Raw genomic sequence first — 42,853 nt, 5'->3', positions numbered from 1 at the left:
CCGAGTGTGGAGCATCGACAGCACAAGGGGTTGAATAATCGGGCAGAAAATTCGCATCAATCGACACGAGTGCGAGAACGACGCATGAGGCGATTCAAATCTCCCGGACAAGCGCAACGATTTCTCTCAGCCTTTGACCCGATTCGAGGACACTTCCACCCAAAACAACATGAACTGAGTACAAAACGATACCAAGAAGAGCTGCGCCAACGATTTGAAGATTGGCGAGAAATTGCTTGCTTGAAAGTTGCTGCGTAATATTGAGCAGCGCCGAATGTTCAGGCATTATTGTGCTTAATTTTGAACATAAGCGGTTAAGTTGATGATACCCGACACAGTGCTTAATAATTCAAACCCTTACCATTTCTGCGACACAACCGCAGGCTGTTTTAGTACAATCTGTAAGGCTTGCAGAAGTTCTTGAATTGTGTAGGGCTTAGCGATAAAGTGTTTGATCCCACTCGCCTCTCTCAATTTATCGTTAGACACAAATCCACTGATTGCGATCGCTTTGAGCCCTGGCTGTATTTTTTGTAGGGTTTGAATTGTTGTTGGTCCATCCATAGATGGCATCATCATATCGATCAGAGTGACAGCAATCTTATCTTTGTGTTGGGCATAAAGCGCAATGGCTTCAATTCCATCATTAGCTACTAGAACCTGATAGTTATAGGCTTCCAGCGCAGCTTTGGTTGTTTCTAAAATTTCTACTTCGTCATCTACGACAAGAATCCATTCTGAATTTCCGTCAAGCAGATTCGAAGGCTCCGCTTGTGGGGCAACGGTTGCTTCTGTGGCTGGTAAAAATACTTTAAACTCAGTTCCTTTACCAACCTTGCTGAATACATCTATGAATCCTCCATGGCTTTTTACAATGCCTCTTACAGTAGAAAGCCCTAGTCCTGTCCCTTTACCAATCTCTTTCGTGGTGAAAAACGGTTCAAAAATTCTGTCTATCACCTCGATTGGCATTCCGGTTCCTGTGTCTTTTACACGGAGTCCAACATATGGACCGACAGATGCATCAAGATTCATACGAGCATAGTGTTCATCTATAAATAGGTTTTCAGCAGAAATAGTGAGTGTACCGCCATTCATCATGGCATCACGAGCATTGACGACCAAATTTACCAGCACCTGATGTAGATGAGTTGCATCTCCAGAAACTGACCAAAGCCCTGGCTTTACATCAGTTAGGACTTGAATAGACTTAGGAAACGTCTTTTCAGCAATCTGTTTTACTTCATAGATCAAAGGCTCTACTTGTATGCTCTCTCGATTGCCTTCTATCCCACGAGTAAATTGGAGCACTTGTTTGACAAGCGCAGCCCCACGTCTAGTATTCGCTTCAACGATTTTGAGCAAGTTCTGGCTCTGCTCGTCAGCATAGGGAAACTTCAACTGCAACAGTTGTGCTGTACTGAGAACGGGGGTCAGAATATTGTTGAGATCATGGGCAATACCGCCTGCAAGGGTACCCAAACTCTCAAGCCGTTGAGTTCGCAGAAATTGGCTTTCAAGCTGTTTCTTTTCAGTGATGTCTGTATTAACCGTCAAGAAAGATTTGGGTTGCCCCTGAGCATCATGCATTAAGGTCCAACGACTGGCAACAGTGATTTCTTTGCCCTGCTTATTGACTTGATGCAATTCACCTTGCCATGTACCACACTCAATTAAACTTTTTTGAGCAACCTCAAGTTGCTTGAGTGCGTCTGGTCGATACAACAGTTGAGTCGCATTTTGGTCGATCGCCTCTTCAGCGTTCCATCCGTAGAGATGCTCTGCACCTTTGTTCCAATACTGAATGTTGTTATCCAAATCTCGTACTAGAATGGCATCGGTTGTAATGTTGAGTAGAGCCGCCTGTTCCCGAATTTTGTCTTCTGCCTGCTTGTGCTGAGTTAGGTCAAGGACGAAGCCAACGATCGCCTTTTGAGATTCATCAAGGAAAGCTCCGCCAATCATGACAGGAATGCGGTGTCCATCCTTGTGAAAATATTCTTTCTCAAAGGCATTAAACACTCCAGTATTGGTTAATTCTGTCACTGCGGCTTGATGGAGGTGGATGTATTCTGGAGGCGTCATTGCTTGCCAGTTTAAGTTCCTAGCTTTCAAGTCAGCGCGATCGTATCCAACGATTTGGAGGAAGGCATCATTGGCATCTGTAATACTGCCATCTTCCAAGCTAAAAATAATGCCAATTACATTGGATTCAATTAAACGTCTGAACCGGGCTTCACTGCGCTGTAGGGCTCTAAACGCTTGCTCACGTTCTTCTTCTACCTGCTGACGCTGTTGAATTTCCTTTTCTAGCCGCTCATTCTGTTCAGTTAATCGCTTGGTCAGGTTTTGCAGCCGAACGTGAGTATTGACTCGCGCTAAAACTTCCTCATGATTAAGTGGTTTAGTGATGTAATCCACTGCCCCAAGATTTAAGCCTCTGACCTTGTCTACGTTATCGCTAACAGCGGTTAGAAAAATAATCGGAATTTCTTGTGTAGCTGGGTTTGTTTTTAAGCGACGGCATGTTTCAAACCCGTCTATTCCGGGCATGAGGATGTCTAGCAAAATCAAATCAGGTGGAGCATACTCTGCGAGCGCGATCGCTCTTTCCCCATCTTCAGCCACCACTACTTTGAAACCAGCAGCCTCTAGCAAGTCGAGCAACACGTCTAAATTCGTGGGCGTATCATCCACAATCAAAATGACATCTTCTTCCACAACGCTTCTATTCATCAGGAATACCTCTTAAAATTGCTGCAAAAATTCCAAAATTTGCCGTCCCTTAAATTCTTTGGCAAGCTGCCGCAAGTGGGTGGCAAAAGGGCTCCACTGCTGATTTGACTCCTCTAGTTGTGTAGCTCGTTTGGCAATGGCTCGTAAATCTCCTCGCATGACTAAATCTAGAAAAATAGCAATCTCTTCTGCAGGTGGAATTGAAAAGTCAGGGGAAACTGAGGAAGAACTGGCTTGGCTGTTTTCCTGCTTGTCACTCTCTCCGAAGGGTTCTGCAATTTCATTCTCATTCTCGTAGACCCATTCCAGCTTCAGGTGCTCCTGCAATTTCTGGAGGAGATCGTCTTCTCGAATAGGTTTCGGTAGAAAATCGTTGCAGCCCACCTTGAGGCTCTGTTGCTGATCGAACTCAAAGACGCTAGCCGAGATTGCAATCACCACGATGTCTTTGAGGGCGGGCATTAATCTGAGCCGACGGGTTGCCTCAAAACCGTCTAGATTGGGCATCACCAGGTCAATCAGGACAGCATCGGGCTGAAACGCTTGCGCCTTATCTAGTCCATCTTGACCATCTACGGCATCTAATACGTCAAATCCGATCGGCTCCAGGAAATTGATGAGGACAGAGCGGTTCGTTGCTTTATCGTCTACAACTAAAATTTTCCGCTTGTTGCCTTTGACTCCAGTAATCGTGCGCTGTAAGGCATGAGCCGTAGCTGCCGATGAATCAATGGCTAGCAGATCTAAATCAAACCAAAACGTGCTGCCTACCCCCAAGGTACTCTTGACCTGAAGCGTTCCGCCCATCATCTCAACCAGTTGACCGCTAATAGCTAATCCTAACCCTGTTCCTTCTGGCTTGCGACTATTTTCACCGACCTGTTGAAACGGCTTGAAAATCTCATCAAGCTGATTCGTGGCAATACCAATGCCGGAGTCCTCGACTTGAAAGCGAAGCTTCTGCTCGTGATAGCCGACCTTAAAGGCGATCGTTCCTGTTTCAGTAAATTTGACGGCATTGCCCAGCAGGTTCAGCAAGACCTGGCGTAGGCGTTTGTCATCTGCCCGAATCACCTTGGGCAGAGGAGACAGCGGTTGATAAATTAACGAAACTCCTTTTTGTTCAGCTTTAATCCTGCAAATTTCTGCGATGCTTTGTAAGAATTCAGCAAAATTAAACTCCTTCGGATACAGCTCCATCTTGCGGGCTTCAATTTTGGAAAGATCCAGAACATCATTGATCAGCGTCAGCAAGTGTTCCCCGCACTGGTGAATGATCGCAATGCGATGCTTTTGCTGTTCGGATAACGATCGGTCTTTTTGACTAATTTGGGTATAGCCCAGGATGCCATTGAGAGGTGTGCGGAGTTCGTGACTCATGTTTGCTAGAAACTCGCTCTTGGCTCGGTTCGCGGATTGAGCTATTTCTTCTGCTCGTTGACGATCGCGCGCCTCTTGCCGAAGTTGCACGGTTCGCTCTTCGACTTTCGCTTCCAGCGTTTTACTATATTCCTCTAGCTGTTCGTGCGATTGTTTCAAATCAGCATTGGCAGTTGCCAAATCTTGGTAAAGACGGGCATTCTCAATGGAGATTGCCGCCTGAGAGGATAAAAGCTGTAAAACTTCCACTCGTTCTGCGGTAAAAGCACCCGTTGTGAGATTGTTTTCTAGATACAGAATCCCAATCAGCTTTCCTTGATGAACGATCGAGGCACACAAAACAGATTTTGGCTGGTGATCAAGAATATAACTATCCGTTGTGAACATTCCCTCACGGGTGGCATTATTCAGAACCACATTCTCCTGGGTTTGCCGCACATAATTGATGATGGATAGTGGTAGCGGGCTTGTCTCTACAGCAATAGATTGTTGAACGATGATCTCGTCTTGATTAATACGTCCAGCAGCTTCAATGAAGAGTTTCGAGTCTTTTTCTAAAATTAGGATTCCTGTTTCTGCACCCGCATTTTCAAGCAAGATCTGCATCAATTTTGTCAGCAGCTTGCTTAAAACAATCTCACCCGAAAGAGCTTGTGCTGCTTTCATGACAGCGGCTAAGTCCAGGTTGTGATTAGCGTCAGGATAATTTGTCGTTCTTTGGGAAATTGTCGCCTTTGTTCTGCTCTTAGCGGGAGTCCTGGGCAGAAATTGAGGGTATTTTTCTTCTAAATGCTCAACTTTAGCTTGAGCACCCCAAACCTGATAAGCATAGTGGGCCTTTTGTAGATAGAGTTGGGCGATCGCATCTCTCCCCCATCCTAAATAACATTTACCTGCCAGTTCATATGCCAGTGCTTCTTCATTCAGATATTCATTTTCTTTAGCTAGCGCAATCGCCCTGTCATACATTTCCATTGCTTCTACTTTTTCATCTAAAACTCGATGCCGCTCTGCTTCTACTAAATAGAATTTGTGCAGATAATTCATGGGAGCATGATGCGCCCAATTCTGCATCTTTTCTTGATTCGCTTTTACTCTGCCAAGAATGTCTTGTTGTTCTGACTGGGGAGCGTCAGAATACACAGCCAGTTTGACTAAAGACTCATAGAAATGAAAGAGAGAAAGATGGGGTGTTGCGACAACTGCATCCAAATAGTTTTCTTCGAGCACAGTATTCTCGATCGCTTCTGAGTAATTTTCAAATAGATAACAAAGTAAAAGTTTATTCAAATAGGTGTAAGCGATCGCCGCTCTGTCGTTTGCTTGCTCATGTAGTGGTAGCCCTCGGCGTTCATCGTAGGCTTCACCTTGGAGACGGCAAGGATTTTCACTTTGCCCCAGCAGATTTAAGGTAGCCTGCCAATAGATTTCGTGATAATTGAGTGCTGTTTTTTGCTTGATTTTATCAATTGCGTCTCTATTAATTGCCATCTCTCCTGCAAGGGCAGTCAATTCTTTGCCGCTGTAATAAGCGAAATAGGAGTTCACTAATAGCCCAAAAGCACCAAATTCTAAATCTCCTGTCTCCATTCCAATAGAATAAGCTGACCTCAAAGGCTCTAACGTTTGTCTCAGATGTTCTTTCCAAGGTCGGATAAAGATATTGACGATGACGATCGTCTTAGCTTTAATTTCTTGAGCGTTTAATGTTGACAACAGATTTAAAGCTAATTGACCAAACTGATAGCCCGAGTCAATATCTCCCACAACTCCGCAAAGTAGAAGACCATAATTGGCATAAGCAGTAGGAGAAACGGGAGCATTACCGTGTTGGACTGATAGGTCGACTTGTTTGCACACCGCCAGCGGCAACAGTGTAGGAGCAGCAATATAGGCGGGAGCAAAGATACTTGCTAAAAGTTTAATGGCTGCTAGTTTGTAGGGATTACTCATTTGAGGCAGATCAACTAAATCCTCAATTCGCCTCTCATTCAAAATCTCCGCAGTTTCGGAAAGTGCCTGTCCAATATCAGATGGAACTGGATTTTCGGGAAAATTCACTCCCAGCAGCTTTAAGGCTTGTAGTGCTGTATTAATTGCTTCTAGCAGTTTGTTCTGCAATACATGAGCTTGAATCTGAATCTCATATACTTTCACTTTTTCCAATAAAGTTTTAGCGCAGTTTTGCACGATGTCAACGAATCGCTGTACTGCTTCAAAATTACTGCTCAAATATGCCGACTCTGCTGCTTCGGTGTGCAGTGCTAATGCGAGTTCGTACTGAAGAGTCCAGCTATCTTCAACTAAAAATTCCATCCCTGTTTGCAAATATTCAACTGCTGCAACATAAGCCATTGCTGCCTTTGCTTTCTGACCCGCTATCAAATTAAGCTGAGCAATTCTGTCTCGTTCTACTTGATCAGCAATTAGCTCAATTCCTAAGTTGAGGTGATCGACAATCTCAAATATCCTTTCTGACAACATCTCTGACGATGTGTTTTGCCAAAGCAAACGACCAATTTGCAGGTGAGTTGCTTGCTTAGAACTATCATCAATCAGCGCATATGCAGCTTGTTGCACTCGATCGTGGAGAAATCTAAACCCTAGGCTTACTAAATGCGTATCAATCAGGTCTTCAAATGCAAACGTTAATTCAGAAGTTGATAATACTAAGCCTTCTTCAATAGCTGGCAATAGGTTTTGATAGGTAACGGCTGACGATCGCTTATCGATGCTTGAAAGCGTCTGTAAATCAAACGTGTTACCCATACAAGCAGCTAACTGCAACACCTGTTGAGTCGATTCAGGTAGCTTTCGCAACTTCTGAATCATCAATTCAACAACATTATCGGTAATGCCGATTGCCTCAATTTGGGTAATGTCCCACTGCCAACTAGGTTTACCGATCTTTAATGGAGCCGAGAACGTCAACAGACTCTCTTGATACAGCGTTTTGAGAAATTGATTGACAAAGAAGGGATTGCCCGACGTTTTGCGGATGACTAATTCAGCTAATGGCTGGACAGAAATTGCATCACGATGCAGCGTGTCAGCAATGAGATGGCTAATATCTGCGAGGGCTAAAGGAGCTAAGGTAATTTCATGAATGACAACAGATGTCGATCGTAGTGAATCGAGTGTCATCATTAAGGAATGACTTGGACTGACTTCATTATCTCGATAAGCTCCAACCAAGAATAAATAACCTGTTTCTGCATCGGTTAGAATCACCTCTAGCAGCTTCAGTGTGGCAGAATCAACCCATTGCAGATCATCCAGAAACAGGACTAGAGGGTGCTCTGGTGAGCAGAAAACACGGATAAAGTTTTGAAAAACGAGATTAAGTCGGTTTTGTGCTTCTGTTGGTGCAAGATCCACAGTAGCGGGTTGCTTGCCAACAATCAGTTCCACGTCTGGAACTACATCAATAATGACCTGAGCATTGTTACCCAGAGCGCCTAAAAGCTTGGTTCGCCATTGAGCCAGTTGTGTTTCGCTCTCAGTCAGCAGTTGTTTCACTAAGGACTGAAAGGCACTAATCATTGCAGAGTAAGGAACATTGCGCTGGAATTGGTCAAATTTACCAGAGATGAAGTATCCTCTAGCGCCAACGATCGGTTTGCGAACTTCATTGACTAATGACGATTTTCCAATGCCAGAGTAACCCTTAACCAGCATGGCTTCCGTTTTGCCAGCACTGACGCGATCAAAGGTCTGCATTAACAAGCTCACTTCGCGATCGCGTCCATAGAGCTTTTCTGGAATCAAAAATTGGCTAAATAAATCGAACTCTCCCACCTTAAAACGGGAAATCGTGCCAGAAGATTGCAGCATCTCTAGACACATTTCTAAGTCAGTCTTCAGCCCTAGTGCGCTCTGATAACGGTCTTCTGCCGTCTTAGCCAGTAGCTTCATAACAATGTCAGACACCGCCTCTGGAATATCTGAATTGATTAGATGAGGCGGGACTGGTGCTTTCGCAATGTGACAGTGAATGATCTCCAAAGTATCAGTTGCTTGAAACGGCAATTGCCCAGTCAACATCTCATAGAAAGTAACGCCTAGAGAATAAAAGTCAGTCCGGTAGTCGATCGAGCGGTTCATTCTCCCGGTCTGCTCGGGAGACATATAAGACAGCGTTCCTTCAAGGACGTTAATAGTCGGCGAATTTTCGCTTGGCAGGCGAGTAGAAATCCCAAAATCAATCAGCCTGATTTCACTCATTTTTTCGTTAACGAGGATGTTTTCAGGCTTAATATCTTTATGAAGGATATTTTGTTGGTGAAGCTGCGCCAGAACTGAAGTTAAATGAATGGCAATTTGTAAAAAAATATTTAGCTCGAATCGTCTTACAGCGATCGCTTTCGCCAACGATTCTCCATCAAAGTCAGCCAGGATGAGGGCTAACCCATCTCGGTCGCTTTCTAAGGCTAATGGCTTGACAACTTCTTCGATCTCTAAGTCTTGAAGAATTTGATATTCGTGTCTTAACCGAGCCAATTGGTTGATCGTTGGATACTCAGCTTTCAAGGTTTTGATAATGACACTCGTTGGTTCCAGATTGCTGTCAGATACCGTCTTAGCCCGGTAAACGTAGGTGGCGGCTCCTTCATGAAGAACTTCGAGCAGGGTATAGCCAGCGATCGTAATACTCATCTTTTTACAAACGGATACTCTTAAATGTTGAATACTCGACTTTCCCCATGTTAGGTATGGAACGAGTAATTTGATGAGCTTGTGAACGTGATAGAATTGTCTGTCTATTTCCCTAGAATAGATGACAAGTATTAAAGGCTACAGGGAGACAATAATACTTCACCAACGAACATGACTTGGCACGAGGTCAACATAATTCACACGGGCATTGTCAACTTAACCGTGATTATTCAAAATCAAGCACAATCATTCCTGAATCGTCAGGTTCGCTCAATTTAAGCAGCAGTTTTCAGGCAGGCAATTTCTTGCCAATCTTGAAATCGCTGGCGTAGTTGTGCGCGGTAACTTTTGCACTCAGTTGATGTTGTTTCGGGTGGAAGTAATCTCAAATCGGTCCAAAAGCTGAGAGAAATCGTTGGGCTTGCCCGGGTGATTTGAAGCGTCGCATTCGTCGCTCTCGTGTTCGTGTAGGTTGATGGGTGTTCTCAACTCGATTATTCAGTCCTTTATGCTGCCGATGCGCTACGCGCTTCATCATCTGCTTCTTTGCGGCTTCATCTCTCTTGAGGTTGTCACCGTGAAGTTCTGTAATAGGTCAGCCACAGAATCAGGGTTTCAGATGTTAAGCAATGTTTCATCACGAATATCACTTTTGGTGATTCATGTCCTACAACATCCTTAATCGCGGGAGAAATGTAGCTGAGAGGTACGCGAACGTTGCTTCATCTAACTTAAAGATTGAGTTTCGGGCTACTCAACATTCTGGGTCACCAAAACGTGGAAAGAGCCTTGAAGCTGAACATTTACGGCACTATCTCCACTGCATTGTAAAGCGTTGTGCCACTCAAAATCCGAGGAGATGCTAGACATTCAATTCGATTGCCACTTCACTATCTAAGTTCAGGGAATTAAGGAAGCTAAAATCTGCCTCGCGTTGGATACAGCACATTTATCGGCTCCTGTAGTTTCTATACTATTGAGCCGTCAGAGAAAGCTTCCAAGCTGGCTCAATGAATTGAATTGATATGATTATTGGAGTGTAAATTATGAGTTTAGAAGAGAGAGCAAAAGCGGCTGCTAAAAATATCGAAGGCAAAGCACAAGAAGCGATCGGTAGCATGACGGGTGATCAGCAAGCGCAAGTAGAAGGTAAGGCAAAGCAAGCCGAAGCTGAAATGCGAAATGCTAAGGAAGATATCAAAGACAGTGTTAAGAACATCGTTGATAAAGCCTAAGCAGGTTAATGCATCAATTGGTGCTACTTACACCGTAGGGAATGAGTTGCTTTGCCTACTCCCTCTTGTGTAGGTTGCTTGCGTGACTCAAGGCACTACAGCCTGAGCCATCAACACTTTTCTCAGTTCTAAAAATAAGATGCGACTTCAGGCAGGGGGACGCTCCTTCCGTTTTATGGTTCCTGCTAATTTAGTGCTACAAAGATAATTGTCAAAGGCTTGATGAAAGCTTCCTATAAGTTAATTGGGCACTATCAACTTAACCGAGAAGATTCAAAATTAAGCACGGAAATCTCTCAATCGTCAGTCTCGCTCAAGTTTACGCAGCATCTTTCACACAGGTATTTCTCGCCAATCTTCTAAGGGTTGGCGTAACTGTTCTCGATATCGTTTTGCACTCAGTTCATGTTGCTTGGGATGGAAGTGCCCTCGAAGCGGTCCAAATGCTGATAGAAATCGTTGCGCTTGTCCGGGCGATTTGAATCGCCTCATTCGCCTTTCTCTGACTCTTGTGGACTGATGGGAGTTCTCCGCCCGGTTGTTCAATCCCTTCTGCTGTCGATGTTCCACACTTGGCATCACTCGTCTCTTTGCGGCTTCATAGCTTTTCAGTTTGTCGGTGACAATCACCCGTGGCACGAACCCTTGTTTCTTCAGCAGCTTACGAAAAATCGCTTCGCTGCCTCGGTGTCTCGATGTCGTTGCAGCAAGATATCCAGCACGTTTCCTTCACCGTCCACCGCCCGCCACAGATAGTATTGCTGTTTTTTGATTAGAGTTGTTGGAGAATAACTTGACCTTGAAGCAGAACTCTGACTTTCGTTTCTGAGATTAAGCTGCTTGCAAGTAGAAGTTCCATAGTTCAGCAGCAGTGAGCATCAAATGGTCATCAAAATCCTGAATGTGATTGCGATAAATCACGCTGACCGCAGCATAGCGCTTGATGCCTGCGAAAGCATTCTTACAAAGGACTCGCGACTGGCTCAGGGTGCGATTTTCTTGCTTTTGTTCATCGGTTAACTCACCCCCTTTTGGCTTCTTATGCGGAATGCGAATGTTCGTGTACTCGGATTGCAAGCCTTGAAAGCCGAGATCAACTTCGATTGGAATCTCGTCGGGAATGTGAAAGGCAATCTCCTCTTGGGCTTCAAAGCGCTTGTCATGGAGCTTCCCCTCGCGAGCTTTGCTCAATACCAGCACCCGTTTGGTTTGGTCTACGACCGCCAACTGCTTGCGGGTGTGGCGGCGCTTTTTCCCGGAGTAGTTCAAGGTCTGCTCTTCCGCATCCTGGGGTCGTTGAATCGGGCGTTCTGTGCCATCAATCATCACGCGCTCCACACCCGGAAACTGTTCGAGGAACGCATCAATGCTGCGTAACTTGCGCTCTGGCAGCACCATCTCATGCCCTAAAGCCGCTTCGAGAACGGGTTGCAATTCGTGCATCCATTCATGCGTCTGCGAACGGTCAAGGTCAAACAAAATGCCTGCTAAATCAAACGTGGGGTAGCATTTGAAGTAGAACAAAATATAAAACAGCTTCGCTTCAATGCTGCTCAGTCTCGCTTTGCGTCCGCCGCCCCTTGCTCGTCTGCGCTGTGGCTTTGCGGCAATTCGGCTTGCCTCGTATGCCTGCTCAAAACTCGGCAGCAGCGCATCAAATGCTTTGCGGTTCAGTCCAGTCAAAGCTCGAAGTAGGCGATCTTGACTCAGCGCTCGCTTAAGGTCTAGCATCAATCTGAATTCATTTTGCTTCTCCTAATTATCCACTATTTCCCAACAGCTCTATTAGTCGCAATACGCTGGATCTGTGGCTCAAACGTGAAGCAAAAACCGGAACTTGTCGAGCTATCACGCACTATCAGCAAGGCAGTCGGCACAAAATCAAGGATTGGAAGCGATTTCGCGAGTTTGTGAAACAGCATGGTGGCAAAACGCAAGCGCAACTCGCAACCTTGTGGGGCGACAACGTGACGCAGCAAAACATAAGCGATGCCTTGGGAAAAATTGGAGTCAGTCGAAAAAAAAGACGTACGGCTACCGAGAACGCGACGACCTAAAACGAGCGGAATTTGTCGAACGATTAAAGACCAAGCGACCCGAGCAAGTGATTTATGTCGATGCCTGCCTCATCGACAATCGAGATGAGTATGCTTACGGCTACTGTGAAATTGGACAACGCTTCTATGCTCAAAAATCTGGCAAGCGTCGAGAACGAGTCGTTGGATTGCCGCACTCAAGCAAAAAATCATGGTTGCGCCCATGACCTTTGCAGGTTCGTGTAACCGAGCCTTGTTCGAGACTTGGGTTCAGACCTGCCTTCTGCCACACTTGCAACCGGGCGATGTGATTGACAATGCCAGTTTTCATCGCTCGCAGTTCATTGAAGAACTGGTCGCTGAAGCAGGTTGTGAGATCTGGTATCTCCCGCCGTACTCACCGGACTTAAATGCGATTGAGAACTGGTGGTTTGTGCTCAAGAACTGGATGCGGCAGCGCTGGGAGGAATTTGACAGCTTTCGAGATTGTGTCGATGCTGCCTTCAAAAACTGTCCTAATGTTCTTACGTAGAGCTATACTTGTGGCGAGCAGTGGATTCAGAAGGAAATGTGCTGGATGTCTTGCTGCAACGGCATCGAAACACGAAAGCAGCAGAGCGATTCTTCCGCAAACTCCTGAAGAAACAAGGGTTTGTACCTCGCGTCATCGTCACCGACAAGCTGAAGAGTTACGAAGCTGCAAAGAAACGAGTGATGCCGAGTGTAGAGCATCGACAGCACAAGAGATTGAATAATCGGGCGGAGAACTCGCATCAACCCACCAGGGTACGAGAACGACGAATGCGGCGATTCAAATCTCCAGGGCAAGCGCAACGATTTCTCTCCACGTTTGAGCCAATCCGAGAACACTTTCATCCAAAACAACATGAACCGAGTGCAAAACGATATCGAGAACAGCTACGCCAACGGTTTGAAGATTGGCGAGAAGTTGCTGGGCTAAATTCTGCTGCGTAATCAGAGGGATCAAGACTGCTCAGGAATTATCGTGCCTAATTTTGAATCTGCTCCGTTAAGTTGATAATGCCGTCCATCCTCATTTTTCTTTCTCTCTATGAAACCACCCTGCTCAGCTTATATCCGATTGGGAGCCGAGTTCAGTGGGACTGTTCTTTAATTTCTTGTAGCAGTGCCTCATCTGAGTAATCATTCTGCCAATCGCCGGATAGTTTGAGTCGAACAGACTGAGCCCCACCACTCGGTGTACAGACCACCCAGTAAGCGCCCTCTTGCCCTTTTACTTGTGCGGCTCCTGAGTGTCCGGTTTCGTCAGAGAGTCCAGTGAATGCTTCAATACAGGACCAGGTGATGCCATCCTGATCGCTAACTGTTCGCTCCATTAAAATTCTCCTTACTTTCGTTTGCTCAGCGCGATCGTGGCACGTTGTTGCGGAGTGAACACCGATCTATGAGCAGAAATAAATCCGCGACCGATTGACGAATTATCGGGTCTTACGGCTCCGCAACCAGCGCAGTCTTCCTTCAATCCGGGCTTGCCGCGATCGATCTGGATGCTGGCGATGCAGAATGATCGTCCACACTAATGCCACCAATGTTCGAGCTTCAATACAGACTGCTAATGCTTCAGGATCGAACGATCGACCGTAGCCATCCAGCGCCATCTCTGCCTTGTCTCGATCTGTGCCAAACACATAGGGGGATGCGACTAGAGAGGCTAAGTCCCACTCGATTGGTCCAATCATCACATCCTCCCAATCTGTCCACAATATGCCGCGTGTCGTTTTGAGAACATTGCCAGAATGCGGATCGCCGTGGATGGGCTGCATCGGAAGCTGTCGCAGTTGTGGTTCTAATCGGTCACTCACTTCCAGTAGCATTTCTGCGTCCGCTAGCGTAAACTCTGATTCAGCGATTAAACGATCGAGGAGCTGCCGCGCTTCCGAAATTAACGCGAGAACAAGCAACTCTCCAGAAAATTCCTTTAGAGCTTCATGGCAGTGGCGAAGAGCTTGGCCTGCTTGGTACGGATCAAAGGGTTCTTCTAAGATTTGTACGAACTCCCAGAAGCTTAAAATTAAATCTAAATGATGATGTGGTCCTGCCTCCAGTGTCGAACTCAGTGGAATAATCGGCGCACCGACGGCGGTGAGATATTTTGCGATCGCGACTTCACGAGTAAACCAAGCATCCCCAGATCGAATCGTGCCAGTGGTTGTCGAAACTCTTGCCACAACCGGGGTCGGCGCAAGATGAATGTGGGCATCAGAACCGTTTCTCTCATCACTTCTAGATCTGTCTTGCCTTCTACGGGGTCAGGGAATTTGAGTGATTCATCAGCTTCGGTCTGCCGATGTTTCTGTCGTCGATGCTTCTCCTGCATCTGGAGATTCAGCCCCGTACGCATGGTTTGAATCAGTGGATTAGCGTCATAATCCTTTTTGTCGCTGACGAACATTCTGTATTTGAATTTAATGTAATTAATGATCGCGGTGTCTTTATTCACACGAGTGGATGGCGAGGTTGATTCAGAGAAGTCTTCAATGAATTTGTAATAATCAGAGCGAATCTGCTTCAGTCTATTTTGATGGGCTAGCCAAAATTGTCGCCGCTCGTAATCATTCAAATCAGCAATGTCAGCAGGATTGATGACTGGAAACAAGCAGTCTAAACACAATTCGTCAGCCGGAATTTGAGGATTAGCGTATTTCTCCAAAAAACCATATATTCGTAAAATTTCTTTCTCATAAGCCTCATAGGAGTCCATTTGAGAACTTTAAACACTCGAAATGAATCATTTGGATCGGTAAAAAAACGGCGGGCATCTCTCAATTCTTGCTGAGATTTTGGTGAAAGCTCTTCAATCTCTTTTGCATAGGATTTATAAGATCCAGTTCTAGAAGTCAGCTTTGTTTTGCCACCTTGGAGTTGCTGAATCGGTCCACAACGCTCAGCAATTAAAATTGATTTTTCTAGATGAGGATAAATGTCTAATTGCTGAGCATAATTTTCAAATTGTCCAAAGTGCGAGCGATAATTTCTATAGCTAGGCTTAGGAGTTCTGAGTGCAGCAATTCCTGTCTCTAATGCAGAGCGCGCTCTCAGAATGGCTGTGATCGGAAGCTGTTTCATAAAGTTGATCGCTGCCGCTTTTTCTTCTGTAGTCATCTTGCCGCTGGGATCAACGCGTTGGAAGCCGAGCTGAGGAAGAATAAGACGACAGAGAACCGACGATAACTGATAAATTTTGACCTAAGCGCTCTCGGCTGAAAGTGTCTGGTAGAGCCTCTCTTCGTAGCGTTGAACCAGGTCAAAGAATTTAGGGTAGGAGTGGCTAGCCATAAGTTTTCAGTTGATTTGTACTAATAGTATAAATCAACCAATTGATTTTAGAAGGCAATATCCTTCCACAACGAGCTTGTTTTTCTAATAAAATCCCTTAAATTCACTTCCCTAGGATATTACAGCGATTTTCTTCAATAAAACTGCACTAAATATTTTCAGTAAAGCTGACAAAAAATCACTAAAAACGACTCAAATGCCCGTATGACCTGGTTTAGTGCATCTTAATTTTGGTTCTGAGGCGCAGCTATATTGGTGCTCAATCGTATATTTTACGACTCTAAAATATTGTCGATTAGATTTATCTTTGCTCTCCGATTAAAGTTTCAGAACTTGTTAAGAAAATTCCTATATTTGCAATTTAATTTGAATGATTATCAAGATGAGCTAAATATCGAGACATAAGCTTATGTCAAATTCTTATTTTCTTATTGAGAGTGAATCTAGTCTTATCAAGAGAATATATTTCGTGTTCAAATAACATTGTGAGTAAAGTAAAAAATGCTAATCGTCACAGTTTTAGCTCTCCAGAATTATTAGATACAAGAAAAAACAATACAGAGGCTCGATGTTTTTCTTGAATTCTTGCAATTAGAAAATGCTTCGTGTAATGTAACTGTTAACGTACATTTGTACTATTTATGATTCAAGACAATTCTGCTGCCAACTACTTGGTTGATCGAGACGAACTATTACGAATTCGTAGTCTCAGACTTCTCACCAGTGGTCGCGATTACGTCTTTTTTGCCTTGCAAGTGGACTATCAAGGTAAGCTGAATCCTGAGATCGATGTGGCTGCTTTCTGTGCGCCCGAAGGGATCAGCTATGCTGCACGTTGGGAGTTGGATGAAGGGGATTTATACAAAGCGTTAGGCGATTTGCGGAAGAAGGGCATTGTTGTGTCGATTTCTAGCTGACTGAATCTTCAACTCTCCTAAAGAGACTCAAAACGCTCTGCGTCTCGACTTTCTGCCGACTGCGGCAACTGATTAAAAGAGCCGCTGTTCTTGATGCAACAACTAATAAGCCCTAGACAATTGCCTAGGGCTTCTTCTAATAAATGCCAGCGTGAATAGAGGAGCTAGCGGTTTTGAATATGCTTCTATCATGAACGAATCCGTTCTCTAGGACTAGGGTTAACTTACCCAATCTGTTCCTACTTTCACTTAGGTAGCAGCGAGCGGTTGCTCAAGAAACATGCTAGGCTGCGATCTCTAAAATGTCTGAGCGGTGTCCGGCATCTGATTAAGGTCCCGTTCAGGATCACCCAGCTCACGAACCGTTGCCGCAAACTCTAGAAGAATGCCATCTGGGTCAAAAAAGTAGAAGGAAGAGATGAAGGTACTCTCATCCGCTTCTGGAACGTAACCGGAAGGCACATCCGCGTGATGCAGAACCGGTGTTGCTTGAATGCCTTTAGCAATGAGCCGACCTCGGTACTCATCTAGTTTTTCAGGTTGAACCCGGAAAGCAACATGATTCATTGAACCGTGAGCAGTTCTGATGTCACCCGTTTGCAGTGCAGCTGGATTAACAGATGCGATACCGGGTGCACTTTCAGGAGCTTGGGGAAACCAGAAGAAGGCGAGTGCATCCCCATTTCCAATGTCAAAGAAGAAGTGTTGTCCTCCTTCAGGAATCTGGATTGTTTTAATTAGACGTAGACCTAAAGTATTGCAGTAGAAATCGATCGTGCGGGTCATATCTTTGCAGACGAGAGCAAGATGATTAATCCCTTGGAGCTGAAATTCTTTCATCGATGACACCTACTGATTAGGTCTAGGAATTCTTCACAAACTAGTTTGATGATGACTTGACAATTGTTATCGTGTCATTATCCTACACCCAGCGATTGCATTCAGCGGCTACCAATGCTTCTAGCCATACACTGGATATCCAAACAGTCCGCTAGAGTCGGATCTGTTGGGTGTCGTTATGATAAGTCTTGTTGCACTAAAACATGTTCGGCAGTTCAACAAAGTCTCGACCGTCTTGTGTCAGTCGAGATGCGCTTACAATCGAGGGATGACTCCACTCAAAATCCGACATCGTGTCACTCACCCGTTCAGATCTCGAATCTAACCGCTTACAACAGACTATCCTCAAGGCTGGAACCGGCATTGTCTTGAGTGAAGCCCAGTTACAGGAGTCACTCCGCCAAACCCTGTTGCATCATCCATCCAACTCTGATGTTTGGGTGTTTGCTTACGGTTCACTCATCTGGAACCCGATCATCAAAGTTGCAGAACAGCGCATCGGTAAAATCTACGGCTGGCATCGCCGGTTTTGCCTCTGGGTGCCTCAAGGGCGCGGAACGCCAGACAATCGAGGATTAGTCTTAGGGCTAGACCGGGGAGGCAGTTGTCGCGGGATTGCCTATCGCATTGATGCGGTGGATGTGTCCTCAGAACTCCCTTTGCTATGGCGACGGGAAATGGTCGTTGGGTCTTATCTGCCTCGTTGGGTGAGAGTGTTTGATGGAATGCAATCCTTGCCTGCGATTACCTTTGTGATTAACCGTCAGCATCGTGCGTACGCGGGGAACATTTCTTTGGAAACAACGATTCACAGTATTGCGACTGCGTCTGGCGAGTTGGGTTCTTGTGCGGAGTATTTGATGCAAACCGTCGATGGATTAATGAAAGCTGGCATCCGAGATGAGCCATTACTTTTGCTGGCTCAGCAAGTGTTAGCTCGGCAGCGGTTGTAATCCCGCTACATCAGGTTTTCAGTGTTGCAGTGGAGCCATAACTGAGTTGGAATGACAGGGTCAATTGCTTCATTCGTTGCCAACGCCACTCCTGTCTAATGCAAGGCAGAACTTGTGATGCTTTGGTAATGCTGGAACTTCTGCTGTGTGCGGCAGAAGTTCCAGCATTACAAAGAAATTTGCGAGTACGTTAAACCATCTAGGCTTATGTTCAAGTTTCCTAATTTTTCTATCTTGCATCGCTCACTGTCGAAAATACCTTTTCTTTAGTCAGGATTTTGTTCTACTTATCTATTGCAGTTAAACCCGGGTCTACCTCTCTATATTGGCTGATGTGCAACCGTAGGCAAATCACCAGGATTAGGAGTAGCAGAGTACCAGCAGATGAAACAATGAGCCTACTCATGATCGACATGGACGGGACGCTACGACAGCCACTTAGCGAACAGCTCTACTTTCAGAATCCTCAGGATCAACAGATGATTGCAGGGGTTGACACTGCCCTTCGCTCGTATCAAGACGGCTGGACGATCGTCGGCATCACCAACCAAGGTGGTGTGGCTGCAGGTCATAAAACCATTCGGACGTGTATTCAGGAACAGCAATACACGCTCCAACTGGCCCCTCTGCTTAAAGAAATCTACTTTTGTCCAGACTTCGAGGGCAAAAAATGCTTTCGTGTGACCCGTCACAATACTCATAACCATAGCCAAACCAAATGGTCGGGACAATATCGTAAACCTCAACCCGGAATGCTCAAGCTAGCAATGGTTCGGTACAACCATTCTCCCGAGGACTGCCTTTATGTTGGAGATCGTTCCGAAGACGAACAAGCAGCTCGACGAGCAGGCGTTGCCTTCGAGTGGGCAGAGGAATGGATCGCGCGGCACCAAACCAATCCCATTGTTGAAGAAGCAATGATGAAGCAAAATACTGGCTTAGATGAGGCACTGCTACAAGCAGTCGAGGAAAAGTCTGATTGAGTCGTATTACCTCTACCGGATAGTACGGTTCTAGACACACATCCGACAACTTGATTCGCTATAGTGGGGAAGTGCCAAGGGAAACCCACTCTGTGTAACCCGACAGCCGACCGTCTTTCAAGAGTCGTACAAACACTGCTTCTGAGTACGGTTGCCCCCACTGCAAAGTGAAGGTTGTCTCGTTATAGTAAGAGAGTGTCAAGGAAACCCCAAGACACCTTGAACCAAGACAAATCAATAGTTTGAAAGCCAAACAATTATCCAACCCTCGTTAAAATATTTGAGTTTTGGGCGAGACCCAAAACAAACAACAACTAGAGGATTCCGGGACAGCAAAGAAGTATTGTTTCGGAGCCACAGTAATCAAACTCCAAATGGAGAGTTTGATCCTGGCTCAGGATAAACGCTGGCGGTCTGCGTAACACATGCAAGTCGAACGAAACTCTTCGGAGTTGAGTGGCGGACGGGTGAGTAACACGTGAGGATCTGCCTTTAGGACTGGGACAACGATTAGAAATGATCGCTAATTCCAGATATGCCATCAGTAAAATGGAGCAATCCGCCTAAAGATGAACTCGCGCCCGATTAGCTAGTTGGTAGGGTAAGAGCCTACCAAGGCAATGATCGGTAGCTGGTCTGAGAGGATGATCAGCCACACTGGAACTGAGACACGGTCCAGACTCCTACGGGAGGCAGCAGTGAGGAATTTTCCGCAATGGGCGCAAGCCTGACGGAGCAAAACCGCGTGCGGGAGGAAAGTTTTAGGACTGTAAACCGCTTTTATTCAGGAAGAAGAATTGACGGTACTGAATGAATCAGCCTCGGCTAACTCTGTGCCAGCAGCCGCGGTAAGACAGAGGAGGCAAGCGTTATCCGGAATGATTGGGCGTAAAGAGTGCGTAGGTGGTTTGAGAAGTTGATCGTGAAAGCCCGAAGCTTAACTTCGGAGGCGCGATCGAAACTCTCAAGCTGGAGCACAGTAGGGGCAACGGGAATTCCCAAAGGAGCGGTGAAATGCGTAGATATTGGGAAGAACACCGATGGCGAAAGCACGTTGCTGGGCTGTGACTGACACTGAGGCACGAAAGCTAGGGGAGCAAACAGGATTAGATACCCTGGTAGTCCTAGCCGTAAACGATGAACACTCGGCGCTGGATTAATCGACTGATTCAGTGTCTTAGCTAACGCGTTAAGTGTTCCGCCTGGGGAGTACGTCCGCAAGGATGAAACTCAAAGGAATTGACGGGGACCCGCACAAGCGGTGGAGGATGTGGTTTAATTCGATGCAACGCGAAGAACCTTACCAGGGCTTGACATGCCGCGAATCTTCCTGAAAAGGAAGAGTGCCCTCGGGAGCGCGGACACAGGTGGTGCATGGCTGTCGTCAGTTCGTGTCGTGAGATGTTGGGTTAAGTCCCGCAACGAGCGAAACCCTCGTGCTGAGTTGCCATCAGGTAAAGCTGGGCACTCTCGGCAGACTGCCGCCGATAAGGTGGAGGAAGGTGAGGACGACGTCAAGTCATCATGCCCCTTACGTCCTGGGCTACACACGTCCTACAATGCTGCGGACAACGGGCAGCAAGCGAGCGATCGCAAGCCAATCCCTTAAGCCGCGGCTCAGTTCAGATCGTAGGCTGCAACTCGCCTACGTGAAGACGGAATCGCTAGTAATCGCAGGTCAGCACTACTGCGGTGAATACGTTCCCGGGTCTTGTACACACCGCCCGTCACACCATGGAAGTTGGTTTTACCCGAAGTCGTCACTCTAACCCTGATGGGAGGAGGACGCCGACGGCAGGGCTGATGACTGGGGTGAAGTCGTAACAAGGTAGCCGTACCGGAAGGTGCGGCTGGACAACCTCCTTACAGGGAGACCTTCGGACAAAGACCGGACGCGAGAGATCATCTCTGATGTTATGTCCGCTTTGATCCGACATCCCAAGGTCGAGACGAGCTTGGATAAAGGCTTTCAAACTCACTTGGTTCTCTCTCAGCCAGTAGAACCGAACTTAAACCTTCGGTTCTACTGACTGAGGTTCTTAAATCCATTGTGTACAGTAGTAAGAGTGAGTGTTGGACAGGTTGAGACAAAGACCTCAACAGAAGACAACGGGAAGCAACACTAAATAGTTCGGTTCCCACCCAACACAGTTCAATGGAATTCGCTATATTAGTAAGAGTGATAAGCAGTTAGCCAATTCAGCGAGTGGATTGATACTAACCACAAAGACTTCAACCAAATTCAATCGAAATAACTTCAGCAACTCATTTAGTGATAGCGTTGCTAGACTAGAGAGCCTGCTGGATTGAATGCCAGCGAGAACCTTGAAAATTGCATAGTAACTTGTCAGGTAGATACCATCGTTTGTGGTTTATTCAATACGTTAAGCAATGAATAAAACCAAACGACAGATATCACAGACACCAATGTAAGTTTGTGGTCAAGCTACAAAGGGCTTACGGTGAATACCTTGGCACACAGAGGCGAAGAAGGACGTCGCTCGACGAAACGCTTCGGGGAGCTGACAGCAAGCTTAGATCCGAAGATCTCCGAATGGGGCAACCCCCTGTACTGCCACCTGAATCCATAGGGTGGTGAGAGCGAACCTGGTGAACTGAAACATCTTAGTAACCAGAGGAAGAGAAAGAAATTCGATTCCCCCAGTAGCGGCGAGCGAAGCGGGAACAGCCTAAACCAACAGATTTATCTGTTGGGGTTGTGGGACAGCAACACGGAATTGAGCGGCTAGACGAAGTAGTGAGAAGCTACACCAGAGACGGTGACAGTCCGGTAGTCGAAAGTTTAACAATACAAGCTGAATCCCGAGTAGCACGGCAGAGACGCCGTGTGAATCCACGAGAACCATCTCGTAAGGCTAAATACTCCTGTGTGACCGATAGTGAACTAGTACCGCGAGGGAACGGTGAAAAGAACCCCGGAAGGGGAGTGAAATAGAACATGAAACCGTAAGCCTACAAGCAGTGGGAGGGCGATTTAACGCCTGACCGCGTGCCTGTTGAAGAATGAGCCGGCGACTTGCAGGCAGTGGCAGACTAAGGCGGAAATGCCGAAATCAAAGCGAAAGCGAGTCTGAAAAGGGCGCAATTGAGTCACTGTTTGCAGACCCGAACCCGGGTGATCTAACCATGTCCAGGATGAAGCTTGCGTAACAGCAAGTGGAGGTCCGAACCGACTGATGTTGAAAAATCAGCGGATGAGGTGTGGTTAGGGGTGAAATGCCAATCGAACCCGGAGTTAGCTGGTTCTCCCCGAAATGTATTGAGGTACAGTGGTTGTGATTATAGGTTGGGGGTAAAGCACTGATTCGGTGCGGGCTGCGAGAGCGGTACCAAATCGAGTCAAACTCAGAATACCAACTGCACACACAGCCAGTGAGACGGTGGGGGATAAGCTTCATCGTCGAAAGGGAAACAGCCCAGACCATCCGCTAAGTGCCCCTAAATTGTCATTCAGTGGCAAAGGAGGTGGGAATGCAAAGACAACCAGGAGGTTTGCCTAGAAGCAGCCATCCTCGAACGAGTGCGTAATAGCTCACTGGTCAAGCGTTCCTGCGCCGAAAATGAACGGGACTAAATGACGTGCCGAAGCGGTGGAATTGAAAATTAATACACATTTCAATTGGTAGGGGAGCGTTCTGTTGTAGTAAGAAGCATCAGCGTGAGCAGATGTGGACGAAGCAGAAGTGAGAATGTCGGCTTGAGTAGCGCAAACATTGGTGAGAATCCAATGCCCTGAAATCCCAAGGGTTCCTCCGGAAGGCTCGTCCGCGGAGGGTGAGTCGGGACCTAAGGCGAGGTCGAAAGACGTAGTCGATGGACGATCGGTGAACATTCCGATACCGATTTGAAGTAGTGAAGAGGGACGGAGAAGGCTAGCACAGCCGCATGTTGGTTAGCGGTTCAAGTGTCCGAGGCGTTGAGGAGTGGCGAAACCATTCCAAGCTGAGGCATGAGTACGAGCGTCTACGGACGCAAAGTGTGTCACGTCAAGCTTCCCAGAAAAGCTCTAACCACGTTAACTTCAAATTGCCCGTACCCGAAACCGACACAGGTGGGATGGTTGAGAAAACTAAAGGGCGCGAGATAACTCTCTCTAAGGAACTCGGCAAAATGACCCCGTAACTTCGGGAGAAGGGGTGCCACATTAGGGTGAATAGCCCGAGGTGGTCGCAGTGAAGAGATCCAGGCGACTGTTTACCAAAAACACAGGTCTCCGCTAAGTTGCAAAACGATGTATGGGGGCTGACGCCTGCCCAGTGCCGGAAGGTTAAAGAAGTTGGTCAGGGACGCAAGTTCTGAAGCTAGCGACCGAAGCCCCGGTGAACGGCGGCCGTAACTATAACGGTCCTAAGGTAGCGAAATTCCTTGTCGGGTAAGTTCCGACCCGCACGAAAGGCGTAACGATCTGGATGCTGTCTCGGAGAGAGACTCGGCGAAATAGAATTGTCTGTGAAGATGCGGACTACCTACACCCGGACAGAAAGACCCTATGAAGCTTTACTGTAGCCTGAAATTGGCGATCGATTCTGACTACGCAGGATAGGTGGGAGGCTGTGAAACAATCCTTGTGGGGATTGTGGAGCCAACGGTGAGATACCACTTTGTCAGTATTGAGCGTCTAACCTGTTGCCGTCATCCGGCATGGGAACCGTTTCAGGTGGGCAGTTTGACTGGGGCGGTCGCCTCCTAAATGGTAACGGAGGCACGCAAAGGTTTCCTCAGACTGGTTGGAAATCAGTCGCAGAGCGTAAAAGCACAAGGAAGCTTGACTGTGAGACAAACAAGTCAATCAGGGACGAAAGTCGGCTTTAGTGATCCGACGGTTGAGCATGGAATCGCCGTCGCTAAACGGATAAAAGTTACTCTAGGGATAACAGGCTGATCTCCGCCAAGAGTTCACATCGACGCGGAGGTTTGGCACCTCGATGTCGGCTCATCGCAACCTGGGGCGGTAGTACGTCCCAAGGGTTGGGCTGTTCGCCCATTAAAGCGGTACGTGAGCTGGGTTCAGAACGTCGTGAGACAGTTCGGTCCATATCCGGTGTAGGCGCAAGAGGATTGAGAGGAGTCCTCCTCAGTACGAGAGGACCGGGAGGAACACACCGCTGGTGTACTGGTTATCGTGCCAACGGTAAACGCCAGGTAGCCAAGTGTGGAGTGGATAACCGCTGAAAGCATCTAAGTGGGAAGCCCACCTCAAGATGAGTGCTCTCATGGAGTTAATCCAGTAAGGTCACGTGGAGAACACACGTTGATAGGCGGTAGGTGGAAGTGTGGTAACACATGCAGCCGAGCCGTACTAATAGACCGAGGGCTTGACCGCAAACCTTCATTGGTGTTTGACAAGTTGCAATGTAATTTTCAGGCTCTGTTAGGGAAACTGACTTAGGTCAGCAAAAAAGTTTATCAATTCATATCTAAAGCCTCCAGTTCACAAGCTGGAAGCTTTTTTTGTAGGTTGCGATTCAGCGAATTGGCATTCAGTTTTCCACCTAATCTGGAAGATTCGTTTCAGGATCGTTTGGTAGCTCAAGAGAATCAGTATCAGGCAAGTTTTGAACTCGATCGCTGGGAACATCAAGGTTATTTTGAAAATTGACAGAGCCCTTATCTGAGGATTGCCCACCTGTAGAAGACTCTCTTACGTCAGAAACTCCAGCAGTTCGAGCATTGCCCGCCTCAGTCGCTGCTGGAAAATTGGTTGCGATGGGAGCAGAGATAGGTTCTCCCTCTGGTTGAACTCCTCCCGCCGCTGTTTGAGCATCCAGCGTAGCGCTGCCTGCAACACTTGTGGGAACCTGAGGTTGGGCTTGCTGAGATGCAACAACTGATTGATCTGGATTAGTAGCTGGATCTGACAGTGATGGATTGCTCATGATTTTTATTCCTAATATGAAGTTAATGTTTGTAGTTGCCGAATAGAATTTGCAGCTAGACAGACAAAGCGCACTTTGTACCTAAAGCAAGTAGGGCTTTACTCGCTTGCCGGAGAGGAGACGCTCTCAGAGTTCTGCTGCTCGGTTGAATCGGCAGAAGTTGTCGCAACTCCTGCATCATTCACATCTAGACTCCCAGCTTGAATGTCCTCATCACCGGGAGAAGCACTCAATTCGTCTTCAGGAAGTTGTTCAACGCCAAGTGACTCATCATCAGATTGGTTTGCTTGCGAATTAGACATGGTTCTACTCCAAAATTTGTTAGTTAAGAAAGCGCAGCACAGCGATCGCTGTGCACTCAAGTTGTCACCCAGTGCATTCCCTCACGAGCGATCTCAATGGGAACAGTGTGAGAACCATCAAATTCCCGGTAAATCACCTCATAGTCTGCTTGTTGTAATCGTGGGACAATACGACGACTGCATTGATCAATCGGCAGCACCTTATCGCGCTTGCCATGAGAAATAAAGCATTGAGGTTGACCAACTTGATCAGCAGATGCAGTGAAGCCAGGGGAAAACGCAAGGATGTGAGTAAACAAATCACCATTGGTCATGCCAACTGAAAGCGCGTAAGAAGCTCCATCGGAAAAGCCTGCGATCGCAATGTGATGTGGATCGATCGCATAACGAGTAAAGGTTTGTGTTAATGCCTGATTAATACAAGCAATGTCAGGACCGTAGTGACTAACAATCATGTCCCAAGTTTGCCAACGTGAACTTACCGCGAGCACAATGGTTGTAAAAGCATCTGCCCATTGCTGAATGATGCTTAGCCCGTCTTTTGCATTACCCCCTGCCCCATGCAGCATGAGCACTAGCGGTGCGGGCTGATGGGCTTGATAGGTTTTAGGAACATAAAGCAATCCTTCACGCTCGCTCTCTAGCCTGAGCGAGTACAGCCCAGGTGCTCCAATTTCTGTGGGCTGCGTAGGACGAGCGCGTAACCGTCCCGCCGCAGAGGATGTCCTTCGCTTTAGAGTTATCATCACTAAATTTTGCTTTACACAATTGAGTATTGAAAAAAATGCAAGCGCCAAAACAACCCCAAATTGAAGCACGTAATGCCGCGTCCACCCGGAAAAGAATCGGCTGTTGAGCTGTATAGAGAATTGAAGTGGTTTTGCTCTGCTCTGGTTGCTCATCAATTGCACAGATTCGGCATCAGACAGGTGGATTAAGATGCCCTGGTTGCAGGGGTTGCGCTCGAGGAAGTTGGAGAGCCAGATTTTACTGGCGCAGGCGGCTCAGGTGTCGGAAGACGGGGAGGATGCAGTAGCCCTGGAATCGGAGTATTCATTTCGGAATTCGCATCAGGATTGGTGCTCTATTCTTTATCAGATTCATTGACTGTTATAAGATTTTGAAAAAACAAATCTAACGCTCTTAATTCTTGAGTTAAATTCTTAAAGAACTACATTTAGCCTAGAGTATTAGAGAGTTGAATACATGACTCTTTAGTCAGAGGCAAGTGAGACTAGTAATTGACGCCTTAAGTGATAAGAATTACATTGCTGTAACATAAAGAAATTGTTGCTATGTAAAAGAAATAGCGCAATTTTTGTGACTCGCATAAAAAGAAATGTTTGAATTGATTCTCTATTTTTCAAGGAGAATATCCGCACCTATAACGCCGGTTTTCTTCTGTATTCTTAAGGATGTAATTGTTAAATTTAATAATAAGAGAGCGATTGATTAATCTCAGTAAAATAGAAGCCTTAGATTTAAGCTTTAAAGTAGCTTCATCGCGCTTCGGCAATACCAGAAATTTACTAAAACACGTCTTTGAAATATCAATTTTGCTTCTCTCACTGCTGCTCACTGCAACACTTCTAAAATGCACAACATAGATGATCTTCAGAAGCTGTTGGAGATTCTACCCCAGGAGATCCAGCAACCCTTAGAGTGCCATTCCCAACGCGACACGCTAGTTGAAGTCGTGCTTGATCTGGGGCGGCGACCCGAGGCACGATTCTCACATCAGACGGGCTCTTACGCTCTTTTGGTGAAGTAGGAAACTTGAGCAGGCTGAAACCTAAGAGATGCGTCAGGGCAAGCAGCGGTCTCAACTTTGCTTCACCAAAATTGCGTGACAGCCCAAACAGCGCCGTACGCGACAGCAATGTCACGCAACGTCTTGGATTTAAACTACATGTCGTTGTCCTGGCTGCACTAGTTTTGTGTTGTGAAACACTGGCGGCTGCTTTTGAAAACAAGTGCTTAAGCCCGTTGATGAAATTTCTGGAATTTATTCCTCCTGTTGGTTGAGTTATCTGATTACTAATACTTACTAATATCTAGTTCGTAGGCTTGTATGTCTGTATGTTCCAGAGGTTTATAGCCATACAGCCTAACAATTCAAATAAGAGCCGCCATGCAGAATACAAATGAGAACCCGTCGCGGATGGACGAGCGGGATGTGGGTCCCGCTGATACGAATGCCGCCGAAGCGACGCCGGGATTGATCCACCTTCACTTTGGCGCGGGCCGTCTGGGGTTGGGGCTTATCGCGCCTTGGTTTCAGAAGCCGGGATCGAAGCTCTACCTCTTCAACCGCGCCGTCTCAGGCACCAACGCCACCGGTTCTACCGCGCTGGACGCCGTCCGCCGCAACGAGCTGCTCCGCGACCATCCTCAAAAGAGCTACCTCATCCAGCAGCCTGGCGAGTCCGCATCTAATGGCGTCGCCGTGCGTTACGACGGTTTCTTCGCTTACGACGAGGAGAATCCCGAAGCCGCCGTTCGAGAAATCGCCGGGCAAATCGGCCCGGAAACCTCGGTGATCGTCACCGCTTCCGTCCTCAAGCCAGAGAACTACCGCGCCGTCCTCCGGGCGCTCGACATCCTGAGCCAGAAGAAACAGTCCGAGCCAGATGCGATGGGCCGGGTTTTCCTGATTGCCTGCGAGAACACGCTAATCGCCAGCGAGGTTTTGGAGCACGAGTGCCTTCAAGACCTCATCACGCCCGAAACCCGCCGTCACGTGACGCCAGTGCACGCCTTAGTCGACCGGATGTGCGTGGGACTGGAGGAAGACGACTCCCACTCTCATCCCACGGTTCTGGTGCGCGCCGAGGAATACGGCGTGGTCAAGCTAGAGCTATGCCCCGAGACCGAGGAGATGGCGGAGTTGTGCCGGGACAGCCGCATCGAATGGAGTCGGCATGTGGAAGTCGAGAAGCAGATCAAAAGCTGGCAGCTCAACGGTGCCCACTGGCTCATCGCCCTGCACGCCCTAGATACGCATGACAACAAGACCGACTTCAAGCTCAAGGAGTTCTTCGAGTCCTCGCCCGAAAATCACCAGTTCACCCGCGACGTGATGCAGGAGATAAGCGAGGGCATTGCCATCTTGCTGCGCAAAGACCCAACTTACGCGGATTTCGTGCGCGACGTGGATGTCGAGGTGTATCTCGCCGGCAACGCTGCCAGCATCCTGCGCCGATTCGAGACCACGGACGATTCCATCACCCGCATCTTGGCGCGCTTCCACACCCCGACTCCCGATAATTACGACACCATCCAGTCTTTCAGCAAGCGTTTCGCGGATCGCGTCGATCTGCCAATGAAGGCTCACATGTCCGCAAAGGGCGCGACGCCTGCGACAGACACCGGCATCAAGAGCCTTTACCACCTCATCTCCCAAGGCAACTTCATCGACACGGTGCAGTCCGCCTCTGAGCCGGATTCCGAGCCGGGCTCTCAATCGGCAACTCGGGGTGCTTAAAGTATGACTTCAACTCAACTCATCATTTTCGACTGCGACGGGGTGCTCATCGACAGCGAAATTGTCGTGTGCCGCCTGGTGAGCGAGGAGCTTTCGCGCCTGGGCTATGGGATGAACACCAAGGAGGTCATCCGCCGTTTTGCCGGTCGCCCCGAACGCGAGATGGTCGCCGACATCGAAGCCGATTGGGGACAGAAGATTCCCGCCGAGTTCTTCGCGCGCGTCAAGGAGCGCACGGAAGCTGCCTACGCGAGCGAACTGTGCGCCGTTCCGGGGGTCGCCGAGGCTTTGGACAATCTGCGCGTGCCGCTGTGCGTCGCCTCTAGCAGTTACCCGGAAAAGCTGCGGCTTGGTCTGCACTCTGTCGATCTTCTCGAACGCTTTGAGCCTCATGTGATCAGCGCCTATGTAGTCGCTCACGGCAAGCCCGCACCCGACGTGTTCATCTACACCGCCGGCTGGATGCGCACTCCCGTGGCGCACTGCCTGGTCATCGAGGACAGTACCCACGGCGTCCATGCGGCCCGGAGCGCGGGCATGCGCGTGTTTGGATTCACGGGAGGACAGCACTGCGGCCCCGACCACCGCGAGTACCTCATGCAAGCCGGGGCCGAACTGGTCTTCGATAACTTTCGCCACCTCGCTGATCTGGTGGCTGCCGAGGTCTGATATGGGAGATGAACCGCGATGTCTCTGGGAGGCGATCTCGGCTAGAACAGCCAACTTTGCTGGGCTCTTGCACAGTTTTGGTGAAAAGGAGTGTGACCAATAATCTTTCTCACACATCTACTATGTTCCAGCTTGCTTGAATTACCAACTTCACCAAAAGAGTGCAAGAACCTGTTGCTGTCACTTGATAGCAAGTACCCTGTAGAAGAATTGTAGGCGCTTAGACAACAGCTCTAGTTTGTACTTTCAGCGAATACGATCAAGCAGCGGTACCTGAGACTGAACAAGCATCTCTTGGCTTTGCTGATTCTGAAAGCCTGTTTGGATCCGCAGAAGTCCCATTTGTTTCAGAATCGCTCAATGCTGCTTCTGCTTTGAGTTTAAACGTTTTTTGATTAAGCTCAATCGATGGCTTGAACTGAACGAGAGAATGCGTATTTGAAGATAGTTGTAGTACGTGCATTAGTCCAGCGATAGTCCAAGCTCTGTAACACAGGTGCACTACAAACTAATAGCGCGATGAGATTCGGAGAGTTTCATCCTTCAGATCCCTTTCCAATTCATTAACTATTACTTAGAACTTAGTGAATTCGAATGCGGCTGTATTCTTTGCCGTGATTAGCGTTCAGCGCTGATTTCTGCTCTCGATGATTTTTCGGAATGTCCTTTTTCACTAAGTCCTTAGCTATAGAGTGTGATAACTTAGTGAAAAGATCAAGGCTGGCATGGCGTTTCAAAAAGGCAAAAATCCGCATCATCCGCTTCCGGGATCTGTTCTCACAGTTGAGCCGATTCGGGATAAGCGGGCGATCGAGCGGATTAAGAAACTGCTGCGCGACCAACCGCGGGACCTCTGTCTGTTTGTTCTGGGAATTAATACTGCCTTCCGGGCGAATGAACTGCTTTCGCTCACGGTGGGTCAGGTGCGATCGCTGCAACTCGGCGATGTGCTGCGGGTGAAGCAAAGCAAAACGGGGAAGTTTCGGAGCGTGACGGTGAATGGGGCGGTGGTCAAGACGATCTCCCAGTACCTCACTGCTCATCCCCTTCCCGATGACGCGTTCCTGTTCCAAGGCAAGCGCGGTTGCCTGACGGTTCCGACCGTGAGCACGATGGTGAAAACGTGGTGTCAGCATGTGGGATTGAAGGGCAAGTATGGCAGTCACAGCTTGCGCAAGACTTGGGGGTATTGGCAGCGACTAGAGCGCGGGACTGCCATTCCACTGCTGATGGAAGCCTTTGGACATGCCACGCAACAGCAGACGTTAGCGTATCTGGGGATTCAAGCCGAGGAGATTGCCCAGATTTATGAACTGGAACTGTAAACGCATAACAACTGGGTACAGGCAGTGCTTATCGCTGCTATCAAAAAAAGCTCGTTTACGGATAGGGCACAAAAAAGGATTGTGTCGCAAATACTTTTTTGTGACAAACGAAGTATCTCGTTCGCGTTCCGTTAAGCACTAATTCCGAAGAGTTTTTCAATCCTTGAAGTGTACAGCGCTCAGACTGGCTGGATGACGCGAACTTGTCCCACTGTCATTTAATTAGTCACTGTACACTAGCTATCTTGTCCATTGATTGGAGCTGACCAGCAAAGGTACGAGTGTCATGCGACGATTTGAGCGAGTGCAAGTCTTAATGCTGAGTAAGCAGCTTCTCCTGATGATTTCACTATACTAAAAGCGATTTATGCCTGCCCAGAATTATTCTGACAAAACAGTAAAGGACGAAAATAAATAATCATTAAGAAGTTCACCTTTCTTCTCAGAAAGACTGGCCAACGCTATCACTAGCCTCTACCATAAGACATAGGCGTGAGACATAGGCTGAGATTTTGCATTACTTCCCAATATATCTGTCGCACTTGGTTTATTCTCACAGCAAAGATACGGGTAGCCATAGTTGGTTTTCGCTTCTAAAACCCGCGTCATGGAGTAGCCTCAGTGGCTTTGTAGTTGAATTGCAGTATTCCGAGCAGAACTTGATTGATACCGCCACAAATAAATGCCCCCTGAAAACCTAATGTCACACTCTATCGCTACAGTCTCTCCACCAAAAACAGATATTTATATGGGTCGATCCAGCCAACAGATTAAGGCAGAAATTGAGGCAACACTTGGATTTATCCCTCCCTTTTTTGAACCTGCAGAACCCTCTCCCCAAGTATTGGAGAACCTTTGGCAGCAGACGCTCGCTGCCTATATTCATAATCCTCTGCCAGCCTTATTTAAGGAGAAACTTTCTGCCTACCTTTCGCGCTTTTGTGTCGTTCCTTACTGCATGATTTGTCACAGCTGTACCCTACGCCCTCTGGGACTGTCAGCACGAGAGGTTCTCGCATTACTCGCCTCTCCACCGCCTGTGCTCGCAGCACTCGACGAGCATCTCAAAAAGTTGGCAGCGCAGCCCCGTCTCTTGGAGGATTGGTCTAACTTAACCCCCTTGGCTGAAGCCAGTCTGCTTCAGGTGGCAATTTTTATTGCCTTGGAGAGCGAACAGGCGAAGACTTACCGCGATACTCTACAGCAGTTTCTAGGCGTTGTGAATTACAAGCATTTGCTTGCCTTTATTGCTTATGTTAAAGCGTGTCATGCCTGGATGGAACTCCATCCTGAAGTCGTTTACGAAGCCGATCGGCGCGTGCAGAACAACCTGAATGCGTTACTCGAAGAGGAACCCAGTTTGGCTGACTTCTTTGGGAACTACCAGGAGAGAGTCAAGCTAGAATGCCAAAGTCGAGCGGAGCAACTCGCTGAGCTGGCGAAACAGCAATGGCGAGAGAAAATCCTGAGTCAACAGGTCGATCGCGAGCGGGTAATGACCGGAATTGCTCAGCGCATTCGTGGATCGTTGGATTTGGAGAAGATTTTAAGAACGGCTGTCACAGAAGTTCAGCAGTTTCTTCAAGTGGATCGCGTGTTTATTTATCGTTTTGCATCAGATTGGAGCGGTGAGGTCACCGTCGAAGCCGTTGTTCCAGAGTGTTTACCGATTCAGGGAACGAGAGTGGCGGACTCCTTCTTTATCCAACCTGGCAATCGAGCACTTTATCAGCAGGGACGAATTCACGCGGTTTCTGATATTCGCGCTGGAAATCTCTCCCAATGTCATCTTGAGTCGTTAGACCGCCTCCAAATCCGGGCGAACTTAGTCGTGCCAATTGTGCAAGACGAGCAACTCTGGGGACTGCTTGTAGCAAATGATTGCACCCAAGCCCGACCTTGGCAACAGATCGAACTGGAGTTGCTCAAGCAACTGTCCACCCAGCTAGCGATCGCCATTCAGCAAGCCCAACTGCACCAACAAGTGCAGACCGAACTGATGGAACGTCAGCGCTCCGAAGAGAAAATTCGGGAGCAAGCCGCGCTGCTTGATGTCACAACCGATGCCATTTGGGTTTTAGATTCAAATTATCAAATCCTCTTCTGGAATCGGGGCGCTGAACAACTTTACGGTTGGCTGAAAGCTGAAGCGTCAAGCCTTCGTGCCAACGATCTGCTGCGTCAAAAAGTTGCGCCTACACTCGAGAAAATTCAAAAGACTGTGCTTGAAGCCGGCAAGTGGCAGGGAGAATTGCACCAATTGACCAAAGACGGCAAAGAGATTTTGGTTGAGAGTTGCTGGACCGCCATGTTTGAAGCTGATCAACTGAAATCGATCTTGGTTATCAATACAGACATTACTCAGAAGAAACAACTTGAGCGGCAGTTTCTTCACGCCCAGCGGCTAGAGAGCTTGGGGACACTAGCAGGCGGAATTGCTCATGACCTCAACAACATTTTGACCCCCATCCTTGCGGTCTCCCAGTTGCTTCAGCTCAAACTCACGGATGCAGATGAGTCGACGCGGCAGTTCCTGAAGATACAGGAAACGAATACGAAACGGGGAGCAGCGCTCATCAACCAAATCCTATCGTTTGCACGGGGAGCCGAGAGCAAACGCAGAGCACTTCAAGTGCGATACGTGATTGCGGAAATAAAGCAGATTATTGACGGAACGTTTCCCAAGTCAATTGAAGTCTCAACTCAGATTGACACTGACCTTCAGGTTGTTTCTGCTGACACAACACAACTGCATCAAGTGCTGATGAATCTGTGTGTTAATGCTCGGGATGCCATGCCCGCGGGAGGATGCTTAAGTGTTTCTGCTCAAAATCTCTGGATTGACGAAAGCTATGCACACATGCATCTTGATGCCAAGGTTGGTCCTTATATAGTCATTTCTGTCGCGGATACGGGTAGCGGGATTTCGCCTGATGCCATCGATCACATCTTTGATCCATTCTTCACCACGAAGGAGGTGGGGAAAGGAACAGGACTTGGACTGTCCACGGTGAATAGCATTATCCGAAGTCACGGAGGCTTTATCAATGTTTATAGCGAAGTCGGACAAGGCACCCAATTTAAGGTTCACTTGCCAGCGATTGCAGGAAGGGAAACTCAATCGATCCGAGAAATAGAACAGCCCCTCGGCAATGGAGAGTTGATTTTAGTGGTGGATGATGAAGGGAGCATTTGTGAGATTACGAAAACGACGCTAGAAACCTCTGGATATAAGGTTTTAACGGCTAATGACGGCATCGAAGCGCTTGCTTCGTATGCCCAACATAAGGACAAAGTAGACGTTGTTTTGATGGACATGATGATGCCGAACATGACAGGTCCCGCAGCAATCCAGATTCTTAAGAAAATGAATCCGCTCGTCAAAGTGGTTGCGGTGAGTGGGCTTCCTTCGAGTGACAACGTGAAGGAAGCGATGCATTTAGGAGCCAGCGCATTTCTGTCGAAACCCTATACCGCTCAGGAATTACTGAAGGCGCTGCATGAGGTAATGCATGCGGTGGGTCAGCCAAGTGAGCAGGAGTCTAGTCGGACTGATGCAATGCCCATCAACCCTTTCTAATATTTTCGCGACGCTGCCTCCATTGAGAAAGGATCCTTTTTTGATAGGGCTTTTTGTCACTCCTTAGCAGAACCTGAAAGCTAAGAAAACCAAAGGTTCTTCTTGAATGCTGAAATTGATGAAAAGACAGCCCTTTTTTGATAGGGCTAAATGCTCGGATTTATTGAAGGTTAAAAAGTATAATCTGCGATTAGTGGTCGTTAGATTTACACAAGATGATGCCAACTGAAGGACGATCGCCAAGGTTGTATCTACTCAGTTATTCTGTGAAAAGTACGACACATGTCGTACTTTTTATTTTCGCTTGCACTTGAAAGGCTAAAATGATCGGCATGATTATTACTATTGCATCTTTCAAAGGTGGGGTTGGCAAAAGTACGACTGCTATCCATATTGCTACTTACCTTGCCAGCAAACGAGGTAAGACTGTGCTTGCTGACGGAGACTTAAACCGTTCTGTCATTCAGTGGGCTGAACGTGGTGGCAAAAGTGTGCCTTTTCTCGTTTGTGATGGTGAATCTATTCCTGCTGACTATGATCACCTTGTGATTGATACCGCTGCGCGTCCCACTGATGCTGATCTCGCTGCCCTTGCCGAAACCTCCAATCTCCTTGTTATTCCTTGTACCCCAACAACTTTTGCTCTTGAAGCTACGATTGGAACGCTCACGACTTTACCGACAGGTCGATATCGCATCCTGCTCACTGTTGTCCCTCCCAAGCCTAGTCGAGAAGGCGAGAAAGCTCAACAAGCCCTCAAGAAAGCAGGGCTTCCTATCTTTAAACCCATGATTCGACGATTTTCCGCTTATCTTAAAGCAGAGAACGCAGGTGTTCCCGTCAACCAAATTCGTGACCCAAAAGCTGGTGAAGCTTGGCTTGAGTACGAAGCCGTTGGCAAAGAATTGTGGAAGGTAGCTAAGAAATGACGGATTTAGACAAAATTATTGCAGCTGCACGAGCTAAACAGCCCCTGTCCTCCTCTCCAGAACAAATTAATTCATTTTCTCAAGGCAGCACACTACTACTTGACGAGATTCAGCCGAGATCGCAAAACACTCGCACGCTTAATCCTGTTCATGTGAAAGCCCTTGCCGAATCTATCTCTGTTTTGGGTCTCATTGAACCCCTTGTTGTAGATAAACAGAAACGACTCTTAGCTGGTGGGCATAGGCTTGCCGCAATCATTCATCTCAAAACGCATCAGCCTACTGCTTACCACCGACACTTCCCAAATGAGCAAATTCCGATTCGCTCCCTAGCAATTGACGCTGATCAGGAACCTGACCTGGCGCTGCAAATTGAGGTTGCTGAAAATGAGCAGCGTCGCGACTATACCCCTACTGAAGTTAAAGAGATCGCAGCTCGCTTAAAAGCATCAGGTTATGTTGAGGTCCAAGGTCGCCCTAAAAAGGGACAAAAGCCGCTAATGCCTGCTTTAGCTGTCGTTGTGGGAAAGAACCTTCGCACAATTCAGCGGTATTTGTCAGAAGACACAATATCCATAAGAAGTTCGTCTCTAAAAAGCACGACACGTGTCGTACTTTTGAAGCAGACTCTTGCCAAGCTTAAGCAGATTCAATCTGATCCACCTACAACTCAGGGAGGGAAACAGCTTTTAAGGATTCTGCCAAAAGTTATGACCTTGATAGAGCAGTGTATTGAAGAAGATTAAAACCAAGATTTAGAAAGACATGAACAAGTCGGAGATGTCGATCTAGTGCGTCGTGATTCAATTTTCTATAAATTATTCCAACAGGCTCCAACGCTACTGTTTGAGTTGTTAGAAGAGTTCCCCTCGAATGCTGGGCAGTATCGCTTCGACTCAGTTGCAGTGAAAGAACCCAGATTTGAGATTGACGGCGTGTTTTTACCACCAGATGCTGAGCCGGGCGTTGTCTATTTCTGCGAAGTTCAGTTTCAGCGTGATGAGGTGCTGTATGAGCGACTATTTGGTGAATCGTTTTTGTATTTCTACAGAAACCGGAGCCGTTTCACGGACTGGCAGACTGTAATTATTTACCCATCTCGCTCGACTGAGCAAACAGAAACGCACCCTTATCGATCGCAGTTAAATAGCAATCAGGTGCATCGGGTGCTCTTGGATGAGTTGGGGGAGATTGAACAGTTGCCGCTAGGGGTAGCGCTGATGGCTTTGACAACGGTTGATGAAGCGAGTACGCCGGAAGTGGCGAGGGCTCTGCTAGCGCGATCGCGGGGAGAAGCATCTCAAGAGGCAATCCGCGCCATAATTGAGATGATTACGACGATTCTGGTTTACAAATTCACAAATCTAAATCGGCAGGAGGCGGAAGCAATGCTAGGAATTACAACCCTTCAAGAAACACGATTCTATCAGGAAGCGAAGGAAGATGGACGCGAGGAAGAAGGGAGAGGATTGGTTCTACGTCTATTAAATCGTCGTTTTGGAGTGTTGCCTGAATCCTTGTCATCGCAGATTGCCAACTTATCGCTGACTCAAATCGAATCCCTGGCAGAAGCACTACTGGATTTTCAAACGCTCTCTGATTTGAAGATATGGTTACAGCATTTGCAAACGAATTGACAGCTTTAGTCTGCTGTGGCTTAACTGTCACAATTCTAAGGATGCAATCTCGCTTGGACTAATCTTGGAGTAAATCACTGTTCGGTTATATTTTCAAACTCGCATTCGCTCGTTGCGTAACTGCCACAAGCTTAACGACAAAGCAAGCTTTCAAGGATGAACGTCTGCGCTCGGGCACAGACGTTCAGACCAATGATTACACTATCGGCTTACCTCTGCGTGGGTGTCTCTGTAAGGCGGTAGTCATGGAAGACTACAGCACTCAAAACCACAAGTATCCCAGCAACCAGAAATACCACTCGCACACCCGCAGGCTGTGCTAGCGTGTAACCATAATGAGAAAAAATGGGTGGGATAATCAGGGTTGAGAACGATAGCCCCATGCCAGCCGAGAACGAGAAAATACTGTAGTGAAACGCTTCTCGCCGCTGTCCCGTGACGATTGCATCCTGCTCGACGACGGCTCCCATCATCGCGTAGACCAAGATAAAATAACCGCCGAGAAAAGGTCCCAAAAAGCCTAAGCAGAGTGCGGCTTGAAGCCCAGTTGATAGGAAGGAAATCCATCCCACTGCGGTCAGCAAACTTGTAGTCACTGCCAACCCAAACAAGGACACCTTTAGTAATTGCCGATCCGGATAGTCTCGGTTCAACCGATTCCACACGGGAGCGGCAGCCAGCATCACTATCACCACCAAACCCTGATAGCGTCCCACGGCTGCCTCTGGTTCTTGCAAAATCAATGCAACAAAGTAAGGCAGGTTCGAGAGCAACATCGCGTAAGCAGTCTGTACGAGAATCGTGGAGCTACAAAGGATCAGGAACGGGCGATTCCGCAGGGTGGCACGAAGACTTTGCCAAAAGCTCATCGATGCGATTGCTTCGCCCTCGCCCGTTGGGTCGAGTGTAGGCAAGATCCGCTTGGGGAGAACTGGGAGTGTCAGTCCCACCGTTACTGCCCCAATGGTTCCGATCACTCCCCCCATGGCGATCGCTCCCCAACGGCTATAGACACTGCTAGCAATGACTGCACCACCCAACACGCCCAGAATGCCAAAAATGTTTTTCCACATACTGAGCCGAACGCGCTCAACTGCCGTCGCTGCCATCTCGGGCAAGCTGCCATCATAGGGGACACCAACGAGACTCATCCCTGTATACAGAATGATGGTCATTGTCAGGAAATAAAGGGCATTCGGCAAGCTGGGATAGGAAGTCAGAGGCGTCCAGAGGAATAACAGCGCCCCGAGAGTCATGAGGCTGCCGAGCACCAAGAAGGGCGTTCGTCGTCCCCAGTGGCTCTGGGTGCGATCGCTCCAATGGCCGATGAAGGGATCAATGATGGCATTCCAGACGCGACCGATCGCCAGTAAGATACCCAGGACTGTGATCGAGAGATATTGCACAGCCCCTGTATTGGGCGGAGGTGCATAGTAGTAAAGCAGCCAGGTCGAAATGGCAGTGTTGATTAAATTAATACCGCTGGAAGTGCAACTGTAGAGCAAAGTTTGCCGGAGAGTAAGGATAGGAGACATCTTGAAGGGTGACAATGAGGCTGAAATGTAGAGAAGATGTAGGATAGCGGCATTTAGAGACAGAAAACTCGTCATGCTTGACAGTCTATTGCAACAGCGCTATCAAATTGTTGCAATAGGCTGTTCCTCAATTGGTGCCTACCACTAAGAATCCATTTCTTCCCCAGTCCTGCAACAGCGCTAAAAATCCGTCGCTCGACGAACAGCCAGAAGCAAACTCGAACCGCGCAATTTGAGCGACACAGTAGTCGGCAGAAGCCGCTAGAACCACCCGCTCCTCCTCAGAAAACGGTTGCCCACGAGCTATCTCGTATTCTTGGACGAAGGCACGTGCCCCATCTGGGCTCGGCGTTAGCGGAGCTAGAATGTCCCACTGCGCTGTAAATTGGGCTGCTGCCCGTCCTACTATCTCTGCCTCTGAGGCAGCACACAGCGAGTCCCAGGCGTACACTAAACAGATGTGATCCCCATGAAATCGGCAGTTCTTAGTGCCCCAATCGAGATGTGCGGGCAAGAGCGGCAGCGCTTGAACTTGGATGATGGACTGAGCGCGACGTCCGATGTCGTCGATCCACTTTGCTTCATGCTAGTCAGCTCTGCCAGAACTTGGGCGAGCTCTCGACGAACCAAGGGGTCGTGAGCATCCCGCACTGTCCCATCCCTGAACGTGTAGAAAGCTCCGATAATGCCGTCCTCCGTCTGAAACAATCGAGAGCAAGGCGGTGGTGCTGGGAAACTAGAGCGTACCAATCTGTCCAGGCACCGATGCACAGCTGCAAGTTGCGTCAGTAATTGGGAGGGGTGGAAGAGCTTGAGGACGACCTGCTCGCCCGAGCATAGCTGGAGACCGAACACGGCTCCGACGCTCTTCTCGGCAAAGAGTGCCCCACAAATGCCTTGTCCAAGTTCTTCTCCTGCCAAACGCTCGACGAGCATCGAGATCTGTTGGTTTGACCTCAAGCCGGTAATTGTTGCCGTCCGCTCGCCATTCCCCCTCGAACTCGGCATCGAGTCGGTTATGCAGTGGAGGCAGTTCAGCCATCGCTCTCTCTTGCTATCCCAATTTTTGTTCACGAAGATCGAGTTCATCTTATTCTGTTCATCTCGACTCAGCAAGGCGCTTAGGCGGGCGGAAACTTAGAATACGCTGGGTCGAACTCCTCAACAGATTTTTCTTTGTAGCCCTGAAATTCTGCACCCACGCAGACTGTGTGAAAACTCAGAAAGCTGCGCCAATCGGAATTTTTCTTTTCTTGGTGAGAACCGATGACATTTCCCTAGCATCACCAATTATTTCTAGCGGTCTGAGATCAGGGATCTTCCATTACGAATCCTACTCATTTACCGTTCTTTTTGCTGCTAACCCGGCAAGCATCGCTTCCACTCCTAAAATGTTGAACACTCGTTTCAAGTTGTAGCTCAAAATCGATAAACTCATCTCGCCCCTGACCTTGGTTAGCCCACGACACAAGAAGTAGCCTTGATTCATTCCTCCACCTGGTTGCGGGTTTTGCTTAAAGGTTGATGTGAACTATTGAACAGCAGGGTCAAATTGAGCTTTCAAAGGACAAGAATGATCAAAATTGATCGTTTTCCTGCCGCTTTTCCCAATATTTCCGATTGCAAAGCACGACCATTCTGGGTCTCGACAACAGAGACCCCCAGGAGAATAGATGACAAAGGGGTTAGCCCTGCAGAAATGGCGGAGATTGATCATCGTGTATGCCAGAGTTTTCAAGGCATAGTGCAATCCACTGATTCGCTCGAAGCGCAGCAGTAAGCGACGGAACTTATCCTCCCAGGCGAACACTCGCTCGATGGTGTAAAAGCGTTCCTGAAAGATTGCCGGGTCGAAGATCGGTTTGCGTCCTCGCTTCGGAGTCTTTCTGCCACGTGGATTTGCAGGAATATTCGGCATCATGCCGCGATTGAAGATGGCTTTGCGATTCGCCCGGCTATCGTAGACCCCATCGAGACTGACGAGAGTCTGGTTCAAGTTGAGTCCGACCGTCTTGGCGATGCGGGTGACTTGTGGCAGCGCTGCCTGCAACAGCGGCGATTCGTTCCGATTGCCAGGAGCTGAAATAAAAGGGGCAATCACGTTGCAGTTGCGGTCACAGAAGGCAACGACTTTGTCTCCTTTGAGGTGCTTGTGCCCGCTGAATCCGAGATTGTCACCCCCTTTCTTTGCCGCAGTCATCGTCCCATCGCCATGAATGACGCTGATATCGAGGTACTCGTGCTGGTGAAGCAGCACCACCGTCTCTGCAAAAATGGCATCGAAGCACCCTTGGGCTTCAAAGCGCCGAAAAGCGGAGTAGATCCGAGTGTAATGAATTTCCGGTTGCCCCGCTTTGTTCTGCTTGATGGGCAGTTCCTTCCACTGACAGCCGAGGTACAACAGTTTCAAAATATAGTTGAAGATGGCGTGCAAAGAGAGCTTTGGCTGAGGTCCGCGACTGCCGAGGTGCAAGTGGGGCAAGACAAATTCTTCAAACTGTTTTAAGGTCAAATGCGTGGGAATCCATTGCCACTGGTAGGCTTGAGGCATTTTTGCTCCGACCGATGGTTCAAATAAAAAGACTTGAGCCATTTTAGTCAGAAACGATAGAAGCCTATGCAAATAGGAGCTTTCAGACAAATTCGCCCAGATGGAAAACCCGCAACCAGTTGAAAGTCAAACCCAGTTTGACGAATTCCTGCAAGTGCAACTGTTGGAATAGTAACAGTAACTGCACATAGTAATCCAAGCAGCACCTTTAATGTTATGGATGGTTTCATTATTGGCTCCATGTGAACTAAAGCAATCAAGACCTGAATAGCTCTATTTTGGGAGTTTAAGTCAACTTCTGACATTACCCACACAGGTACTTTCCTTCTAAGTAACACATAAAATAGTACAGAACCAGAAAGTCAAAACCGACTAAGGAGCGATCGCACCATCACCCTCGCAACCTCCCACTTCAACCGATGAATGATCCAACCAAATTGAACCCTCTCCCATCCTCGCAAATTTGGATCACTCCACACCGATCGCCAAAATTGCTATCCCAACGGTAAAAGCTGCGTTCCCAATCATTGCTCGGTGAACGGCTGCAGCTTATGTTGATGAACTGCCTGCAATCTGACTTTCTGAAGCAGCGATCACAAAGTTATCCGCGCCAGATGCAACACGATCACATCAGGACAGTACACCACTCACCCCCCAGCCGCCGTTAACCGTTGCCCCCATTCTCGATCGCCCAAAGAAAGCAAATCTTCTCGAAACCCGCCAACAGAATCTAATCGCAGTTATGATTTAAGACACAGGCAATGTAACCAATCGATGTTAGCCAGATCCTACATGATTCGCTCTATGCAGCCCGAAGAAGTCCAGCTTGCGATCAAGTGGGCAGCCGTAGAAGGCTGGAATCCGGGCTTACATGACGCAGACTGCTTTTTTGCTGCGGACTCAACAGGTTTTTTAGTCGGATTACTCGACGATGAGCCGATTGCAACAATCTCGGCAACAAAGTACGGCAATTCTTTTGGGTTTATTGGCTTCTACATTGTGAAACCAGAGTATCGAAATCAAGGCTTCGGGATTCAGATTTGGAATGAAGCCTTAGAACGATTGCAGGGTCGAACGATTGGGCTAGATGGTGTCGTGGCACAACAACAGAATTACCAGCGCTCAGGATTCCAACTTGCACATCGAAATATTCGCTATGGCGGAATTGGTGGAGGTAGCGTTTTACCGGATTCAAACTTAGTTGAATTGTCCCAAGTGCCATTTGAGCAGATCATTGCTTACGATCGTGCTTTCTTTCCCGGAGATCGCAGTGCCTTCTTACAGCGATGGGTCACTCAACCGGAAAGGGTTGCCCTTGGATATTGGCGGAACGCTCAGCTTGTGGGCTACGGTGTGTTGAGGAAGTGCCATTCTGGATACAAGGTTGGTCCATTGTTTGCTGATGACCGCGAGATTGCAGAAATATTGTTCTTAGCGCTGAAAGCAAAGACAGAGATCGACGCACCAATTTACCTGGATGTACCTGAGATCAATCAGGCGGCAGTCAGTTTAGCGGAACAGCAGGGAATGACACCTGTATTCGAGACAGCCCGGATGTATTCGGGTGAAGCTCCTGTATTTCCAAGCGATCGCTGGTTTGGAGTCACGTCATTTGAACTTGGCTGAAGGTTTGAATCATTCCAACAGATAAAAAAGAAGCCAAAGCCCTCATGATACTAACTTTAAAAATTTCCTAGAATTGTCCGTGAACTGTTTGCTATCAATCATTTCTGGGTTATTTCTGCGGATTAATACCTAAGGCTTTACAACTGCGATTGGCTTTGTTGCATGAATCGAAAAAGAGACTGTTCTGAGATTGAGAAAAGCCGAGATTAAGCTTCAACGTGATAGCTATCCGGTTTGGCAATCTGAATCATGCGATTAAGCGCC

At 47.8% G+C, this 42,853-nt stretch carries 29 protein-coding genes, 2 rRNA genes and 5 pseudogenes; 17 read left to right on the top strand and 19 right to left on the bottom strand.

Annotation, left to right across the window (positions count from 1 at the left end):
- On the top strand, positions 1-258 hold a 258-nt coding region (locus tag H6F51_03560), incomplete at its 5' end, for an IS6 family transposase (GenBank protein ID MBD1821582.1).
- 99 nt (positions 259-357) lie between these two features.
- Here H6F51_03560 and H6F51_03555 read toward each other — a convergent pair.
- The 3 genes and pseudogenes from H6F51_03555 to H6F51_03545 all read right to left on the bottom strand — a co-directional run bounded on the left by H6F51_03555 (position 358) and on the right by H6F51_03545 (position 9,328).
- On the bottom strand, positions 358-2,736 hold the full coding sequence (locus H6F51_03555) for a response regulator (GenBank protein MBD1821581.1): 2,379 nt from the start codon (positions 2,734-2,736) through the stop codon (positions 358-360).
- Positions 2,737-2,748: 12 nt separating this feature from the next.
- Positions 2,749-8,772, bottom strand: a complete 6,024-nt coding sequence (locus H6F51_03550) for an AAA family ATPase (protein MBD1821580.1) — start codon at positions 8,770-8,772, stop codon at positions 2,749-2,751.
- Positions 8,773-9,047: 275 nt separating this feature from the next.
- A pseudogene (locus tag H6F51_03545) lies at positions 9,048-9,328 on the bottom strand (IS6 family transposase).
- Positions 9,329-9,818: 490 nt separating this feature from the next.
- Here H6F51_03545 and H6F51_03540 point away from each other — a divergent pair.
- Positions 9,819-10,007 (top strand): CsbD family protein, encoded by a 189-nt coding sequence (locus H6F51_03540; protein MBD1821579.1) that lies wholly within the window; start codon positions 9,819-9,821, stop codon positions 10,005-10,007.
- Positions 10,008-10,340: 333 nt separating this feature from the next.
- On the opposite strand, the pseudogene H6F51_03535 reads toward H6F51_03540, so the two are convergent.
- Positions 10,341-10,783 (bottom strand): annotated as a pseudogene (locus H6F51_03535) (IS6 family transposase).
- 55 nt (positions 10,784-10,838) lie between these two features.
- Positions 10,839-11,738, bottom strand: a complete 900-nt coding sequence (locus H6F51_03530) for a transposase (GenBank protein MBD1821578.1) — start codon at positions 11,736-11,738, stop codon at positions 10,839-10,841.
- 8 nt (positions 11,739-11,746) lie between these two features.
- Here H6F51_03530 and H6F51_03525 point away from each other — a divergent pair.
- Positions 11,747-12,575, top strand: a pseudogene (locus H6F51_03525) (IS630 family transposase).
- A gap of 5 nt (positions 12,576-12,580) precedes the next feature.
- Positions 12,581-13,018 (top strand): annotated as a pseudogene (locus H6F51_03520) (IS6 family transposase).
- A 140-nt stretch (positions 13,019-13,158) separates the two neighbouring features.
- Here H6F51_03520 and H6F51_03515 read toward each other — a convergent pair.
- From H6F51_03515 to H6F51_03500, 4 genes are all read right to left on the bottom strand, one after another.
- Positions 13,159-13,401, bottom strand: a complete 243-nt coding sequence (locus tag H6F51_03515) for a hypothetical protein (protein ID MBD1821577.1) — start codon at positions 13,399-13,401, stop codon at positions 13,159-13,161.
- 102 nt (positions 13,402-13,503) lie between these two features.
- On the bottom strand, positions 13,504-14,253 hold the full coding sequence (locus H6F51_03510; GenBank protein MBD1821576.1) for an aminoglycoside phosphotransferase family protein: 750 nt from the start codon (positions 14,251-14,253) through the stop codon (positions 13,504-13,506).
- The gene (locus H6F51_03505; protein ID MBD1821575.1) at positions 14,139-14,735 is read right to left on the bottom strand and encodes a hypothetical protein; all 597 of its coding nucleotides are present in this window, start codon (positions 14,733-14,735) and stop codon (positions 14,139-14,141) included. Before H6F51_03505 ends, H6F51_03510 begins: the two co-directional genes overlap by 115 nt.
- Positions 14,687-15,187 (bottom strand): hypothetical protein, encoded by a 501-nt coding sequence (locus H6F51_03500; GenBank protein ID MBD1821574.1) that lies wholly within the window; start codon positions 15,185-15,187, stop codon positions 14,687-14,689. Before H6F51_03500 ends, H6F51_03505 begins: the two co-directional genes overlap by 49 nt.
- Before the next feature lie 815 nt (positions 15,188-16,002).
- Between H6F51_03500 and H6F51_03495 the strand changes: the two genes are divergently transcribed.
- Positions 16,003-16,278 (top strand): hypothetical protein, encoded by a 276-nt coding sequence (locus H6F51_03495; protein MBD1821573.1) that lies wholly within the window; start codon positions 16,003-16,005, stop codon positions 16,276-16,278.
- A gap of 297 nt (positions 16,279-16,575) precedes the next feature.
- On the opposite strand, the gene H6F51_03490 is transcribed toward H6F51_03495, so the two are convergent.
- Positions 16,576-17,118 (bottom strand): VOC family protein, encoded by a 543-nt coding sequence (locus tag H6F51_03490; protein MBD1821572.1) that lies wholly within the window; start codon positions 17,116-17,118, stop codon positions 16,576-16,578.
- Between the two features lie 293 nt (positions 17,119-17,411).
- Between H6F51_03490 and H6F51_03485 the strand changes: the two genes are divergently transcribed.
- The 4 genes from H6F51_03485 (at position 17,412) to H6F51_03470 (ending at position 24,400) form a co-directional block, all read left to right on the top strand.
- Positions 17,412-18,071, top strand: a complete 660-nt coding sequence (locus H6F51_03485; GenBank protein ID MBD1821571.1) for a gamma-glutamylcyclotransferase — start codon at positions 17,412-17,414, stop codon at positions 18,069-18,071.
- A 392-nt stretch (positions 18,072-18,463) separates the two neighbouring features.
- Positions 18,464-19,054 (top strand): HAD-IIIA family hydrolase, encoded by a 591-nt coding sequence (locus H6F51_03480; GenBank protein MBD1821570.1) that lies wholly within the window; start codon positions 18,464-18,466, stop codon positions 19,052-19,054.
- Positions 19,055-19,426: 372 nt separating this feature from the next.
- Positions 19,427-20,920: ribosomal RNA gene (locus H6F51_03475) — 16S ribosomal RNA — on the top strand.
- A 565-nt stretch (positions 20,921-21,485) separates the two neighbouring features.
- Positions 21,486-24,400 (top strand): 23S ribosomal RNA (locus tag H6F51_03470).
- The 16S and 23S rRNA genes sit together here, the layout of an rRNA operon.
- A 167-nt stretch (positions 24,401-24,567) precedes the next feature.
- On the opposite strand, the gene H6F51_03465 is transcribed toward H6F51_03470, so the two are convergent.
- The 3 genes from H6F51_03465 to H6F51_03455 all read right to left on the bottom strand — a co-directional run bounded on the left by H6F51_03465 (position 24,568) and on the right by H6F51_03455 (position 25,999).
- The gene (locus H6F51_03465; GenBank protein MBD1821569.1) at positions 24,568-24,951 is read right to left on the bottom strand and encodes a hypothetical protein; all 384 of its coding nucleotides are present in this window, start codon (positions 24,949-24,951) and stop codon (positions 24,568-24,570) included.
- Positions 24,952-25,049: 98 nt separating this feature from the next.
- Positions 25,050-25,253, bottom strand: a complete 204-nt coding sequence (locus H6F51_03460) for a hypothetical protein (protein MBD1821568.1) — start codon at positions 25,251-25,253, stop codon at positions 25,050-25,052.
- A 56-nt stretch (positions 25,254-25,309) separates the two neighbouring features.
- Positions 25,310-25,999 (bottom strand): phospholipase, encoded by a 690-nt coding sequence (locus H6F51_03455; protein ID MBD1821567.1) that lies wholly within the window; start codon positions 25,997-25,999, stop codon positions 25,310-25,312.
- Between the two features lie 1,385 nt (positions 26,000-27,384).
- Between H6F51_03455 and H6F51_03450 the strand changes: the two genes are divergently transcribed.
- From H6F51_03450 to H6F51_03420, 7 genes are all read left to right on the top strand, one after another.
- Positions 27,385-28,737 (top strand): hypothetical protein, encoded by a 1,353-nt coding sequence (locus H6F51_03450; protein ID MBD1821566.1) that lies wholly within the window; start codon positions 27,385-27,387, stop codon positions 28,735-28,737.
- A 3-nt stretch (positions 28,738-28,740) separates the two neighbouring features.
- Positions 28,741-29,406, top strand: coding sequence for an HAD family hydrolase (locus H6F51_03445; protein ID MBD1821565.1), 666 nt, complete (start codon positions 28,741-28,743; stop codon positions 29,404-29,406).
- Positions 29,407-30,131: 725 nt separating this feature from the next.
- On the top strand, positions 30,132-30,731 hold the full coding sequence (locus tag H6F51_03440; GenBank protein ID MBD1821564.1) for a tyrosine-type recombinase/integrase: 600 nt from the start codon (positions 30,132-30,134) through the stop codon (positions 30,729-30,731).
- 700 nt (positions 30,732-31,431) lie between these two features.
- Positions 31,432-34,311, top strand: coding sequence for a response regulator (locus H6F51_03435; GenBank protein MBD1821563.1), 2,880 nt, complete (start codon positions 31,432-31,434; stop codon positions 34,309-34,311).
- A gap of 332 nt (positions 34,312-34,643) precedes the next feature.
- A complete protein-coding gene (locus H6F51_03430) occupies positions 34,644-35,240 on the top strand; it encodes a ParA family protein (GenBank protein MBD1821562.1) in 597 nt (198 codons plus the stop codon).
- Positions 35,237-35,986, top strand: coding sequence for a ParB/RepB/Spo0J family partition protein (locus H6F51_03425; GenBank protein MBD1821561.1), 750 nt, complete (start codon positions 35,237-35,239; stop codon positions 35,984-35,986). The genes H6F51_03430 and H6F51_03425 overlap by 4 nt, the downstream gene beginning before the upstream one ends.
- 45 nt (positions 35,987-36,031) lie before the next feature.
- Positions 36,032-36,877 carry an Rpn family recombination-promoting nuclease/putative transposase gene (locus tag H6F51_03420; GenBank protein MBD1821560.1) on the top strand — a complete coding sequence of 282 codons (846 nt, stop codon included), beginning with the start codon at positions 36,032-36,034 and terminating at the stop codon, positions 36,875-36,877.
- A gap of 209 nt (positions 36,878-37,086) precedes the next feature.
- Here the strand turns inward: H6F51_03420 and H6F51_03415 are convergent, their stop codons facing one another.
- The 6 genes and pseudogenes from H6F51_03415 to H6F51_03390 all read right to left on the bottom strand — a co-directional run bounded on the left by H6F51_03415 (position 37,087) and on the right by H6F51_03390 (position 41,268).
- Positions 37,087-38,412 carry an MFS transporter gene (locus H6F51_03415; protein ID MBD1821559.1) on the bottom strand — a complete coding sequence of 442 codons (1,326 nt, stop codon included), beginning with the start codon at positions 38,410-38,412 and terminating at the stop codon, positions 37,087-37,089.
- A gap of 127 nt (positions 38,413-38,539) precedes the next feature.
- A complete protein-coding gene (locus tag H6F51_03410; GenBank protein ID MBD1821558.1) occupies positions 38,540-38,863 on the bottom strand; it encodes a hypothetical protein in 324 nt (107 codons plus the stop codon).
- Positions 38,863-39,501: a phosphotransferase gene (locus H6F51_03405; GenBank protein ID MBD1821557.1), complete on the bottom strand. Its 639-nt coding sequence runs from the start codon at positions 39,499-39,501 to the stop codon at positions 38,863-38,865. Before H6F51_03405 ends, H6F51_03410 begins: the two co-directional genes overlap by 1 nt.
- A 244-nt stretch (positions 39,502-39,745) precedes the next feature.
- A complete protein-coding gene (locus H6F51_03400) occupies positions 39,746-39,901 on the bottom strand; it encodes a hypothetical protein (GenBank protein MBD1821556.1) in 156 nt (51 codons plus the stop codon).
- Positions 39,902-40,267: 366 nt separating this feature from the next.
- Positions 40,268-40,963: pseudogene (locus H6F51_03395) on the bottom strand (transposase).
- A gap of 47 nt (positions 40,964-41,010) precedes the next feature.
- A complete protein-coding gene (locus tag H6F51_03390; GenBank protein MBD1821555.1) occupies positions 41,011-41,268 on the bottom strand; it encodes a hypothetical protein in 258 nt (85 codons plus the stop codon).
- Positions 41,269-41,737: 469 nt separating this feature from the next.
- Between H6F51_03390 and H6F51_03385 the strand changes: the two genes are divergently transcribed.
- Positions 41,738-42,589 carry a GNAT family N-acetyltransferase gene (locus H6F51_03385; protein ID MBD1821554.1) on the top strand — a complete coding sequence of 284 codons (852 nt, stop codon included), beginning with the start codon at positions 41,738-41,740 and terminating at the stop codon, positions 42,587-42,589.
- Positions 42,590-42,853: the final 264 nt, after the last annotated feature.

The sequence above is a fragment of the Cyanobacteria bacterium FACHB-DQ100 genome, from assembly GCA_014695195.1.
In the GTDB taxonomy this organism is placed as follows: Bacteria; Cyanobacteriota; Cyanobacteriia; order Leptolyngbyales; family Leptolyngbyaceae; genus Leptolyngbya.
The sequence above is the reverse complement of the archived record's forward strand: the minus strand, read 5'-3'. Positions and strand labels throughout refer to the sequence as shown.

Coding starts and splice junctions, on each gene's coding strand:
- H6F51_03490 (MBD1821572.1), bottom strand. CDS start 17,118: ATGAAAGAATTTCAGCTCCAAGGGATTAATCATCTTGCTCTCGTCTGC.
- H6F51_03555 (MBD1821581.1), bottom strand. CDS start 2,736: ATGAATAGAAGCGTTGTGGAAGAAGATGTCATTTTGATTGTGGATGAT.
- H6F51_03425 (MBD1821561.1), top strand. CDS start 35,237: ATGACGGATTTAGACAAAATTATTGCAGCTGCACGAGCTAAACAGCCC.
- H6F51_03495 (MBD1821573.1), top strand. CDS start 16,003: ATGATTCAAGACAATTCTGCTGCCAACTACTTGGTTGATCGAGACGAA.
- H6F51_03385 (MBD1821554.1), top strand. CDS start 41,738: ATGTTAGCCAGATCCTACATGATTCGCTCTATGCAGCCCGAAGAAGTC.
- H6F51_03530 (MBD1821578.1), bottom strand. CDS start 11,738: ATGCTAGACCTTAAGCGAGCGCTGAGTCAAGATCGCCTACTTCGAGCT.
- H6F51_03435 (MBD1821563.1), top strand. CDS start 31,432: ATGTCACACTCTATCGCTACAGTCTCTCCACCAAAAACAGATATTTAT.
- H6F51_03390 (MBD1821555.1), bottom strand. CDS start 41,268: ATGTCAGAAGTTGACTTAAACTCCCAAAATAGAGCTATTCAGGTCTTG.
- H6F51_03550 (MBD1821580.1), bottom strand. CDS start 8,772: ATGAGTATTACGATCGCTGGCTATACCCTGCTCGAAGTTCTTCATGAA.
- H6F51_03450 (MBD1821566.1), top strand. CDS start 27,385: ATGCAGAATACAAATGAGAACCCGTCGCGGATGGACGAGCGGGATGTG.
- H6F51_03455 (MBD1821567.1), bottom strand. CDS start 25,999: ATGATAACTCTAAAGCGAAGGACATCCTCTGCGGCGGGACGGTTACGC.
- H6F51_03445 (MBD1821565.1), top strand. CDS start 28,741: ATGACTTCAACTCAACTCATCATTTTCGACTGCGACGGGGTGCTCATC.
- H6F51_03480 (MBD1821570.1), top strand. CDS start 18,464: ATGAGCCTACTCATGATCGACATGGACGGGACGCTACGACAGCCACTT.
- H6F51_03500 (MBD1821574.1), bottom strand. CDS start 15,187: ATGACTACAGAAGAAAAAGCGGCAGCGATCAACTTTATGAAACAGCTT.
- H6F51_03415 (MBD1821559.1), bottom strand. CDS start 38,412: ATGTCTCCTATCCTTACTCTCCGGCAAACTTTGCTCTACAGTTGCACT.
- H6F51_03400 (MBD1821556.1), bottom strand. CDS start 39,901: ATGAATCAAGGCTACTTCTTGTGTCGTGGGCTAACCAAGGTCAGGGGC.
- H6F51_03430 (MBD1821562.1), top strand. CDS start 34,644: ATGATTATTACTATTGCATCTTTCAAAGGTGGGGTTGGCAAAAGTACG.
- H6F51_03460 (MBD1821568.1), bottom strand. CDS start 25,253: ATGTCTAATTCGCAAGCAAACCAATCTGATGATGAGTCACTTGGCGTT.
- H6F51_03440 (MBD1821564.1), top strand. CDS start 30,132: ATGGCGTTTCAAAAAGGCAAAAATCCGCATCATCCGCTTCCGGGATCT.
- H6F51_03540 (MBD1821579.1), top strand. CDS start 9,819: ATGAGTTTAGAAGAGAGAGCAAAAGCGGCTGCTAAAAATATCGAAGGC.
- H6F51_03515 (MBD1821577.1), bottom strand. CDS start 13,401: ATGGAGCGAACAGTTAGCGATCAGGATGGCATCACCTGGTCCTGTATT.
- H6F51_03405 (MBD1821557.1), bottom strand. CDS start 39,501: ATGAACTCGATCTTCGTGAACAAAAATTGGGATAGCAAGAGAGAGCGA.
- H6F51_03465 (MBD1821569.1), bottom strand. CDS start 24,951: ATGAGCAATCCATCACTGTCAGATCCAGCTACTAATCCAGATCAATCA.